This is a genomic window from Aureimonas sp. AU12 (genome assembly GCF_001463705.1).
GTDB lineage: Bacteria > Pseudomonadota > Alphaproteobacteria > Rhizobiales > Rhizobiaceae > Aureimonas.
In genome coordinates, this window is the sequence record NZ_BBWH01000011.1 from 1 (window position 1) to 56277 (window position 56277).

Consider the following 56277-nt stretch of genomic DNA (forward strand, 5'->3'; position numbering starts at 1 on the left):
ACGCAAAAGGGCGGCTGAATAGCCGCCCGCCCCGAACGTCCCGTCGACCATCAGGTCGTCCGGTTGCGGGTCGAGTGCATCGAGGACAGCGCCGAGAAGCACCGGAATGTGACGAACCGGTCCGCCATCGGCAGGCTCCTCGGCCATGCCGTGATCCGTCATCATTCCGGTGTACTCTCTGACACGCCCCGACCGCCGCGCCGCGCGGTCAAACGCGCGCGCGCCTCGGCCCTGTGGGCTTCGAACCGGGATGGCTCCCAGAGTTGGAAGAAGTGGCTGCGCCCCACGAAGGCGACGCGGTCAGTGATGCCGGTGTGGGCGCGGATGAAATCCGTCACCATGATCCGGCCTTCCGAATCGAACTTCAGGAAGGCGCCGTCTCCATAGGCGAAGAGCGACATGTCGGCGTACTCCTCGCTGAACGGATCTTCCTGCGCCATCCGGGTTTCGTAGCGCTCGAGAAGATCCATGCCCCCGACGTCGATGGCCGGCTGGCCGATCGCCTGCAATGCGTAGAGTTCGCCAAACCCCTTGGCGGCGAGAACCTGCCGAAACGGAGCGGGAACCGACGCCCGTCCCTTGGCGTCGATGTTGTTGACCGAGTTGGACAGGAAACGGTCCAGCACCCCCAACACACCACCCTCGTTTCGAACACTCCCGTATTCGGTTGCTCCGCGAGGACCGAAGCGGGCGCGATCTCCGGACATGGACGTGCGGCACGACAGGAAAGCCCTCTCGCGCACCCCAATCGAACGATCGGGGAACACAACTGCCAATGGTGGAATTCGGCCCGCACGACCCCGCGAACTGTGAAAAATGGGATAACATGGGACCCCATGGGGGTCAATGGGATCGGGCACGCCGCATCGGACGTTCAGATCGAAACCCAATCGTTGCGAAACGGCAACGTCGGCAGCATTAACAAAGGGTTAACGATCTACCGTATCGGTGTCCGGCCAGGGCTTCGCCAGCCCTGTGCAGTGCAAAAAGCCATTGGATTCAGGGCTTTCGCGAGGTCTTGAAGAGTCGGACAAAATGATGCCGAGACGCCCGCCGGCCTCTGGCTCGAACACTCGTATTGAGAGATGCCGGGGACCGGCGCGGGCGGCGCCGTGCTTGGGATGCGGAGGGCTAAGACGGGAGATCGTCGGTGTGGGACGCGATCCCACGCCGCTCTCCGGAGCGAAGGGCCGCGGCTCGGGACGGAGCAGCGTTCGCATCGGACGGCCTTTCGGCACCGAGCTGTGATGGCGGGGAGACGAGACCAGTCGGCCTATAAGCCGGGTTCTGTGCGACAGCTTGCGCTGCCCGGCGACCATTCCTCTGGGACGCCGCTCGCGCGGCGCCTCCTGCAACCCACCCGAACGACCGGCCCGGAGAGGGCTGGCGGTTTCCCGCCGCGTCGTTCCTATTCGGTCTTGCTCCCGGTGGGGTTTGCCCTGCCGCCCCTGTTGCCAGCGGCGCGGTGGGCTCTTACCCCACCGTTTCACCCTTACCTCCCATGGATCGACGCCCGCGGGAAACCCCGTGGACCCCGGATGGAAGGCGGTCTGTTCTCTGTGGCACTGTCCCTAGGGTCGCCCCCGCCGGACGTTATCCGGCACCGTTTCTCCGTGGAGCCCGGACTTTCCTCTCCCGCCGTCTTTCGACACATGACGAGAGCGGCCGCCCAGCCGACTGGTGCGCGGGGTGTCGCCCGGCAGGACGGCCAAGTCAACCGGGCAGAGCGCCCGGAGAGCCGAGCGCGGGGTCATCGGTGCGCCTCAGATCGAGGCGAGGACGACCTTGACCTTCTCGCAGTAGCGGGCGGAGGTCGGGTTCATGCGCTTGGAATAGTGCCCGGCATTGTACTTGAGGATGGTGCCGCACAGGGTGCCGCCGCCGCGACGCTCGGCGCCGGCGAGGTAGCGCATGCCGTACTTGATGTTCACGGCCGGATTGTAGAGCGCGTTCTTGTCGCCCTCGAAGCCCATGTCGCGGGCGGTAGCGGGCTTGATCTGCATCAGGCCGATCTCGCCGGCGCGGCCGGTGACGTCGACGCGGTAGTTGCTCTCCACCGCGACGATGGCGTGGGCCAGTTCGACGGGAACGCCGGCGGCCTTGGCCTCGCGCTCGATGATGTCGGCGAAGGGTCGGCTGCGAAGGCTCTCCGTCTCGGGCGTGTCCGCCGTGTCGGCGGTGTCGGTCGCGTCAGAGGCGGCGGGCTTTCCCACCGGTGCGAGGGAGGTCGAGGAAGCAGTGTCGGCAAGTGCCCCGGAAATCTGGGCAAGCAGAAGCGTCACGGCGCAAGCCATGGCAGGCAGTCTTCTCATTTTCGTCCTAGCGGATTATCGGCGGAACCCCGTCAAACGCTCGGGTCGCCGTCCCCATTCTTGCCGCAAGATCCGCAGCGGCGGTGACGGCGGGTTTGTGACGGCCAAATGAACCGCGAATGTGATCCGTTGGTAACGGAATGTTAAAATCTGAAATAATAGCGCGATTTCTGCGGCTGGAAACCGGCGCCTGGAGGTCCCGATCAGCGGCTGACGAGAAGCTTGTGCAGGGTCGCGATCACGCCCGCGTCGGCGACGCCGTCGAGGCGCTGCGGGCGAAAGTGGCGCTGGAACGCGACGGTCGCGAGGCGCGTCTCATCCCCGAAGATACCGTCGATCGACACCCCGTAGCCATAGGCGGCCAGCAGGCCCTGATAGGCCTCGACCGGCTGCCCCCGGTCTCCCTGCATCAGGAAACGACCGCCGCTCGATAGGGCGGGCTCGACCCAGTGTCCAATGCCCGCGCGAAAAAGTTGATCCCACGGGAACAACTCGCCGGGATCTTCTTTCCTGGCGGGTGCAATATCGGAGTGAGCGAGGATCCCGACGGGTGGGATCGACCACCGCTCGCCGCAATCTCGACACAGTTCGATCACGACGCGCATCTGGACGTCGGGGAACGGCCGGTAGCCGTGCTCGTGCCCGGGATTGACGATCTCGATGCCCATCGAGCGCGAGTTGAGATCCTGCGATCCCTGCCAGAACGACACGCCGGCATGCCAGGCGCGGCGCATCTCGGGAACCAACTGCAGGATGCGCCCGTCCTCTTCGACCACGTAATGGGCCGATACGGAGCTGGCGGGATCGGTCAGTCGCTCGATGGCGGCCTCGCCGCTGACCATGCCGGTATAGTGGAGGATGATGAGGTCGGGCACGCGGCCGTCCGGCCGCTCGCCGTGATTGGGCGAGGCGACGACCCGATCGACGAGCGCGCTGTCGGGCGTCACGTGACCGCCAGCTTGCCGACCGTCGCCCAGGCAGCGTTGATCGCCTTCATCCGCTCGGTGGCGATGGCCATGAACTCCTCGGGGACGCCGCGCGCGGCCAGCCGGTCGGGATGGTTCTCACGCACGAGGGCGAGATACCGCTTGCGCATCGCCTCGGGCGAATCGGTCGGCTGGACGCCGAGCACCGCGTAGGCGCCGGCCTCGCCGCCGCGCACGTGCCGCGCCTTCAGGTTCTCGAACTGCGCCTCGGTGAGCCCGAAGAGCTGAGCGACACGGTGCAGGAAGGCCAACTCGCGCTCATGGACGATGCCGTCGGCGCCGGCGATGTGGAACAGGCCGTCGAGGACGTCGCCGAGCAACGCGCAATCCTCGTCGCCGGTCTCGCACAGAGACCGCATCCGGGCGGCGTAGCTTTCGAAGCCGGCCGTGTCCTGCTGGGCGAGGTCGTAGAGGCGGAAGACGTTGCGCACCTCCTGCGGCGGGATCTTGAAGATCCGGCGGAAGGCGGAGATCTCGGCCTGGCTGACGACACCGTCAGCCTTGGCCATCTTGGCCGAGAGCGCGATCATCGCGACCGAGAAGGCCACGCGACGGCGTGTGGCGCGATCGTCGGAATAACTGGCGCGAACGCGCTCGACGAGCGCCTCGATCGTGGAAGCGCCGCTGGAGGCGAGGTCGCGGAGCAGTTGCCCCAGACTCGAGAAGATCGACATGGGTTTCGTTCCCACCGGCGACCGATGCGCCGCCGTCCCGGTTCTATCGCGTCGCAGCGAGAGACGGAAGCGCTGCAACCGGCTTCCCGTCGCCATCCGTCTGAATCGAAAAGCCCGCAACGCTCGGCGCTGCGGGCCCGGATATCGTTGCGATCCAGCGTCAGGCGCCGGGATCACCTCGATCAGTTGGTGGTGGTCGTGCCGGTCGTGCCCGTCGCAGGAGCCATCGTTCCCGTGGCCGGCGCCGTGGTGGTCGTGGTCGACGGGGTCGTCGTCGTGGTCGCGGCCGGCGGAGTCGTGGTGGTCGTCGCGGCCGGCGTCGAGGAGCTGTTGTCCGAGCAGGCTGACAGAGCCAGAAGGGCGGCGGCGCCGAGAGCGAGAGAGATCGTCTTCATTGTTCTGGTTTCCTGTTCAAGGGTCGTCCCACCGCACAACGGCTTCACCTCGGTTTGGTTCGGATCTTTCGATCACGCATGATGTCAGCGCATTACACGGCATCACTCACAACGGGGTGAGACGGCCGATCGAGCCAGCCTCGGGCCAGCTTTCGGCGCCAGGGTCGCGGAACCCATGCGAAGGACGCCGATGCCGCTCCCCCTCTTCCGCGCGAGCGCTTCGCGCGCTTCGACCCCAGGCGGCCACCGGCCGGGCCGCGCCGTCGCGATGATCGGCGCCTTGGCCGCGACGCTGCTTCTGGCGGCTTGCCAGAGCGCCTCGCTCGACGCGCGCGACCTCGGGCTGACCGGCGTCTCCGGCACGCGGCCCGACCATTATCCCGTCCACGGAATCGACGTCTCGAAATATCAGGGCGAGATCGACTGGAGCGCCGCCAAGCGCGGCGGCGTCGCCTTCGCCTACATCAAGTCCACCGAAGGCGGCGACCGCGTCGATTCGGCGTTCGCACGCAACTGGAAGGACGCCAAGGCCGCCGCGATGCCGCGCGGCGCCTATCACTTCTTCTACTGGTGCAGGCCGGGCGCCGAGCAGGCCCGCTGGTTCATCGCCAACGTGCCGAAGGACCCGGCCGCCCTGCCCCCGGTGCTCGACGTCGAATGGACGCCAGACTCGCCGACCTGCACGCGCCGCCCGCCGCGCGACGAGATGGTGCGCGAGATGACGGCCTTCATGGACGCGCTGGAGCGCCATTACGGCGTGCGCCCGATCATCTACGCGCCGATCGACATCCACCGCGACCGGCTGGTCGGCACCTTTCCGAACCATCAGTTCTGGTTGCGCGGGGTGAAGGACCACCCCGACACGAACTACACCGAGCGCGACTTTCGCTTCTGGCAGTGGACGGCGACCGGGACGGTGCCCGGCGTCACCGGCGAGGTCGATCGCAACGCTTTTTCCGGCACGCGCGACGACTGGCAACGCTGGCTCGCGGCACACAGCACCGGGTCCTGATCTCAGCCCGCTTCTTCAAAGCGCCGTTATTGGCGGCTTGAGGATGCGCCATCTCCTTCGATCCACAAGGTTCCCCGTCTCCATGACCGCACCGCTGACGCGCATCGCCGTTCTCACCCTCGCCCTTCTCGGCGGCGTCTCCGCCGCCGCGGCCCAGGCGCCCCAATGCGGCGGCGACTTCGGCCAGTTCCTGCAGGGCGTGCGGGCCGAGGCCGCGGCCAAGGGCATCTCCGCGGGCGCGATCGAGGCCTCGCTCGCCAATGTCCGGCAGGACGAGAAGGTGCTGGCGCGCGATCGCGGCCAGGGCGTCTTCCAGCAGGCCTGGAGCCAGTTCCAGGGCCGCATGGTCAACAAGGACCGCCTCGCCCGCGGTGTCGCGAACCTGAAGAAATACGCCTCGACCTTCCGCGAGGTGGAGGCCGCGACCGGGGTTCCCGGGCCGGTGATCGCCAGCTTCTGGGGCCTGGAGACCGATTACGGCGCGGTGCTCGGCGATTTCGACACACTGAGCGCGCTCGCCACGCTCGCCCACGACTGCCGCCGCCCGGAGATCTTCCGCCCGCATCTCCTCTCGGCGATCGAGCTCGTGGACAAGGGGTACCTGCGCCCGAACCAGATGAAGGGCGCCTGGGCCGGAGAACTCGGCCAGACGCAGATCCTGCCCGAAGACTACGTCGCCTTCGGCACCGACCAGGACGGCAACGGCGAGGTCAATCTCCTCACCGACGTCCCCGACGTGCTGATGACCACCGGCAAGTTCATCCAGTCGATGGGCTGGCGTCGCGGCGAGCCCTGGCTGGAAGCGATCCGCATTCCCGCCGACTTCCCCTTCGATCGCGCAGCGCTCGTCAACAAGGAGCCGCGTTCGGAGTTCGCCCGGCTCGGCGTCACCAAATCGGACGGCTCGGCCCTTGAGCGCGACGGCATGATGGCCTCGATCATCCTGCCGCAGGGCAAGGGCGGGCCGGCCTTCCTCGCCTTCCCGAACTTCGACATCTATCTCGAGTGGAACAACTCGCTGACCTATTCGCTCACCGCCGGCTATTTCGGCACGCGGCTGGCGGGCGATCCCGCCGTGGACATGGGCAACCCGCAGCCGGGCCTCGACGGCGAGAGCATGAAAACGCTGCAGCAGACGCTGGCCTCCAAGGGCTACGACGTCGGGAAAATCGACGGCATCCTCGGCGCCAACACTCGCGCCGCGGTGCGCGAGGAGCAGATCAAGATGGGCGTCGCCGCCGACGGCTGGCCGACCGCGCAGTTCGCCTCGGCGCTGCGCTGACCCCATCGAACGGATGACGAGGGGCGCCTTCAGGGGCGCCCCTTTTTCGTGGGCGGTCAGTAGCCGACGGTGAAGCGCCCGCGGACGTGGCGAGGCGTCTCCAGCTCGTCGACGAGCGCGATCGCATAGTCCTCGAAGGAGATGCTGGAGCCCTGATCGTTGGCGAGCAGCGCGTCACCGCCGAGGCGGAAGGTGCCGGTGCGCTCGCCCGCCGTGAAGACGGCCGAGGGCGAGAGGAAGGTCCAGTCGAGATCGTCGATGGTTCGCAACTGGTCGAGGAAGGCCGCGCCTGCGCTCGCCTCGGCCTTGTACTCGGCGGGGAATTGCGGGCTGTCGATCAGACGGACACCCGGCGCGACTTCCAGGCTGCCGGCGCCGCCAACCACGATGTAGCGCTTCACGCCGGAGGCGCGCACGGCCTCGATCAGCTTGTCCGGGTCGCTCGCGCTGAAATGCACCGAACTCACCACGGCGTCGTGCCCGGTCAGGATCCGGCCCAGCGCCTGGGCGTCGGCGACGTCGCCCGCGAGCGAGGTGAGGCCATCGCGCTCGACGATCTTCGAGGGATTGCGGGTGATCGCGGTGACGGAATGGCCGCGGCGAACCAGTTCGTCGAGAATGCGGGACCCGGCCTGGCCGGATGCGCCGATGAGGGCGACCTTCATGGTGCGTCTCCTGTTGCGAGAAAGCGCACCATGCGAGATCGGGTCGCGGCTGCGAAGCCCCGCGGCCGGTGGACGGACCGTCGCCGTTCAGGCCGCGACGGGCACCCGCGGCACGTATCCGGCGCCGCCCGCTTCCGTCATCAGGAAGGCTTCGCCGCAGGCCTTGGCGAGCGTGCGAACGCGCAGGATGTAGCTCTGGCGCTCGGTGACGGAGATGACGCCGCGCGCGTCGAGGAGGTTGAAGACGTGGCTGGCCTTGATTGCCTGATCGTAGGCGGGCAGCACGCAGCGATGCAGCGCCTCGCCCGCGAGCGGCGCGCCCGCGGCCAGGATGGCGGCGCATTCGCGCTCGGCATCGTCGAAATGCGTCAGCAGCATCTTCGTGTCGGCGATCTCGAAGTTGAACCGCGAATATTCGCGCTCCGCCTGTAGGAAGACGTCGCCGTAGGTGACCTTCTCGTCGCCCTCGCGGCCGTTGAAGTTGAGATCGTAGACGTTGTCGACGTTCTGGACATACATCGCCAGACGCTCCAGCCCGTAGGTCAGCTCGCCCGCCACCGGCGCGCATTCGATGCCGCAGACCTGCTGGAAATAGGTGAACTGCGAGACCTCCATCCCGTCGCACCAGCACTCCCAGCCCAGGCCCCAGGCGCCGAGCGTCGGGCTCTCCCAGTCGTCCTCGACGAAGCGGATGTCGTGCAGCGCCATGTCGACGCCGATCGCCTTCAGCGAGCCGAGATAGAGCTCCTGCAGGTTCGGCGGGTTGGGCTTCAGGATCACCTGATACTGGTAGTAGTGCTGGAGCCGGTTGGGGTTCTCGCCGTAGCGGCCGTCCTTGGGCCGGCGCGAGGGCTGCACATAGGCGGCGTTCCACGGCTTGGGGCCGAGCGCGCGCAGCGTCGTGGCGGGGTGGAAGGTGCCAGCGCCGACTTCCATGTCGTAGGGCTGCAGCACCACGCAGCCGTAATCGGCCCAGTAGCGATGCAGCGCGAGGATGAGGCCCTGAAACGAGTGTTCGGGCCGCATGTGCGGGGCGAGATCGGACATGGCAGCGGACCTTGGGCTTCTGGCGTCGGCGGCATGCGCGCCGCTCTTCTGGCGAGCGAGTTGCCACGGCGCCCGACCGGGGGTCAAGTCGGACCCGGCCGATCAGGCCCAGCACCGGCCCGGGGGCCGGTCAGTCCTTGCGCAGGCGATAGACCCCGTCCGGCCCCCGTTCGAGCGTGCCCTGCGAGCCCGAGCGCATTTCCTGCTCGGAGCGTCGGTTGCGCTCGACGACGCGGACCGTCTCCTTGCGCAGCTGCTGATAGCCGAAATAGGCGGCGGCGCCGACGATTCCGAAGAGGACGAGAGGCATGAGACTGACCATGGTTTCGACTGCTGCGGATCATGGGGGCGGGTTGGGGCCAACGTATGGCATCCCCGTCCCGCCGCCAAGCCGGATCAGAGCCCGTAGCGCGCCCAGAGCGCCCGCTCCTCGGCCGCCTCCAGAAGACCCGCACCGAGCGATGCCCCCAGCGCGCCGGCGTCGAAGCCGGCGACCGCGCCCGCCGCACGCCGCCCGAACAGGCCGCGCCGTCCCTGAATCACCGCCAGCCTGGTCTTCGGCCCGTAATGCTCGCGCACCACGCCGCGCAGGTCCCCGAGCCGGTCAACGAGACCGAGTTCCAGCCCCCTGGTGCCCGACCAGAACAGGCCGGTGAAGAGATCGGGATGATCGGCGAGCTTCGGCCCGCGCCGCGACTGGACGAGGTCGATGAAGGTCTTGTGGACGTCGAGCTGCAGGGCCTTCAAGTGCTCGACGTCTTCCGGGCGCTCCGGGCGGAACGGGTCGAGCGTCGCCTTGTTCTGCCCCGCCGTATGGACGCGGCGTTCGACGCCGAGCTTGGCGATGAGATCGACGAAGCCGAAGCCGCCCGAAACGACGCCGATCGAGCCGACGACGGTGGAGGGATCGGCGATGATCTCGTCGCCGGCGCACGCGATCATGTAGCCGCCCGAGGCCGCCAGATCCTCGCAGGCGACGATGACGTGCTTCTTCTTCTCCTCCGCGAGGTCGCGGATGCGCTGGAAGACGAGGCGCGACTGAACGGGCGAGCCGCCCGGCGAGTTGATCGAGATCGCCACGGCCGGCGCGTCCTTCATCGCGAAGGCGCGCTCGAGCAGTGGCGCGACGGAGGCGAGCGAGATCGACTGGCGGAACGGCCCGCCCCCACCCGCCATGACGACGCCGCTGAGCCGCACCACGGGGACGACGGTTTCCTCCCGGCGGAAGCGCTTGGGAAGGAACTTGCGGATCGCGTTGGCCAAGATGTGCCCTGAAGGTTCGATGGATCGGAGCGCCCGATGTAGGTTCGCGCCCGCCCTTTCGCCAAGGCGGCGCCTACGCCTCGTCCAGAATGCCGCGGATGTGATGACACCCCAGAGAAATCCGCTCGCGCATTTCGGCATCGAGGACGAGCGGGGGAAGGATGCGGATCGGCTCGCGCGAGCCGGCGACGGCGCCGAGCAGGATGCGGCTCGCGGGTGCGTCGACATCCCGATGCACGGCGAGAAGGCGCAGCGAGCCGAAGCGGTTGTCGGCCGCCGGCAGGAGGTCGCGCAGGTTTTCCGGTCGCCCGATCAGCGCCAGTCGCCCTCCCGGCCGCAAGAGCGCTGCCGCCACCGCGATCCAGCGCGCCAGGAAATCGGCGCCGGGAATGGCACGGGCCTCGTCGCGCAGTGGATCGGGCGAGCGCCGCTGGCCGGCGGGATGAAAAGGCGGGTTGGTCAGCACGAGATCGTAGGCGCCGTCCCGGAGCCCAGCAGCCTCGCGGGCCGCGCGGGGGCTCAGGAGATCCGCCACCCGCACCGCCAGCCGCCCGGCCAACGCCGCGTTCGCGCTTAAACGCCGCGATCGCTCGGCGAGCGCGGCGATCTCGGCGTTGCGCTCGGCCAGATCGAGATGGATGCCGTCGGCGCGGCAGGCGGCCGCGAAGGCCACGGCGCCGCTGCCCGCCCCCATGTCGAGCGCCCGGCCCGCCATGGCGTCGCCGACGCAGGCGGCGAGCAGCAACGCGTCATGCCCGGCGCGAAAGCCGCGACCGGCCGGCTGGACCAGATGGAAGGCGCCGCGCAGGAACGCGTCCGTGCTCGTCGCCGCGTCGGGCGCCGACGCGCCCTCAGGCGGGATCGGAGAGTTCATGGCCGAGCTCGGCGTCGCGCAGCAGGCGACGGGCGTCCTCGATACGTTCGCCGTCGACGAGCATGCGCCGGGGAATGGCGCCGATCGAGCCGTCGAGGACGCTCATATGGCCGTCGGCGAGAAAATGCTCGATGCCGGAATCCTTCAGAAGGGACCCCACGAAGGAGAGCAGAACGGGGTCGTTGGAGCGGATGAGTTCGAGCATGGGCGTGACTTGGCGCGAAACGGCCCCACATCGCAAGGGACGAGGCAGCCGATCGCGCCTCGTTCCAAACCCGGAACGGACGGCGCGGCACTTTCCGCACTTGCCGCTGCGCGCTCGCCCCGCTATGCCGCGCGCAACCAACGGAGAATTTTCGTGAGCCTAGCCAGTGCCGTGGGTCAGACCCGAACGGTCGCCTCGATCGATCCGATCCTCGGGCTGACCCGGTCCGACATGGACCGCGTCAACGCGCTCATCCTCTCCATGGCCGGCTCGAACGTCGAGCTGATCCCGGAGATCGCGGACCACCTGATCTCCTCGGGCGGCAAGCGCCTGCGCCCGATGCTGACGATCGCCTCGGCGCTCGCCTTCGGTTACGAGGGCGACGGCCATGTCCGGCTCGCCGCGAGCGTCGAGTTCCTGCACACCGCGACCCTGCTGCACGACGACGTGGTGGACGAAAGCGATTTGCGGCGCGGCCGCAAGACGGCGCGCACCATCTGGGGCAACCAGGCGAGCGTGCTCGTCGGCGACTATCTTCTCGGTCAGGCCTTCAAGATGATGGTCGAGGTCGGCTCGATGCGGGCGCTCGCCATTCTCTCCAACGCCTCGGCGGTGATCGCCGAGGGCGAGGTCTGGCAGCTCTCGGCCGCCAAGCAGATGACCACGAGCGAGGCCGACTACACGGCCGTGATCGAGGCCAAGACCGCCGCGCTCTTCGCTGCCGCCGCCGAAGTCGGTCCGGTGATAGCCGGGGCAGGCGATGCCGCAGAAAAGGCGATGGCCGCCTACGGCCTTAATCTCGGCCTCGCCTTTCAGCTCGTCGACGACGTGCTCGACTATGGGGGGTCGGCCTCCTCGCTCGGCAAGAATGTCGGCGACGACTTCCGCGAGGGCAAGATCACGCTGCCCGTGATCCTCGCCTATGCGGCAGGCACCGAGGACGAGCGGGCCTTCTGGCGCGGAGCCATGGAGGAAGGCCGCAACGACGACGCGGCGCTCGCCCGCGCCCGCCAGCTGATCGAACGCCACGGCGCGCTCGAGGCGACGAAGGACCGCGCCCGGCGCTACGGACAGGCCGCGAGCGCTGCACTCGACGGCGTGCCGGCGAGCCGCAGCCGCGAGGCCCTCCTCGCCGTGGTCGATTTCTGCATCGAACGCATCAACTAGGGACGCATCGCCGCGCCTGCGTCTGCCCTCGGCCCCGCGTCGCAAAATAAACATCGTGCGCGGTGAAGGATCGGCCAACGCTTTGCGCGGCCGCGCGAACGGCGATAGAGCTTGGGCCGATCGTGCTCGGCGGTTCGCAGGGAAAAGGGAATTCGACGTGGAAACAACGCTGACCTCGCGGATCGCACTGGCCGCCGCCCTCGCCGCGTCCCTCCTCGCGGGGCAGGCGGCGAAGGCGCAGACGACCGAGGCGGCGGCCGAGTCAGCCGCGCCGGCACAGGCCGCGCCGATCGACGTCCAATCCCTGTCGGGAGCCTATCTCGCCGCCAAGCAGGCGAGAGAGAACCGCCAGCCCGACATCGCCGCCGACTATTACGACAAGGCGCTGTCGCTCGACCCGACCTCCGACACGCTGCAGCAGGAGGCGATGTTCGCCTATCTCGCCGACGGTCGCTTCAAGGCTGGCGTCGCCCTCGCCGCCAAGCTTGCCGACGACGAGGAGGTCGGCAAGGTCGCTCATATCGCCCTCGCGCTCGACGCGATGCGCGCCGGACGGTTCGACGCCGCGATCGGCGAACTGAAGCTTCAAGACACGAGTGATCTCGACACGCTGCTCGTCGGCCATCTCTCGGCTTGGGCCGATGCCGGCGCCAAGCGCCCGAAGGAGGCGCTGGCTCGACTCGACGCCGTGAACGGCACCTCCTGGTTCACCGTCTTCAACCAGTACCAGAGCGGGCTCCTCGCCGCCTATGCGGGCAATCTCGACCGCGCCCGCCTGTCGCTCGGTGCGCTCGTCGACGACCAGACGGCCGCCCAGACCTCGATCGACGCCTTCCTCGCCGGTGCCGAGGCGCTCGGGCGCGTCGAGGCTCGCGCGGGCCGCAAGACCGAAGCGCTGGCGGCCGTCGCCAAGGGTCTCGACCTCGCGCCCTCCTACGAGCCACTGACGCAGTTGAAGTCGGAGATCGAGGCCGGAAAGACGATCGCCGCTCCGATCGCCACCGTGCAAAACGGCGCGGCGGAAGCGCTCTACATTCTCGGCCAGGCGATCAACCGTGGCGACGGACAGGACGTGGCTCTCCTCTACTTCCAGTTCGCGCGCGCCGTAGCCGAGACGCAGGATCCCAAGCTGCTGACGGCGCTGGCCGGCATCGCCGACCGCTCCAAGCAGATCGACCTCGCCCTCTCCTACTATCGCCAGATCCCCGAAGGTTCGCCCTACCGGCGCACCGCCGAGCTGCAGATGGGCCTCGACCTCTGGCAGGCCGAGCGCAAGACGGAAGCCAAGGCGCATCTCCGCACCGCCGTCGCCGATTATCCCGACGACCTGCAGGCGCACCTGGCCTTCGCCGACGTGCTGGCCGCGGACAAGGAATATGGCGAGGCCGTGGGCCTTCTCGACCGGGCGATCGAACTCGCACCACCCGAAGGCCCGAACAACTGGAACATCTATTACCAGCGCGGCATCGCCTTCGAGCGCCTGAAGCAGTGGGACAAGGCCGAGCCCGACTTCAAGAAGGCGCTGGAGCTCTCGCCCGACCAGCCGCAGGTGCTGAACTATCTCGGCTATTCCTGGGTCGACATGAACCGCAACCTCGACGAGGGGCTGCAGATGATCCGCACCGCCGTCGATCTGCGGCCGAACGACGGCTACATCATCGATTCGCTTGGCTGGGCCTACTACCGCCTCGGCAATTACCCGGACGCGGTGACGCAGCTCGAGCGCGCCGTGCTGATCACCCCTGCCGATCCGACGATCAACGACCATCTGGGCGACGCCTATTGGCGCGTCGGCCGCGACCGCGAGGCCCGCTTCCAGTGGAGCCGCGCGCTCACCGGCGAGCCCAAGCCCGAGGCGGCGGATGTCGAACGCATCCAGCGCAAGCTCGCCGAGGGCATGGAGGCGGCGACGCCGGTGAAGGGCTCCGCTCCAGACGCCAAGCCGGCGGGCGAGCGAGCCGCCAACGAGGTGAAGCAGCAGGCGCCGACGCAGCCGAACTGAGCGATGGACGCCGTCTTAACCGCCGACACCTGGGCGCGCGAAAGCGGCGTTCTGGAAACCGCGCCCGCCAAGATCAATCTCGCGCTCCACGTCACCGGCCAACGGCCCGACGGCTATCACATGCTGGATAGCCTGGTGGTCTTTGCGGCCGAAGGGGATCGGCTGCACGTCTCCCCGTCGGACACCGACCGGCTCGACCTCGCCGGCCCCTTCGCCGCCGCGCTCCCCGCCGCGCGCGACAACATCGTCCTGCGCGCCCTCGACTGCGCCCGGGCGGTGATGGCGGCGCGAGGGCACACGCTCGATCCGCTGCGCATCGAACTCGACAAGCGCCTGCCGCTGGCTGCCGGCATCGGCGGTGGCTCGGCCGACGCCGCGGCGCTGCTGAGGGTGCTGCTGCGACGCGCCCCCGCCCTCGGCGAAACGCTGCGCGCGGACGCGCTGCGGCTCGGCGCCGACGTGCCCATGTGCCTCGACGGGATCGCCGCCCGCGTCTGCGGCATCGGGGAGGTCGCCGACCCCCTCGCCGCCCTGCCCCGGCTGTCGATGCTGCTCGTCAATCCCGGCACGCCCGTTTCGACGCCCGCCGTCTTCACGGCGCTGGCACGCCGAGACAACCCGCCTCTGCCACCGGTCCCCGAATTCGGTTTCCCGTCGCTGAACACGCTCGTCGACTGGCTCGGAGAAACACGGAACGACCTCGAAGCGCCCGCCCTGAGCCTCGCACCGGCCATCGGCGAGGCCCTCATCCTTGTTCGCGAGGCCGGCGCCCGGTTCGCGCGCATGTCGGGCTCCGGTGCCACCGTGTTCGCCCTGTTCGAAGACGATGTGGCCTGCCACGCCGCAGCCCGCCACGTGGCGGTCTGCCAACCCAACTGGTGGGTGCTCCCGACCCATGTCGCCGCAACCGGAGTGTCGCCGTGACCTCGACCGAACGTCATTTCCTGCCGCTCGGGATCGCCGTGCTGACGGTCTCCGACACCCGCACCCTTCAGGACGATCGCTCCGGCGATACGCTGGCGGAGCGGCTTGAAGCTGCCGGACACCGGCTGGCGGCACGAGCCATCGTGCCGGACGATCGGAACGCGATCCGCGAACGCGTCCTCGACTGGTCGCGCGATGCCGCGATCGACGTCGTGATCACCACCGGCGGCACCGGTTTCACCGGACGCGACGTCACACCCGAAGCCCTGGAGCCGATCTTCGAGAAGCGCATGGACGGCTTTTCGGCCGTCTTTCACCGCATCTCCTTCGACAAGATCGGCGTTTCCACCATCCAGTCCCGCGCCACGGGCGGCGTCATCAACGCCACCTTCGTCTTCGTGCTGCCGGGCTCGCCCGGCGCCTGCCGCGATGCCTGGGACGGCATCCTCGCCGCCCAGCTCGACTATCGCCACAAGCCCTGCAACTTCGTCGAGATCATGCCACGCCTCGACGAGCACCTCCGCCGCGGCGCCGGCGTCCCGGTATGAAATCCGCCTCCGAGCGAGAACTCGCGCCTAGCGCACGGTCTCGCGCAGCCGCCTGACACGGAGCCCCCGCGCCCAGTCTCCCGGCGGGGCCTTCGCGGCCAGCCTTCGGGCGAGGTGCGCCTTCGGGACGATCAGTGCGCGCGGGCGCGGACGCCAGACCTGCGTCCAATCTCGTCCGCCTCGAACACTGGTGTCCAGCCGTCCAGCTTCCGTCCTTTCGCTCCCCGCGGCGTGGCGCGCGGCAAGCTCCACCCAGTCCGCGCCCAGCCGGTCGCCACAGCGCACCACGAGCACCCAGTCGCCCTTGAAACTCGCTGCGATGTCGGCCAGCATCGACAGATCCTCGAGGCGGCAACCCGCGTGATCGGCCACCCGCCGAACTTCGGGATGCCTGCCATCCACCACCACGACTTCGCGCAGCACGCCCTCGATGGCGCCCGGTACGAGCGTGGCGAGCGTATCGGCGAGGGCGACGGGTTCGTCGGCGTCGAAGATGAGGGCGCTGAGCATGCGTTTCGCATAGCCAATGGCAGGACCGGACGCCAGCGCCTCGGCGCCATTCCTTATTTTGTTCTTGTATTGTTCTTCTCCGATCATTAGGACTGAGGTCACAGACAAAACTGCCGAACGGAAGGTTGTCCCATGCAGGAGATCCAGACCGCCGATCGCGCCGCCTTCGCTCCCGGCGGCGGCGTCGACATGGCGAACCACGTGATCGCCCAGTCCGGCCTGCGCATCGGCTTCGACCGGCGGCGGAGTCGCGGCGCCGGTGTCAATCCGTCCGGCCGTTTCGAGCCCTTCGCCCGCAGCGCTTTCGACGACGGGTGGGCGACGCTGGACGAACTGCCGGCTTTCCGTACCGAGGTGCAGGTCGAGACGCCCCGCACCATCATTTCGAAGAACACCTCGCCCGATATCTCCTTCGATCGCTCGATCAATCCCTATCGCGGCTGCGAGCATGGCTGCGTCTACTGCTTCGCCCGGCCGACCCACGCCTATATGGGGCTGTCACCGGGGCTCGACTTCGAGTCGAAGCTCTTCGCCAAGCCGAACGCGGCCGAGCTTCTGGAGGACGAGATCTCGCGGCGCGGCTACGAGCCCCGGTCCATCGCCATCGGCACCAACACCGATCCCTATCAGCCGATCGAGAAGACCCGGCGCATCATGCGCGAGATCCTCGAAGTGCTGGAGGCGGCCCATCACCCCGTCGGCATCGTCACCAAATCGGCGCTGGTGACCCGCGATATCGACATCCTGTCTCGCATGGCCGCCAAGGGCCTGGCGAAGGTGGCCCTGTCGGTGACGACGCTCGACCGGCGCCTCGCCCGCACGATGGAGCCGCGTGCGGCGACGCCCGCCAAACGCCTCGAGACCGTCCGCCAGCTGTCGGACGCCGGCATTCCGACGATGGTGATGACGGCGCCGATCATTCCCGGGCTGACCGATCACGAGATCGAACGCCTGCTGGAGGCCGCGAAGGAGGCCGGCGCGCGCGAGGTCGGCTACGTGCTGCTGCGCCTGCCGCTCGAGGTCTCGCCGATCTTCAAGGACTGGCTGCTGCAGCACTATCCCGACCGCTATCGCCACGTCCTGTCCCTGCTGCGCTCGATGCGCGACGGCAAGGACTACGACGCCGAGTGGGGCAAGCGGATGACCGGCCGTGGTCCCTATGCCCAGCAGATCCGCCGCCGCTTCGAAATCGCAGCCAAGCGGCTGGAGCTGAACTTGGAGCGCACGCAGCTGCGCACCGACCTGTTCCGTGCACCCAAGGGTGCCGGCGTCCAGCTCTCGCTCCTCTAGGAGCCGGGAGCCGGGAGCCGGGAGCCGGGAGCCGGGAGCCGGGAGCCGGGAGCCGGGAGCCGGGAGCCGGGAGCCGGGAGCCGGGAGCCGGGAGCCGGGAGCCGGGAGCCGGGAGCCGGGAGCCGGGAGCCGGGAGCCGGGAGCCGGGAGCCGGGAAGAACACCGAATCGCATGGCGGTTTCAAGCAGGACTGTTGGCGTTTCGATTCAGGATGATATCCCCTTGCCGGTCGTTCCCCGCGATCGGCAGCAAGGCTTGCCGCGCCGCCGTCCCCCTTGCGGCAAGCCTTGTGGAGAATCGGAGAATGCGCGAGTCTTGCCGCATCATGGCCCGCCGTTCCTCCGATTCTCCCGCCTCTTCCAGCGCCGTCCGGCCGACCGGACCCGCGAAGTCAAGCGGCAAGCCGCTGAAGGCCGAACGATCCAAACGGGCAACACCACGTCTCGTCATTGCAGGACCCGACTTTGCGCTCGAAGCCGCGCTGCTGGCGGGTGGCCTCCAGGCCATCGCCGGCATTGATGAAGCAGGACGAGGTCCTCTCGCCGGCCCAGTGGTCGCCAGCGCGGTATGGCTCGACCCATTGGCAATCCCCGATGGGCTGAACGATTCGAAGGTCCTGTCGTCCGAGGATCGTGAGCGTCTGTTCGTCGAGATCCTGCGCACGGCGACCGTGTCGATCGGCTCGGCAAGCGCTGGCGAAATCGACCGGATCAACATTCGACAGGCGACGCTGACCGCAATGCGCCGGGCCCTGACAGGCCTCGCCCGCCTCCCCTGTCATGCATTGATCGACGGGCGCGACATACCCATGCGTCTCGGCTGCGCGGCGACCGCCGTCATCGGGGGCGACGGGCGATCGCTCAGCGTCGCCGCCGCATCGATCGTCGCGAAAGTGACCCGCGACCGGCTGATGCGCCAACTCTGCCGCGCCCATCCCGCCTACGGGTTCGGCCAGCACATGGGCTACGGCACGCCGGCGCATCTTGATGCGCTCGATCGCCACGGGCCCTCCCCGTACCATCGCCACACGTTCAGCCCGATCCGCCAGCGCACGCTTTCATTCGCCTGATAGGATCGGGATCGCGGAACGAAAAAAGGCCGGTCGCACAAGACCGGCCTTCTCCAATTTCGATCCAAGCCGCTCAGTTGAGGCGGCGACGGACTTCCTCGATCGATTGGTCGGTCATGCGGGCATCGCCTCCGACATTGCGCTCGGTCAGAATGCGCGTCGCGGCATCCACCGCGATATTCACGGCTGAGGCGCGGACCTCGGCGATCGCATCGGCCTCGGCCTGCGAAATCTTCTGCTCGGCAACCTGCGTGCGACGGGTCACGTATTCGTCGCTCTTGCGGTGCGCGTCTTCGAGCAGGCCGTTGGCCTCGCGCTGGGCGGCCGCCACGATGTCGCGGGCCTCGCTCTCGGCCTCACGACGACGGCGCTGGAACTCGGCGAGCTGGCGCTTGGCCTCCTCTTTCAGTTCCTTGGCCTCGTCGAGTTCGTTGCGGATCTGATGGGCACGCTTGTCGAGCGCCTTCGTCATCATTGCCGGCGCCTTGAGATAGGCGACGAGAGCAAGGAACAGGATGAGCCCGATCAGCGCCCAGAAGGTGTTGTCGAATGCCATCGAACGGCCTCCTTACGAACGGACGGACTGGACCGCGCGGGATACGTCCTCGCGGTTGACGGAAAGGCCGGCGACGTCGTTGAGGATCGCCTCGGCGGCATCGGTGGCGATCACGTCGACATCGGCCAGGGCCTTGGACTTCACCTCGTCGATGCGAGCCTGCGCGGCTTCGAGGCGGGCATCAAGCTCGCTTTCGATGCGCTTGCGCTGCGCGTCGGCGTCGGCACGAGCGGATTCGCGGGCCTGGGCGGCGATACGGTGTGAATTCTCGCGAGCGGTGGCCAGTTCCTGCTCGTAGGCGGCCTGCGCTTCGTCGGCATCGGCGCGCATGCGCTCGGCGGCATCGAGATCGAGAGCGATGCGCTCGCGGCGGTTCTCGAGGATCGCCGACAGGCGGGGCACGATGACCTTGTTGAGGATGTAGTAAAACACGCCGAACGTGATCGCGAGCCACAGGATCTGCGACGCGAAGAATTCGGGGTTCATCGGCGGGAAGCCGGCTTCCTCGTGGCTTCCCTCGGGAATGGCGATCGCTTCGCCCGTCGCCGGCACCGGAGATTCAATCAGCGTCGTTCCGTGGCTGGCGTCGTGGCTCGCATCGGGCGCTGCCGTCTGCGCGGACGCTTCGTTGACGATCATGTTGGTCTCCGGTGATACGGGACCGGCCGCCCCGTCGGGAGCGGCCGGCTGCACAATCCCTGCGGTCGGCTCTTAGACGAAGAGCAGCAGCAGCGCGATCAGGAGCGAGAAGATGCCCAGCGCTTCCGTCACGGCGAAGCCGAAGACGAGGCGGCCGAACTGACCGTCGGCAGCCGACGGGTTGCGAAGAGCGCCCGTGAGGAAGCTCGAGAAGATGTTGCCGAGGGCCAGAGCCGTTCCGGCCATGCCGAAGCAAGCGAGACCAGCGCCGATGTAACGTGCAGCTTCCGCGTCCATAAGAACTCCTTTTGATTGGATCGTGCGGGTAGGATCCGCGGCGATTCCGCCGCGAAACGCGAGGGACGGCTCAGTGATGAACGTGAACGGCGTCGTTCAGGTACATGCAGGTGAGGACCGCGAACACATAGGCCTGGAGGAAGGCGACGAGAAACTCGAGCGCCGTGATCCCGACCGTCATGAGCATGGGAAGGATGGCGCCGACGACGCCGACCGCGCCGAGACTGCCGAGCGAAATGACGAACCCGGCGAAGACCTTGAGCGTGATGTGGCCCGCCAGCATGTTGGCGAAGAGACGAACCGACAGCGAAACCGGGCGCGAGAGGAAGGAAATCAGCTCGATCAGCACCACGAAGGGCAGGATCGCGCCTGGAACACCCGACGGCACGAAGACCTTGAACCAGCCGAGGCCGTGGGACTTGATGCCGTAGGCGACGACCGTGCCGATCACCAGCATGGCGAGCGCGAAGGTGACGATGATGTGGCTCGTCACCGTGAAGAAGTAGGGGAACATCCCGATCAGGTTGGCGACCAGGATGAACATGAAGAGCGAGAAGACGAACGGGAAGAAGCGCATGCCCGCCGAGCCGGTGGCGTCGCGCAGCATCTTCGCGATGAATTCGTAGGACAGCTCGGAGACCGACTGCGCCCGGTTCGGCACGAGGCCGCGACCACGGGTCGACCAGTAGAGGAAGCCCGTCGCCACGGCGACGGTCGCGACCATGAACAGCGACGAGTTGGTGAACGAGAAATCGAGCCCGCCGATCTCGATCGGAACGATCCGAGAAATCTGAAACTGGTGAAGCGGATCGTTCGCCAAACGCCTGGTCCTCTCATGCGAGCCCTTCCGGGGCGCCACTGCCATAGCGTCCCGAACCGCGCTTCGCAACACCCGGAGCGCGTTTTGAAGGCCTATAGCGGGGAGTTTGGCTCAGGATGCGGCAGGGGGCACGTCATCCTTGGGCTTCGTCGAGCGAACGACGTTGAGAACGCCCGCCGCGAAGCCGAGCATGAGGAACACCACGAGACCGATGGGCAGGGTTCCGAACAGCCGGTCGATTCCGTAGCCGATGGCGCCGCCGACGGCGATGCCGGCGATGAACTCGCTGGCGATCTTGAGTCCCGCGGCCATGCCCTGCATGCTGCCCGGCGTCGTCGGGTCCACGGTCGCGGCGGCCTGCTCCGATTTCAGCCGGTCGAGGCGCTGCTGCAGGCGCGCCCTGTCGGCGGCCCATTCGGCCTCGCTGCGCTGCGGAGTGTCGCTCTCGTCGCTCATCGTCTGCCTTCCCGCGGAGCCGCCGTGGCAGCCCGCCCGCTGTTCAACATCATGTGTTCATGTCGTGAAGATGGCCGGTACAGGCGTTTACGACGTTCAGTTGGGACGGCGAGCGCTCAGTTCCAGCCGCCGCCGAAGGTGCGGTAGAAGATGTGGAGGCCGATCTTGTCGACCTGCTTCATCGCACGAGCCCATCGGGGGTGAACGTAGGTGGCGTGGTAATGTGTGGCGGATCCGACCTCCGGCAGCCAGGTCTCACCCGTCGTCACCTGATCGGCGATTCGCTCGGCGGTCTCATAGGCCCGCTTGTTCCAGATGACGTCCTTGATGCCGTCGCAGGCGAAGGAGAACTGGCAGCGATTGCGCCAACTGGCGTTCTGATAGACAACCCCGCAGATCGTCTTGGGGTAGGTGGGGTTGCGCACGCGGTTGAGGATGACCTGCGCCACGGCGGCCTGTCCCTGCTCTGTCTCGCCGCGCGCTTCGAAATAGATGCCGGTGGCGAGACACGTCTGCTCTTCCGGCGTGAAGGCGGACGCCGGCAGCACGGTCGCCGCCCAGGAATGGTCGCCCTTGCCGAGCGGCGGCACGAAGCCGTCGGGCTTGGCGCCGAGCACGGCGTCGAAGAGCGAGGGCACGCCCGGCGCCGGGGCCGCGGCATAGGCGGCCAGCGTTTCGAGGGCACCGGCATCCGCGGCGCTCGGCGCGGCGACCGGCACGTTCCGCGTCTCGATGGCGGCCACCTGCACCGGGGCGTCCTCGACGACGGCCGGCGACGCGGCGCGCGCGGCAGGCGAGCGGAAATTGCCGGCGAGTTGCACCGAGCCGTCCCAGCGTTGCGGCCCGGCCAGCGCCGTGCGCATCTCGCTGTCGCCGATGGCGATGCCGGGGCGCAGCAGCCCGGCAGGGTCGACGACACGACCGGCGGCGAAATGCGCCTGGACCGCCGGGCGGCGGCCGGGCGCGACGCGCCCTCCCCTGTCGGCGAGGACGTTGCCGGCGGCATCGTGGATGTAGAGCGTGCGGGCACCGCCTGGGACGATGGCTGCGACGGCAAGGCGCGTCGCATCCGACACCGCGGCGAGCACGGGCGAGGCCTGAGGGCCGGCCGAGGGGGGTAGCTCGGGCATCGCGGGCGCGGTGGGCAAAAGCGGCGCGAATGTCAGCGCCAGGGCGAGCGAGGCCAACGCGCGGCGGCCGAAGCGTGAACGGGCCGCCTTCGGGCCGCGTCGCGCCGTTCCGTCACGTGGTGTTTGTCCGCGCATGGCTCGACTTCCAAGGGTTCCTTCGGACGTCGAACATCGCTCATTAACCTTAGTGGCTGGTTAACGCCCCTCGGCCGGCGGGGTCAGGTGTATTTCTTGCGCCGTCCGGCGAACGGGTTTTCGGACTTGCGCATGGTCATGCGGATCGGAATGCCGGTCAGACCGAACTGATCGCGCAGGCCGTTGATGAGGTAGCGCAGATAGGCGGTGCCGATCGCTTCGGGCCGCGAGGTCGACAGGATGAAGGTCGGCGGGCGCGTCTTGATCTGCGTGATGTACTTCACGTTGACGCGGCGACCGGCCACGGCCGGGGGCGGATGGTGCGCCACCATGCGCTCCAGCCACTGGTTGAGCTTGGCGGTGGAGACACGCTTGTTCCAGGTCTCGTGCGTCTCGGTGATCGCCGTCATCAGCCGGTCGAGGCCCTCCCCGGTCTCGCCCGAAATCGTCACGGCCTTGACGCCGCGCAGCTGCGGCAGGAGGCGATCGGTCTTCTCGCGAAGATCGGCCAGCACCGCCTGCCGGTCCTCCACGAGATCCCACTTGTTGAAGGCGAGAACGGGCGCGCGGCCCTCGCGGGCAATGAGGTCGGCGATCGAGAGATCCTGCTTCTCGAACGGGATCGTGACGTCGAGCACCACCACCACGACCTCGGCATATTTGATGGCGCGCAGCGCGTCGGCGACCGAAAGCTTCTCCAGCTTTTCCTGCACGCGCGCCTTGCGGCGCAGGCCCGCCGTGTCGAACATCTTGATCCGGCGCCCGCGCCATTCCCACTCGACCGAGATCGAGTCGCGGGTGATGCCGGCCTCCGGGCCGGTCAGCAGCCGGTCCTGACCGAGGAAGCGGTTGACGAGCGTCGACTTGCCGGCATTCGGGCGGCCGACGATGCAGATGTTGAGCGGTTTGGTGGAATCGTAGGAGCCGATCGGCTCGCCGTCCTCGTCGAACTCGATGGAGTCACCGACCGCCTCGTCGGCCTCTTCCTCGTCGATGTCGTAAAAGCTCTTGATGCCGAGCTTGGCGACGATGGCGTCGCGAAGGTCGCCCATCCCCTCGCCGTGCTCGGCCGAGATCGGGCAGGGATCGCCGAGGCCGAGCGCGTAGGAATCGTAGAAGCCGGCGTCGGACCCCCGCGCTTCAGACTTGTTGGCGACGAGGATCACCGGCTTGTTGCGCCGGCGCAAGAGCTCGCCGAACACCTCGTCCTGCGGCGTCATCCCGCTCTTGGCGTCCACCATGAAGAGCGAGAGATCGGCCGCGTCGATCGCCATCTCGGTTTGGGCGCGCATGCGCCCCTCCAGCGTCTCGGCGGCGGCGACCTCGAGGCCGGCGGTGTCGATGATGCGAAATTCGAGATCCTGAAGGCTCGCCTCCCCCTCGCGCCGGTCGCGCGTGACGCCCGGGCGGTCGTCGACGAGCGCGAGCTTGCGGCCGACGAGCCGATTGAACAGCGTCGACTTGCCGACATTGGGTCGGCCGATGATGGCGATGGTGACCATGGCGTTGTGGCGCCCTTGCTAAAGTCAGGCCGGCGGCTGCGGAGCGGCGGGCGCTTGGGTGGAAGGCGCGGCGGGTGCGGCGGGAACCCCCGCCTCCGGCGTCGCGGGCGTGGATAGCGGTGCGGCGTCGGGCGTCGTCGCAGCGGGCGCGACGGGGACCGGGGCCGGCGTCGGGGCGGCGGGCGGGACCTGCGCCTCGGTCTCGGCTTCCGGATCGACTGTTGCGGGCGGCAGTGGCGACGCCTCGGGAGCGACAGGCACGGTGGAGGCCGCGATGAGTTCCAGCATCAGGCCGGCGCGGCGCTTGATGCCCTGCGGCGTGCCGAGATCGTCCTGCAACTGGGTGAACAGCGGACGGGCCGTCGCGACGTCGCCGGCCTTCCAGGCCGCGAGCGCCACCGCCTCGCGTGCGGGATAGCGCAAGGACGCGCCGTCGCCGGTCAGCCGCTCGACGCGGGCGCGGACATCGGCGAGCGAGCCGGTATCGACGAGGATATAGGCCGCTCGGATCGCGGCCATGTCGCGAAGATCCGCCGGCGTGCCCGTATCGTTGGCGACCTCGTCGTAGCGTGCGACCGCCCCGGCGGGATCCTGCGCCTGCATCATGTCGGCAAGGCGCAACCGCGCCAGCTTCGGGTAGGAGCCGCTGCCGTCGCTCACCAGCGCTTCGAGCGCGGCCTTCGCCTCGTCGGTCTTGCCCTCGGCGATCAGGCTGCCGGCTGCGATGAGGCGGTCGCCATCGGCGGCCGCGACGCCGGCGCGGTAGCGCTCGAAGAGGACGTAGCCGCCGGCTGCGACCACCACGAGCACGGCGGCCGCGATCGCGATCATGCCGTAACGCACCCAAAGCGCGCGGACGCGCTCCTGGCGCATCTCCTCGTTCACTTCGCGCACGAAGATGTCGTTGCTCATGGGTCACCTAACGAAGAACGACCGCCGCGGCACGAAACCGGGCGGCAAGCCAAGCAAGTCTTTCCGGCTTTCTAACGATTTTTCGCGCCAGCGGAAGCCGCGTCGGCTTCGATGCCCCCTCGCGCAACGCATGGCCTACGAATTTACGAGGCCGATCGGTTGTGCCAAGCAGGAGTCCGGCGCCAGCACCGCCTGTCGCGGGCCGGCTTGAAACGCTGCCCGTTCGGGTCTCGCCCCCGTGCGGGGGAGCGAGCGATCAGCCAACCCCAACCCCAATGCCGCGACGCGTGCCGCCGTCGTGGTCGCCAGTCGCAGGGACAGTCGACATGAGCCTCATCTTCGTCCTCAACGGGCCCAATCTCAACCTTCTCGGCAAGCGCCAGCCCGAGATCTACGGGCGCGAGACGCTGGCCGACGTGGAGCGCGACTGCGCGTCGCTCGCCCGCGAACTCGGCCACGAAATCCGCTTCCATCAGTCCAACCGCGAATACGAGATCATCGACTGGATCCACGAGGCGCGCGAGAGCGCGGCGGGCATCGTCATCAACCCTGCCGCCTTCACGCACACGTCGGTGGCGATTCTCGACGCGCTCAACGCCTTTGAGCCGCCGGTGATCGAGGTGCACATCTCGAACGTCCACAAGCGCGAGAGCTTCCGCCATCATTCCTTCGTGACGCTGCGCGCCGACGGGGTGATCGCCGGCCTCGGCACGGAAGGCTATCGTCTCGCCATCCGCCGCATTGCGACGCTCATCGCGGCGAGCGCGGCAGGCTGACGCCGGCCGCTCCGTTTTTTGAACGCGTGGCCTACGCGGTCATTCCCACTCGATGGTGCCCGGGGGCTTCGAGGTGACGTCGTAGACGACACGGTTGATGCCCCTCACCTCGTTGATGATGCGGGTCGCCGTGTTGCCGAGGAAGGCCATGTCGAAGGGGTAGAAGTCGGCGGTCATGCCGTCGACCGAGGTCACGGCGCGAAGGGCGCAGACGAACTCGTAGGTGCGCCCGTCGCCCATGACGCCGACCGTCTGCACGGGCAGGAGCACGGCGAAGGCCTGCCAGATCGTGTCGTAGAGCCCGGCCTTGCGGATCTCGTCGAGATAGATCGCGTCGGCCTGCCGCAGGATCTCCAGCTTGGCGCGGGTGATGCCGCCGGGGCAACGGATCGCGAGGCCCGGACCGGGGAAGGGCTGGCGGCCGACGAAGTGCTCGGGCAGGCCGAGTTCCTTGCCGAGGACGCGCACCTCGTCCTTGAACAGCTCGCGCAGCGGCTCGACGAGCTGCATGTTCATGCGCTCGGGCAGGCCGCCGACATTGTGATGCGACTTGATCGTCACCGACGGGCCGCCGGTGAAGGACACCGATTCGATGACATCGGGATAGAGCGTGCCCTGCGCCAGGAAGTCGGCGCCGCCGAGCTTCTTCGCCTCGGCCTCGAAGGTCTCGATGAACAGGCGCCCGATCGTCTTGCGCTTCACCTCCGGGTCGAGCTCGCCTTCCAGCGCGTCGATGAAGAGATCCTGCGCCTGAACGTGGACGAGCGGGATGTTGTAGTGATCGCGGAACATCGAGACGACTTCCTCGGCCTCGTTCATGCGCAGCAGGCCGTGGTCGACGAAGATGCACGTCAACTGGTCGCCGATCGCCTCGTGGATCAGCACCGCCGCGACGGAACTGTCGACGCCGCCCGACAGGCCGCAGATGACGCGGCCGCTGCCGACCTTGCGACGGATTTCCTCGATCGCCTGATCCTTGAAGGCAGCCATCGTCCAGTCGCCGGCCAGACCCGCGATCTTGTGGACGAAGTTGGAGATGAGCTTGGCGCCGTCGGGCGTATGCACCACCTCGGGATGGAACTGGACGCCGTAGAAGCGCCGGCCCTCGTCGGCGATGGCGGCGAAGGGCGCACCCGGCGAGGCGCCGACGATCTCGAAGCCCTTCGGCAGCGCGGTGACGCGGTCGCCGTGGCTCATCCAGACCTGATGCCGCGTGCCCTCGGCCCAGATGCCCTCGAAGAGCGGCGAAGGCTTCTGCACCTCGATGAAGGCGCGGCCGAACTCGCGGTGGAGACCGCCCTCGATCTTGCCGCCGAGCTGCGCGCACATGGTCTGCTGGCCGTAGCAGATGCCGAGAACGGGAATGCCGGCCTCGAAGATTGCGTCGGGAGCCCGCGGCGAATCCACGTCGATGGTCGAGGCGGGCGAGCCCGAGAGGATCACGGCCTTGGGCTTGAGGCGGCGAAAGCCCTCCTCGGCCGACTGGAAGGGCACGATCTCGGAATAGACGCCGGCCTCGCGCACCCGGCGCGCAATCAGCTGCGTCACCTGGGAACCGAAGTCGACGATGAGGATGGTGTCGGTGTGCTGGGTCATGGCGGACTTCTAGTCAGGGCGCGCCAAAAGACAAGCCCCGAAGGCCGGCGGCGGGCATCCGCGCCGGCTCGTCACCGCCTCTTCACCGTGGCGTCGTCGCCCTGTCATCGAAGTCCCGTGTTCTCGCCGCGATGTCCAACGAGCGGAGACGCGACATGAAACCGATTCTGGCAGCCGCCACCTTGTGGGCCACTCTCCATGGCGCCAACGCGCTGGCCGCCGACGCGGCGCTCGAGGGCCGCGCCTTTCCCGCCACGCTCGACGGGCAGGTGGTGCTTCCCGCCGACACACGCATCGCCGCGCCCGCGGATGCGCCCGACCACCTGAAGCAGGCCGGCAAGTTCACGACGCCCGACCGCCGCCGTGCGAGCGAACTCGGCGCCGTTCCCGGCAAGGACGGCGTGCGCCCGACCGGCGCCGGCCTGCCGATCGACGGGCAGGCGGTGCAGGGCTTCTCGGGCATCAAGGCGATGCCGGACGGAACGTTCTGGAGCCTGTCGGACAACGGCTTCGGATCGAAGATCAACTCCAGCGACGCAAGCCTGATGCTGCATCGTCTCTCGATCGACTGGGCGGCCGGCACGCTGGCGCGCGACGAGACGGTGTTCCTCAGCGATCCCGCGAAGAAGGCGCCCTTCCCGATCGCGCTCGAGGGAACCGAGACCCGCTACCTGACGGGCGCCGATTTCGACGTCGAATCGATCCAGCCGGTGGCGGACGGCTTCTGGGTCGGCGAGGAGTTCGGCCCCTATCTCCTCAAGTTCGACCGCGAGGGCCGGCTGCAGTCCGTCCATGAAACCCGCATGGGCGACGTCGCCGTGCGCTCGCCCGACCATCCGGCGGTCGTGATGCCCGCCAATCCGACCAAGCCCCTGCCCGACTTCAACCTGAAGCGCTCGGGCGGCTTCGAGGGCTTGGCGCTGTCGAACGACGGCGCGCATCTCTACGCCATGCTCGAAGGACCGCTCTATCGCGACGGCAAGACGGAGACGGCGGCGGACGGTCGCACGGCGCTGCGCATCGGCGAGTTCGACACCGTGAAAGGCGACTGGACGGGTCAGTCCTGGCTCTACCCGCTGGCCGAAGGCGGCGAAGCGATCGGCGACTTCAACATGCTGGACGCCACGACGGCACTCGTGATCGAGCGCGACAACGGCGCCGGCCGGGCCGACCAGGCCTGCAAGGGCGAGCCGGCGGCCGACTGCTTCGCCGTGCCGGCCAAGCTGAAGCGCATCTACAAGATCGAGATGAGCGATGCCAATGTCGGACAGGCCGTGCGCAAGATCGGCTATATCGACCTGATGGGGATCGCCGACCCCAGGGGCGTTGCAAAACAGGGCGGGCGCGACGGGCGCTACGACATGCCCTTCGTCACGATCGAGAATGTCGACCGGCTCGATGAGACGCATATCGTGGTCGCCAACGACAACAACTATCCGTTCTCGGCCGGCCGTGCGCTGGACAAGGCCGACGACAATGAGTTCGTCCGGCTCGAGGTCGGCGAGTTCCTCGCCTCGAAGTAGACGCCGATCGCGCTCACGATGCGCTGGCGGCGGCCAAAGCCGCCGCCAGCCGCTCGACCGCATCGGCAAGTCCCGCATCCACGACCGGCAGCAGATGCGCCCAGTCGTCGTAGTGACGAAGCTCGGCCGCGCCGTCGGAAATACCGCGCAGGCCGATGAGCGGAACCGCGAAGCGCTGCGCCACCCGCAGGATCGCGAAGGTCTCCATGTCCACCATCTCGGCGTCGATGGCGTCGTAGCCGGCGCCGGTGACGACAGCGGCGCCGGTCGAGAGCCGGGCGCTGGCCACGTCGGGAAGAAGCGTCGGCAGCGGCGTCTCGATGGGATGATCGACCAGCGGCGTCACGCCCTTGGTGAAGCCGAGCGGCGAGGCGTCGATGTCGCGCCAGGAGACGGACGACGCCTGGTAGATGCGCCCCTGTTCCAGAACACGCGAGCCCGCCGAGCCCAGCGACACGACGAGATCGGGCAGCGTTTTCGCAGCCTGCAGGCAGGTCATCGCGACGCTCGCCTCCATCGCCGCCTCGATCGGGCCGATGCCGGTGAAGAGCGGACGGATCCGCGCCTGCAGGGCCGCGCCGTATTCGGCACGCGCGGCCATGACGAAGAGCACGCGCCGCCCGGCAACGCTCTCCAACGCAGGCGCGGCGCTCATCCGTTCAGCCACCCAATCGCACCGTTGAGGAGCGTGGCATAGGCCACCCAGACCGCATAGGGCACGAAGCACCAGAAGGCCGTGCGGTCGCGCGGCGCGGTGCGCACGAGGAAGGCGAGGATGGCCGCCAGCATCCCGACGATGACGACGAGGGCGGGCAGCGTCGCATGGGCGCTGAAGAAGAGCGGCGACCACAGGAAGTTCAGCGCCATCTGTACGGCCCAGGCCGTCAGCGCCTTGCGGTTGCCGGACTGCCAGACCGTCCACCCCGCGATGGCGATCAGGATGTAGAGCACGGTCCAGGCGGGCGCGAAGACCCAGTCCGGTGGATTGAACCACGGCTTTTCGAGATGGCGATACCAGTCGTCGGGAATGTTGCGGGAGCCGATGAGCAGCCCGCCGCCGAGCGAGATCGCAAGGAACGCCGCGAGCGCGGCCCAGCGCCTCACGACACGCGCTCCAGCAGGGCGAAGAAGAAGCCGTCGGTGTTCGAGCGCGCCGGGGTCAAGGTCAGCGCCGCGCCTTCGCCGATGCGTTCCGTATGATAGGCGGCCGGGGCCTGCGGCAGGGCCTCGCGCCAGATCGCCTCGCCATCCGTCAGCCGCCATCCCGGCTGGGCCGCGAGGAAGGCCTCGACCCGCGCGGCATTCTCCTCCCGCAGCACCGAGCAGGTGACATAGGCGAGCCGGCCGCCGACCCGGGCGAAGGGCGCGGCGGCGGCGAGCACCTTGTCCTGCTCCGCGGTGCGCTTGGCGAGCTGCGCTTCGCTGAGCCGCCATTTCGCATCCGGCCGGCGTCGCCACGTGCCGGCGCCTGTGCAGGGTGCGTCGACGAGCACGAGATCCATCGAGCCCTCCAGCGGTGACAGGTCGTCGCGCGGGGCGTGGACCGTCACGGACGCGGCGCCGGCCCGTGCCAGCCGGTCCCAGATCGGCGCGAGGCGCTGGCGATCGGCGTCGAAGGCGTGGATCTCGGCCTCGTTGCCGGTGACGGCGGCGAGCGCCAGCGTCTTGCCGCCGGCGCCGGCGCAATAGTCGAGGATACGCTCGCCGGCCTTGGCACCGGACAACAGCGCGGCAATCTGCGAACCCTCGTCCTGGATCTCGAAGAGCCCGGTCTGGAAGCCGCGCTCGACCTGAACGTTGGGATGGCGGCCATCGCCGACGATCGGCGGAATGCGCAAGCCCCAAGGCGACAGCGGCGTCTCGCCGGCCGCGAACGGCGCGAGTTCTGCCAGCACCTCCTCACGCGTCGCCTTCAGAAGGTTGACGCGCATATCGAGCGGCGGACGATCGGACAGCGCGCGGGCCTCGGTCACCCAATCCTCGCCGAGCGAGGCGGCGAGGCGCTCAGCCAGCCAGTCCGGCACGTCGGCCGCGGCGGCGCGATCCTCGATCCCGCTCGGTGCCATCCGGGTAAAGGCGATAAGCTGCTCGTCGGCCGGCACCGGCGGCGCGAAGCGATCGCCCTCGACGGCGGCGCGCATGGCGTCCGGCGCCATGCCGGCATCGAGCACCGCGCCGTAGACGAGCGAGGCGAAAGCGTCGTCGCCCATGCGCGCGGCGAGCGAGCGGCGGCGGCGCAGCACGTCGTAGACGAGGTTGCCGATGGCCGAGCGGTCGCCCGAACCGGCGAAGCGATGCGACAGGCCCCAGTCCTTCAGGGCATCGGCCACCGGGCGTCGCCGGGCGCTCATGTCGTCGAGAATTTCGACCGCCGCAGCGATCCGTCCGCCGAGGCGCATGATCCGTATCCGTTCTTCCAGAGGCTCTGCCGCTTGGTAATTCGCCGGACCGGCGCGGACAAGGGCTGCCTTCGGCCGGATGGACGACGCGAAAGGGCCGGCGTGTCGCCACGCCGGCCCTTCCAGGATCCAAATCCGCTGGCGCCGATGCGTTACTCGGCGGCCTGCTGCGGGGTCTCGGGCGTCACCGAGATGGCGGGCTCGCGGCCCGTCATCGTCTCGCGCGCCTTGCGCACGCCCGCACCGTAATCGGCATGGACCTTGTCGAAATGCGCCAGCTGACGATCGGCGATCTCGTCGGGAATACCCGACATCGCCGCGGCTATGTTGGCGAAGAGGCGCTTCTTCTCGCCCTCGTTGAAGAGGTTGAAGAGGTCGCGCACCTGACCGTAGTCGTCATTGCCGATGCGGTGGTTGTAGCGATCCGCATCGCCGTGGATCCGCAGCGGCGGCTCCTTGGCAGAGGGTTGCTCGACCGGTCCGTTGAAGGAGTTCGGCTCGTAATAGGCGTCCGGATTGCCGGTCTTGATGCCGCCGTAGACGTTCATCTGACCGTCGCGGTGGTAGTGATGCACCTCGTTCTTCGGACGGTTCACCGGAATGGTCTCGTAATGGGTGCCGAGACGATGGCGATGCGCGTCCGCATAGGAGAACACACGGGCCTGCAGCATCTTGTCCGGCGAGTAGCCGATGCCGCGAACGATGTTCGACGGCGAGAACGCGACGTTCTCGATCTCCGCGAAGTAGTTCTCGGGATTGCGGTTCAATTCGAGCACACCGACGTCGATCGGCGGATACTCGGAATGCGGCCAGACCTTCGTGAGGTCGAACGGGTTGTAGGAGGTCTTCTCCGCATCCGTCTCCGGCATGATCTGGACCTGCATGGTCCAGCGCGGGAAGCGGCCCTCGTCGATCGCGCCGTAGAGGGCTTCCTGGTAGCTCTCGCGGGTCTTGCCGATGACCTGATCGGCTTCCTCGTTCGTGTGGAACTTGTGGCCCTGCTGGGTCTTGAAGTGGAACTTCACCCAGAAGCGCTCGCCCGCATCGTTCCAGAGCGAGAACGTGTGCGAACCATAGCCGTTCATGTGCATGGGCGAAATCGGCAGGCCGCGATCCGACATCAGGATCGTCACCTGATGCAGCGATTCGGGGCTCAGCGACCAGAAGTCCCACATGGCGGTGGGCGAGCGCATGTTGGTCTTGGGGTGGCGCTTCTGCGTGTGGATGAAGTCCGGGAACTTGTAGGCATCGCGCACGAAGAATACGGGCGTGTTGTTGCCGACGAGATCCCAGTTGCCCTCGTCCGTGTAGAACTTGAGCGAGAAGCCGCGCACGTCGCGCTCGGCGTCGGCCGCGCCGGACTCGCCGGCAACGGTCGAGAAGCGCGCGATCATCTGCGTCTCGGCGCCGGGCTGCAGAACCTTGGCGTTGGTGTACTTCGAGATGTCGCCGGTGATCTTCAGCGTACCGTGCGCGCCCCAGCCCTTGGCGTGGACGACGCGCTCCGGAATGCGCTCGCGGTTCTGGTGCGCCAGCTTCTCGATGAGCTGGTAATCCTGCAGCAGCAGCGGTCCGCGCTCGCCGGCGGTCCAGGAATTCTGGTTGTCCGGCACGGCGGCGCCGGCGCTGGTGGTCAGTGTCTTGCGATCGGTCATATATCGGTCTCCTCGCGATCCGAGCCCGTGCATATGGCCCGATTCTGGAATTCTTCCAGAGAACCATGTCAGTCTTTCGGCAATAAGGGCAAATCGTATTTTCACCGGTCGCCGATAGGTTTATCCTATCGTGATGTTCACGCTGCGCCAGTTCCGCTATTTCGACGCCGTCGCCGGCACGCTGCATTTCGGCGAGGCCGCGCGCCTGCTCAACATCAGCCAACCCGCGCTTTCAGCGCAGATCGCGGCGATGGAGGCGGTCTTCGGTGGGCCGCTTCTCGATCGACGCCCTTCCGGCGTCGTGCTGACGAGCGACGGCGCGCTGGTGCTGGCGCGGGTCCGGCGCATTCTCGGCGATGTGCGCGATCTCGAAGGACTCGGCGCGGCCGGCGACGATGTCCTGTCGGGGCGTATGCGGATCGGGCTGATCGCCACGGTCGCGCCCTATCTCCTGCCGCAGCTGCTGCAGACGCTGGCGCGCGACCACCCGCGTCTCGACTGCGAGATCCGCGAGAGCGTCACGGCATCGCTGACGCGCGATCTCGCGCAGGGCGCGCTGGATTGCGTGGTGATGGCCCTGCCGTTGGAAGAGCCGGGCCTTCAGGTGATCGAACTCTTCGAGGACCGGTTCCATCTAGCGATCCCCGAGGGCGAGGGCGAGCGGTTCCAGGGCTCGGTCAGCGTCGGGGCGCTGGCGAGCGAGCGGCTGATCCTTCTCGAGGAGGGCCACTGCCTGCGGGATCAGGCGCTGAAGGTCTGCCAGCTCGTCGAGACGAGCCATCTCGCCAGCCTCGGCGCGACGAGCCTGACGACGATCCTGCGCATGGTGGCGGGCGGGCTCGGCGCGACGCTCATCCCCGAAATGGCGGTGGAGGCGGAGATCCGCAGCGGCGGCATCCGCATCCTGCCGTTCCAGCCGCCCTCCCCCTCGCGCACGCTGGCGCTGGCCTTCCGTCCCTCGACCGTGCGGCGCCGCGACTTCGAGGCGCTGGCGGCCCTCATCAAGGGCCTGCCGCGCGGCGCATCCGGCTCGGCGTGACCGGCCGAGCCGTGTCGGCGATGCGTCAGATGCCGCCGCCGGGATAGTTCGGGCTCTCGCGGGTGATCGTCACGTCGTGGGCGTGGCTCTCGCGAAGGCCGGCGTTCGAGATGCGCACGAAGGTCGCGTTGCGGCGGAAGTCCTCCAGCGTCGCAGCGCCGGTGTAGCCCATCGCGGCGCGAAGGCCGCCGGTGAGCTGGTGGAGGACGGCCGAGACCGCGCCCTTGTAGGCGACCTGCCCCTCGATGCCCTCGGGAACCAGCTTCAGCGTGTCGCGCACCTCCGCCTGGAAGTAGCGGTCGGCCGAGCCGCGCGCCATTGCCCCCACAGAGCCCATGCCGCGATAGGCTTTGAACGAGCGGCCCTGGTGCAGGTAGACTTCGCCGGGGCTCTCCTCCGTGCCCGCCAGCAGCGAGCCGACCATCGCGGCCGAGGCACCCGCGGCGAGCGCCTTGGCGAGATCGCCCGAGAACTTGATGCCACCGTCGGCGATGATCGGCACGCCCGCCTTGTCCGCGACGTTCACGGCATCCATGATCGCCGACAGCTGCGGCACGCCGACGCCCGCGACGATGCGCGTGGTGCAGATCGAACCCGGGCCGATGCCGACCTTGATGCCGTCGGCACCCGCGTCGATGAGCGCCTGCGTCCCGCTGGGGGTCGCGACGTTGCCGGCGATGACCTGCACCTCGTTCGACATGCGCTTCACCCGCGCCACGGCGTCGAGCACGCGCTGCGAGTGGCCGTGCGCGGTGTCCACCACGATGAGGTCGATGCCGGCGTCGATCAGCCGCTCGGCGCGCTCGAAGCCGTCGTCGCCGACGCTCGTCGCAGCCGCCGCGAGGAGGCGCCCCTGCGCATCCTTGGCGGCGAACGGGTTGAGCTGCGACTTCTCGATGTCCTTGACCGTGATCAGCCCGACGCAGTGGCCGGCATCGTCGACCACGAGCAGCTTCTCGATGCGGTGCGTGTGCAGCAGGCGCTTGGCCTCGGTCTGGTCGACCGTGTCGCGGACGGTCACGAGGTTCTCGTGCGTCATCAGCTCGGAAATGCGCTGGCTGTCGTCGGAGGCGAAGCGCACGTCGCGGTTCGTCAGAATGCCGACGAGGCGACCGCGGGTCTGGCCGCCGCGCCCGGCGTTCTCGACCACGGGAATGCCGGAGATGCGATGCTGGCTCATCAGCGCGCGGGCATCGCCCAGCGTCGCTTCCGGCCCGATCGTCACGGGATTGACGACCATGCCGCTCTCGAACTTCTTGACCTGGCGTACCTGCTCGGCCTGCTCGATCGGCGTCAGGTTGCGATGGATGACGCCGATGCCGCCGGCCTGCGCCATGGCGATGGCGAGGCGCGATTCCGTCACCGTGTCCATCGCCGCCGAGATGATGGGAATGTTGAGGCGCAGCGTACGCGAGATGCGGGTGCGCACATCGACCTGTCCGGGCATCACCTCGGAATGACCGGGCTGCAGCAGCACGTCGTCGAAGGTCAGAGCCAGGGTGCCGGTAGCGGTCTCGATGATGCGGGCCATCGCCAGTCCTCGAAATGAATGCAGGCGCCCGAATGAGCGCCTGCGAAAGGAAGGATTGGCACGGGCTCGTAGCACGGGCTCCCCTTCAAGGAAAGCCGCGCCGCGTCAGCTCTCGACGAGCGACTGGTAGGTCTCGGGCACGAAGCGGAAGGCATCGCCGTCGCGCTGCACGTAGCCCATGGCGGGGAACGGCAGGTGATAACCGACGATCGGCACGCTCTCGTCGGCCAGCATGGTCGCGAAGCGCGCGCGCGTCTCTGCCGCCGCCACCTTGTCCTGGTCGAAGCGGACCTGCCATTGCGGGCGCTGGAACGACACGACGAACTGCGAGAACGTGTCGGCCATGAGGAAGAGACGCTTGCCGCCCGAGACGACCTCGAAGGCCAGCATGCCCGGCGTATGTCCGAACGCGGCGCGCGCGGTGACGCCCGGCACCACCTCATCGCCATCGGCAAGCAGAGTCGTCTTGTCCTTGAACGGCACGACCTTGGCTTCCACCGCCTTCGCGTTGTCGGCGCGCGAGCCGGACTTCGCCTCCGCAGAGGTCCAGAACGCCATCTCCTCGGCGCCCACCCCGTATCGTGCATTCGGGAAGGCCGGTGCGTCGCCCTCCATCAGTCCGTTGATGTGGTCGCCGTGCAGATGCGTCAGCACCACGACGTCGACATCCTCGGGCGCATGGCCGGCGGCTGCCATGCGCTGGCGCAGGAGGCCCATGCCGTTGGCGCGGCCGGCTTCGCCCATGCCGGTATCGACGAGGAGAAGCTGGTCGCCGATCTCGATGAGCGTCGGGTGGAAGAAGTTGACGAACCGATCTTTCGGCAGGCCGTTTTCCGCCATCAGCGCCCCAACGGCTTCCTGCGTCTGATCCTCGCCGAAGGTCGGGAACGGTCCCTCGCCCGGCCGGATGCCGTCGAGGATCACCGTGACGGTGGCCTCGCCCAACTGGAACCGACGCCAGCCGGGTGCAAGCGGAAAGGTATCTGCGGCGCCGGCGGTTTCAGCATGCGTCATCGCTGCGGTTCCTTCCTGCGCGCTCGCACCACCGGCAACGGCCAGCGTTCCCGCGGACACGCCGCCTGCCGCCAGAAGCAGCGCATGGCGCCGGCTCACGTCGTTCGATGCGGTCATCGATCGGCTCCCGTTTGGCGCCACTCGAGCGCCCGATTCAGTAAAACGCTAAATGCGTCTTAGGGCCGGGAGGACAAGCGTGCTCTCCGAAAGTTCAGACAGGCCATTGCGGCGCATGGGAGATCGCACCCGGATCGTGGACACGAGCCGCATTTCGCCCATCTTACACGCTATCGATCAGTCGACCCTAGCATTGCCCGCTGCAGAGCGCCGGCCCAGTCTGGACTTCCGTCCTTGAAACGCATCGTTCCGGTCGTTCTCGCCGTCGCCCTGTTCATGGAGAACATCGACTCCACCGTCATTGCGACCTCGCTGGCGACGATCGCCGCCGATATCGGCACGAGCCCGATCGCCCTGAAGCTGGCGCTGACGAGCTACTACGTCTCGCTTGCGGTGTTCATTCCCATTTCCGGGCGGATGGCCGACCGGTTCGGCGCCAAGCCGGTGTTCCAGTGCGCCATCGGCGTCTTCATGGCGGGCTCGCTCGCCTGCGGATTCGCCAACTCGCTGGAGGGTTTCGTCGCCGCGCGCTTCCTGCAAGGGGTCGGCGGGGCGATGATGACGCCGGTCGGGCGCATGCTGCTCGTGCGCGCGGTGCCGAAATCCGATCTCGTCGGCGCGATGGCATGGTTCACCATCCCCGCGCTCGTCGGCCCGTTGATCGGCCCGCCGCTCGGTGGCGCCATCGCCACCTATGCCGACTGGCGCTGGATCTTCTACATCAACCTGCCGATCGGGGTCGCCGGCGTGCTGCTGGCGCAGCGCTTCCTGCCGCACATCGCTGCCATCCCGTCCATCACCTTCGACTGGCCAGGCTTCGCGCTGTCGGGCCTCGCCTGCGCCGGCGTCGTGTTCGGGCTCTCCGTCGTCTCGCTGCCGGCCCTGCCGCCGGCCTTCGGTCTCGCGATGACGCTGGCCGGCCTCGCCATGGCGGCGCTCTACATGCGCCATGCACGCCGCACCGAGCGACCGGTGCTCGAGCTGCGCCTCCTGCGCATTCCCACCTTGCGCGCGGCGGTGATCGGCGGCGCGATCTTCCGGCTCGGCGCCGGCGCCGTGCCCTTCCTCTTCCCGTTGATGCTGCAGCTCGGCTTCGGCTACACGCCGCTGCAGTCGGGCCTCGTCAGCGCCGTGTCGATCGGCGGCGCCATGATGATGAAGGCGCTGGTCAAGCCGATCCTCAAGCGCTTCGGCTTTCGGGTGACGCTCGTCGGGGCAGCGCTTGTCGGCGGCGTCCTGATGGGCGCAATCGGCTTCTACCGGCCGGAGACGCCGGTCGCCGTTCTCGTCGTGCTGCTGCTCATCGGCGGCTTCTTCCGGTCGCTGTTCTTCACCGGCGTCAACACGCTGGCCTTCGCCGATGTCGCCAAGACGCAGACCGGCGACGCCACCTCGATGCTCGCCGCCTTCCAGCAGATCGCCATCGCCGGCGGTGTCGCGATGGCCGGCGGCATCCTCGAAGTCGGCATCACGCAGAACGGGACGGGACAGGCGTCGCTGGCGGATTTCTCGCTCGCCTTCTTCGTGGTCGGCTTCGTGACGATCCTTGCCGCGCTCTCCTTCTGGCGCCTGCCGGACGAGGCCGGCGCCGAGGTCGCCGGGCGCCGCGCCCCGGCCGAGTGATGGAAGCCGGAGATCAGTCCGGCACAAGGCGAAACCCGAGGCGCTGGTAAAGGGCGCGCGCCGCCAGATTCGTCGGCATCACCTTCAGGTCGACGGCGGAATGCCCACGCCGCGCGAGCGTGTCGGCCATATCGAGAATCAAGGCGCTCGCAAGGCCCCGACGGCGAGCCGGCACCGCAACGGCGACGTCCTTGATGAAGCCGCTCGTCCAGGCATGGCAGAGGCCGAGAAGCTCGTCCCGCTCGCTCCATGCCAGCCGAACGAGCGAAGCATCCCACTCCGTATCTTTGCGCACTTCGGCAAACCAGCCGTCAGGGGCACCCGCAACGCCGATCGGCCAGACGTCCACCAGCAGCCGCTCCACCGCTTCGGCATCGGCAGCCGAGAACGATTGCAGCCGGATCTCGGCCGGCCAGACCGGCTGCCGGCGCGGCGCACCGAGATCAAGCCGCAGGCGGAGCGGCGCCCCGCCGGCATCGAGCGTCACGTGCGAGGGTCGTACACCGCCTCGGGCTCGACCCGTTCGTCGTCCGGATTGTTCTCGCGGAAATTGCGTCCGCGAAAATCCTTGGCGAGGAGATAGAGCTCCACCGAGCCCTCGCGCGAGGCCGGCGGCTTCACGTGATGCACCGTGCGGAAGTTGCGCTTGAGCAGCGTCAGCAGCTCGCCCTCGGTGCCGCCCTGAAAGGTCTTGGTGAGAAAATGGCCGCCGGGCCGCAGCGTCTTCAGCGCGAAATCCGTGGCGACCTCGCAGAGATGCATGGTGCGCAGATGGTCTGTCTGGCGATGCCCGGTGGTCGGCGCCGCCATGTCGGACAGGATGATGTCGGGATCGCCGCCGAGCGCCTCGAGCAGGCGCGAGGGGGCGGTATCGTCGAGAAAGTCGAGCTCGAGGATCGTCGCCCCCGGCACCGGGTCCACCGGCAGGTAGTCGATCCCCACCACATGCGCCTCGGTTTCCGACGTGCCGGTGCGCTGCACGGCCACCTGGCACCAGCCGCCCGGCGCCGCGCCGAGATCGACCACGCGCATTCCGGTCTTCAGCAGGTGGTAGCGATCGTCGATCTCGCTCAGCTTGTAGGCCGCGCGCGAGCGGTAGCCGTCCGCCTTCGAGCGCCGCACATAAGGGTCGTTGAGCTGGCGTTCCAGCCAGCGCCGCGACGAGGCCTTCAGCCCGCGCTTCTTCTTGACGCGGACCACAAGCCCACGATCGTCACCCCGTCCCGAACCCGTCACGCCGTCTGCCTTGCCTGTGCGGTCGCGGCCCGGCGCCAAACGCCGTCCGCCACCATCATTTCCGTCAACAGTCCCTCGCGCAGGCCCCGATCGGCGACCCGCAGCGTCTTGGCCGGCCACACCCGACGAATCCCTTCGAGAATGGCGCAGCCCGCCAGCACCAGATCGGCGCGATCCGACCCGATGCAAGGGTTGGCGATGCGCTCCTCGAAGCTCCAGCCGGCGATGCGCGCCACCAGCCGGTCGACCTCGACATCCGTCAGCCAGAGCCCGTCCACCTGCCGGCGGTCGTAGCGTTCCAGTTCCAGATGCACCCCGGCCAGCGTCGTCACCGTGCCCGAAGTGCCCAGAAGATGGAACCCGTCGCGCCCGACGATGTCGTTCAGCCGGTTGCGACCCGGGAAGTCGGAGATCATCGCCTCGACCTCCCGGATCATGCGCTCGAACAGCTCGGGCGTCACGTCGCGCCCGCCATGGCGCTCGGCCAGCGACACGACGCCGACCGGCAGCGAGGTCCAGGCGACGATGTGGTTCGAAAGCCGGCGGCTCGCGCCGTTGCGAAGGTCGAGCAGCGCGATCTCCGACGAGCCGCCGCCGATGTCGAAGAGCACGGCGCCCTTGGCCGAGCGATCGACGAGCGATCCGCAGCCGGAGACGGCGAGGCGCGCCTCGGTCTCGCGGCTGACGATCTCGAGCGTCAGACCGGTTTCGCGGCGCACCCGCTCGATGAACTCCTCGCCGTTGGCCGCCGCGCGGCAGGCTTCGGTGGCGATCAGCCGCGCGCCGCGGATCTCACGCACCGAAAGCTTCTGCGAACAGATCTCGAGCGCGGCCACCGCACGGTCCATGGCGCCCGCGGCGAGGCTTCCCGTTCGGCCCAGTCCCTCGCCGAGCCGCACGATCCGCGAGAACGCGTCGATGACCCGAAACTGGCCGGGCCGCGTCGGGACGGCAACGAGCAGCCGGCAATTGTTGGTACCGAGATCGAGCGCGGCATAGGCGGGCATACGCGCCGGCCCCGCCTGCACCGGGATCGGCACGGCTGCGGCAACCGAAGCCGGCAGCTGACCGCTCTCGCTTGGCGCATCGCGCATCGCGGGAACGGCATTTCCGGCAGGACCTGCCGCCTTGATGGCTGCCGCACGCGCCCCGGCGCCCCGGCGCCGGCGTGCCTTGCCGCGCGACGTCGGCACATCGCCGGCCGGCTTCGGCGAGGGCGCAGGATGGCGGGAGCGCAACGCTCGCTCGGCTTCGGCCACCTTGGCGCCCAGAACGGGCGGCAGGTCGCGCATCCCTTGCGCGAGATGAGGCTGCGCCTCGCCGGCCTCCTTGCGCCGGCGTCGACGCTGACGTTTCGACAGGCGACCGGCCTTCGAATTCGGATCGTTCGGCTGGGACGGATCGGCAGCGGCGATCTTGGGTGCGGGTCGATCGGCGGCCGTGTTCTCGCTTCGCTCTGGCCGAGGCGCCTCGTCCGCCACAATGCGGGCGAACTCGCGCCCCATGCCGTTCGTCACCGCCTTCGCCGCCGTCCGATCCTGGTGCGGTTCATGGATCACTCGATATCTCCGGAGCAGGCCGTAACAGCGCTCCCTCGGCTTCTGCAGCCGCTTTCGTTGCCGGCACTGTAGCAATCCGACAACATTTCACAAGGCGTCCGACCACCGCCATGCCTGTGCCCGAATTCTCACGGCGGACGATTGGATTGCCTGCACCGCCCTCCCCGGCGAAGCCCTCTTCGAGGGGTCCTCCGACGTCAGCTTGACCGAATCGCCCTGTCGCACGATCCAACAAGGACAGCACGGGACATCCCGTGCAGACCGATCAGCCCGACTGACGACCGCCTCATCCAACAGCGGCCTCCCCGGCTGCGTTCATCATCCAGTCGCAAAACCCGCACATCGTCCTTGACGCGAGAGCTCAGACCTTCTATTCGCCTCCTCGTCCCCGGCAGGCACAAACCAGCCGATGGACAACAGACGGCCCGGTCACCGGCAGCCGTCGTTGGGGAATAGTTTAAGGGTAGAACAGCGGACTCTGACTCCGCTAGTCTTGGTTCGAATCCAGGTTCCCCAGCCAGCCTATAGCAAGCTTATGTAATCATTATCGTTTTCGGTGGCTGAGGGTCCTCTCAGCTCTTTTGCCACGCGATGTGCCCAAACCTGTAGCTCGCAGGTGACGCCCATCGGCGTCTCCTCGGGCTCGCGGCTCAAGGGATCCGGTCGGTGGCGACTCGGCATGACACAAGCAATCTCGAACGGCGTGGCCACACCTTCTACTGGCGCGCTCGCGTACCGACGCGCTTCCGCAAGGTGCCGCGGCAGGCCCGCCTCTCCTTCTCACTTCGGTTGTCCGACCATCACAAAGCGGCCTACATGGCGCGGCGGCTCAACACGCTGCTTGCCGACCTCACCGTGAGACCGACCGCCGCGATGACCACGAAGGACCAGCTCGACCAGCTCTTCCGCGCCGAGATCGAGCGCATGACCGCACATCTCGACGACATCGCCTTCGCGGTTCGGCGAAGCGGTGCCGTTGACGACGTCCGGGAGATGGAAGCCGACATCGAGGTTGGCTGGGCGTACCGCCTAATCCAACTCTTCGGCACGACGCGCGCTCTCAGCTTCGACGCGGACTGTCCGGGCAAGTCGATGCTTTTGCGCCACGGTATCCCCGAGCCGCATGTCGCGACGATCGCCGAAACGTTCCGCGCCGAACAGGCGGAAGCACGCAGCCCCGTTTTCGACCGTGCCGTCCGTCAACAAATGGCTGACGTCGGCCTCGCTGACACGTTGGCCAATCGCGAGCGGGCGAAGATGGAGCTGTATCGCGCGAAAACGGATGCGCTCCTCAACATCGCCGAACGCTGGCCGATGATCGACCGCAAGCAGAATGCTCTTGTCACTACGACGCTGCCCGAGGAGGAACGCTCCAGCCTCGTCTTCCCGGCAGACATCCCGGCGAAAGCAGACTCTGACGATTCGTCGGCAGATACAAACGTGCGGGTTCAGCCTGAACCGGAGCTTAGCGTCACGGAGGATGCGGAAAAAATCGCCCTTCCCGTTAAGCCGACATCAGACGACGAAGTGGTGAAGGCGGCCCCACCAGAAGTTCTGCCGATTGAAACGCCTGCTGCTGAACGTCCCGAGCCTAATGCCGCACTTGCCGGCCGGGCCCTGCGTCTCGATGCGTTCGAGGCATCGTATGAGCAACTCGCTCGCAACAATCGTGACAACTGGCCCCCTGCAACCGCCAGCGACGTGCACATGCTTGTGCGGATGTTTCGCGACATTCTGGAAGAGAACGACGTCGCGCATTCCGGTGAGATCGGCCAGCAACACGTGGCAGCTCTGCGCCAACATCTGAACCTGATTCCAACGCGCTACGGACAGAGCGCCCGTCAACGCGTCATGAAACCCGCGGCACTTCGCGCATTCGCCGCCGATGCAATCGCACGTGCAGAACGGCGCGGCGAGGCGCCACCCAAGGTCGGCCTTTCGGCGGCAACGATCCGCTAGCACCTGGGCAATCTCGACACGTTCCTCCACCATGTCAGAGCCAGCGGCTACATTGTGGCGGATTGGTCATTGAAAAGCCTTCGGCCTCGCAAGCCGAAAGCGGGCACTCTGCGGCTGGCGCAGGTAAAGCCGTCGCCGGATCAAGTGCGGCCGATCTTTGACCTTCCGATCTTCACGGGATGCCGAGACGCTACAGACCGCCATGTTTCGGGAGATGCGGTATTCCACGGCGGCGTCTACTACCTACCGATGCTGTTCGCTTATCTCGGCGCCCGTCGCAATGAGTTTGCTGGCCTCGAAACGAGAGACGTGCTCGATACGCTGCATGGTGCCGCCATTCACATCCGCGCCAACGTTCACCGCAACATCAAGAACGCTCAGTCCGACCGCCTCCTGCCGGTGCCACCAGAGCTGCTACGCCTCGGCTTCCTCGATTGCGTCGAGACGATCCGAAAGATGGGCTATCGGCAGCTCTTTCCCGAGTTGTTCTCGCCGCTATTGAAGACGAACGATCCGGGCGACCGCTTCTACAAGAACTTTATTCCAATCGTGAAAGCCTCGCCGCAATTCTCCTCCGATCTGTGGCAACGCTCAGTTCATGCCCTCCGGCACGGATTTTCGGACACGATGAAGCAAGCGGGCGTCGACACTTCCATCATCAGCGACATCGCCGGGCGTCTCGGCGAGTCCGAAACAGCGCTGCGCTATACGAACGTCGCCGGACTTCCGTTGATCAAGAAACAGCTCGAAAAGTACCCGGTTATCACCGGGCACCTTGAGGCGCGTCCGGTGCACCTCCTGCCATGGGTCGAGAACGAGGAACTGCCGCCTTGGGCGGGCAAGAAGCCGGGAGATCGGTTTCGGAAATGATTTCCGTTCAGTCGGAGGACGCAGAGCGTCGCGGATTGGCCAAAAGCGGTCTGTCCGCTTTCCGTACGCCGTCGCTGATAGTGGGCATTCAGCTATCCGCCCCTTCCAGGTCATTCCCAAACCTCGCGGTGTAGCCCGAAAGCCGCCATTGCTGTCTGGCGGCATCGAAGGCGAGCTGACGGTCAGCGAAAGGAGAGGCTGGAATAAGAGTTCCCGTCACTCGGAGCACGCGCTTCATCTGTGCAGGTGTGAGGGAAAAGGCCGATAGACCGTAGAAAGGATGCCGATCGTCGGCACTCATCGAGCGAACCTCTTGGCGCCGAACACGCAGAAGACGACGAGGCCGGTGACCACGATCATCGACCAGGCAACGGGTTCTCCTAGCAGCAGTCCCGCCAGTGCAAGCCCGAAGAACGGCTGGAGAAGCTGGAGTTGCCCGACGCCGGCAATGCCGCCGAGCGCCAGCCCGCGATACCAGAACACGAAGCCCACCAGCATCGAGAACACCGACACGTAGGCAAGGCCCAGCCATTCGGGGGTGGTGATCCCGGTCCAGTCGCTTGGCAGAGTGACGAGCGCGATGAGGCCCATGATCGGCAGCGAGACCAGCAGCGCCCAGGAGATCACCTGCCAGCCGCCGAGACGGCGCGAGAGGGTCACGCCCTCCGCATAGCCCAGACCACAGAGGACGATGGCCGCCACCATCAGTAGGTCGCCCGTCAGCGAGGCCGGCCCGCTCTGCGCCAGGGCAAAGCCGGCCACGGCCACGGCGCCGACCACTGAGAACAGCCAGAAGGCGGGCTTCGGCCGTTCGCCGCCTCGGACGACGCCGAAGATGGCGGTCGCCATCGGCAGGAGGCCGATGAAGACGATCGAGTGCGCCGAGGTGATGTGCTGGAGGGCCAGCGCCGTCAGGAGCGGGAAGCCGACCACCACACCGAGCGAGACCACCGCCAGCGGAACGAGGTCACTCGCCTGCGGGCGCTTCTGACGGAGCAGGAGGAGTAGGAGGGCGCCGAGCGCCGCCGCGATCACGGCACGGGCCGAGGTCAGGAACAGGGGCGAGAAGCCCCCCACCGCGACGCGGGTCGCGGGCAGCGAGCCGCTGAAGATGATGACGCCGAGAAGTCCGCTGCCCCAGCCGGCCATTGATCTGTCCATGACGCTCTCCCCGTTCTGCGTCCTCGGATAGATCGGTCGAGGCTGGATCGAACAGCGACGGTCCCTTACGGTAGCGCCGAACTGTAGGGATGGCAGGAGCCGAACGGTTGAAGCCTTCGATCGAGCATCGAACTGAATCCCCGACGCGCACGGGCGCCGTCATGGACGCGATCCGGCATCGGATCTCCGCCCGCACGCTCACTGCGGGCGAGAAACTCCCCTCGATCCGCGGGCTTGCCAAGTCGATGAACCTCTCGCCGTCCACCGTGGTGGAGGCCTACGATCGGCTGGCCGCCGAGGGCTTGATCCGATCCCGGCCGGGGTCCGGCTTCTTCGTCGCCGGCAGCCTGCCGCTCGTTCTCGCCGATGTCGAATCGCGAGCGGATCGGGCGGTCGATCCGCTCTGGGTGTCGCGCCAGTCGCTCGACGGAAGTTCGGACATGCTGCGCCCCGGATGTGGCTGGCTCCCGGCCGACTGGATGCCGAACGCCGCCATCCGGCGCGCCGTGCGGGCGCTCGCCAAGGCCGAGGACGCGGTGCTCACCAACTACGGCGCGACGCGCGGATCGCTGGCGCTGCGGGGCCTTCTGGCACGCCAGTTCGCGGCGGAAGGAATCGAGGCCGGCCCCGACCGGATCCTGCTGACCGCTTCCGGGACGCAGGCGATCGACCTCGTCTGCCGCTTCCTGCTGCAACCCGGCGACACCGTGCTTCTCGACGATCCCTGCTACTTCAACTTCCAGGCCCTGCTCCGCGTCCACCGGGTGAAGGTCGTCGGCGTGCCGATGACGCGGAGCGGGCCGGATATGGCGTCGTTTGCGCAGGCCGTGGAGACGCATCGCCCACGCCTCTACATCCGGAACTCGGCCGTTCACAACCCCACGGGGGCTTCCCTGTCCCCGCAGGCGGCGCATCGGATCCTGACCCTCGCGGCTGCCAACGACGTGACCATCGTCGAGGACGACATCTTCTCCGACTTCGAACCCGAACCCTCGCCACGGCTTGCCGTGCTGGATGGCCTCGCAAGGGTCGTCCGGATCGGCAGCTTCTCGAAGACGCTGTCGGCCTCGATCCGCTGCGGCTACATCGCGGCGCAGGCGGACTGGATCGAGGGCCTGATCGACCTGCAAGTCGCGACGAACTTCGGCGGGCCGAGCCCGATCGCGACGGAGATCGTCTCCAGCGCCCTGTCGGACGGAAGCTATCGCAAGCACCTTTCAACCCTGCGGTCCCGGCTGGCGAAACGGCGGCGGGAGGTTGGGGCGACGCTGGAAGCCCTCGGCATCCGTCCCTGGCTCGAACCTCGCGGCGGCTTCTACCTCTGGTGTCGCCTGCCGGACGGGCAAGACGCGGCGGACATGGCGCGTCTCGCGTTGAAGGAGAACGTTGTTCTCGCGCCCGGAAACGTCTTCAGCATCGCGCAGACGGCCCCCGATTGGATGCGCTTCAACGTAACGCAGATGGCTGATCCCAGATTGGCATCCCTCCTGCAACAGATGCTGAGGGAACGAACGGCTTGTGCATCAATGTCCAATGCCATCAATGTTTGACTGAAAGCGGACCGACGCCTTTCCACCCCATCCGGTCTCGGGCGTCGGAGGAAGCGGCCGGAAGTGGCCACTTCTATTCGTTCGATGAGAGACGAAGCAACGAAACATATGCCGGTTCAAGGCTCGATCGTTCTCTCCAGTTTGGCAACCAAACAGCACCTGATATATGCGCCATCTGAAGATCGGCAATCTCTTCCCTCGAAGGGTCGCTCGTATCCTTTGGGTTCTGCACTCTTGCGAACTTCCGGTAGGGGTGGAAAGCTACCAGCTCGCTTCGAAGCGAGATAGTAAGGAAGCGAACCTCGCCGGTAGACTGAATCATGCTTCAAGGCGCACCTCAGTCATCGCCCTCTGGCCCCTCCGCGCCCAACGGTTCCAACGCCCCGCTCTGGACCGCCTTCCCCTGACCCCGCTCGACCGTTCGCCGCGCTGCCGCCAACTCGGCAGGTGTGACGGCCCGACGCTCCGATATCTCCTGTCCGAGGCACAGGTCTGCCAGCAGCGGCAGGTGGTCGGATCCGAACTCCGGCAAGACCTCGAGTGATACTAATATGTCCGCTGCTAGGCGTCCAGCAGGCACCTCAAGTGGTCCTGACTGGGTCTAGAACCGTCCGACCGCTTCGGGACGGCTGCTACAGTAGCTGCTTGAGACCGGATGGGGTGGATAAAACGAACCCGCTTCCGCGGAAGAGGCGGCGGCTTCGTCGTCGGCGGACGGACACGAGCGCGCTGCGCTGATTGAGCGTCGCCCGGTGCGGGCGGACGATCCCGGCTTCTTCACCCGGACGGAGCCTTCCCATGACGACCTCCATCATTCTCGCCGCCACGGTCAGTCCGTTGCGCCAACGCCTGATCGCCGACATGACGATGCGCCGGGTCTCGGCCGAGACCCTGCGCAACTACCTGCGCCACGTCGGACGTCTGGCTTCCTTTCTCGGGCGCTCGCCCGACACGGCCAGCGCCGAAGACCTGCGCCGCTTTCAGATCGCACAGCAGGAGACCGGTTTCGGCGAGCCGACGATGAAACGCCATCGTCTCGGCGCTGCTCTTCTTCTTCGTCCGCACGATCGACCGGCCCGATCTGGCCTGGAAGCTCGTGCGACTGCGCTATCCCCGCAGCCTGCCCAATGTTCTCAGTCCGGACGAGGTCCGCCGGCTGCTCGGCGCCACCGTCTGCCTTCAGCACCTGGCGGCGCTGTCGGTCGCCTACGGGGCCTGCGCGCCGCGGAGGTCGCAAGCTTGAAGGTCGGCGACGTCGCCTCCACCCGGATGCTTCTGCGCGTCGACCGCGGCAAGAGCAGGCGCGACTGGATATGAGCGATCTGTACTGGCTGACGGACGAGCAGATGGCACGGCTTCGCCCGTTCTTTCCCAGAAGCTGCGGCAGACCACATGTCGACGATCAGCGGGTTCTCAGCGGCATCATCTTCGCCAACCGCAACGGGTTGCGATGGCGCGATGCGCCCAAGGACTATGGGCCTGCGAAGACGCTCTACAACCGCTGGAAACGTTGGGGCGAAGCGGGTATCTTCGTCCGAATGATGGAAGGTCTGGCAGCAGCCAACGCCGATCCCAGAACCCTCATGATCGACACGACCTACCAGAAGGCACACCGCACGGCATCAAGCCTGGCGGTCAAAAGGGGGCTTGGACGACTAATCGGTCGCACCAAAAGCGGCATGAACACCAAGCTTCATTCCGTGGCCGATGCGAACGGTCGCCCGCTCAGCTTCTTCCTGAACGCGGGGCCCGTCAGCGACTACACCGGGGCAGCGGCGCCTCTGGACGGTCTTCTCAAGGCGCAGTGGCTGCTCGGTGACCGCGGCTATGATGCCGGCTGGTTTCGGGACGCTCTTGCAGCGAAGGGCATCAAACCCTGCATTCCAGGCCGAAAGTCTCGCAACGCGTCCGTCAAACACGACAAGCGCCGTTACAGACGCTGCAACCGCATCGAGATCATGTTCGGGCGACTGAAGGACTGGCGGCGCGTTGCGACTTGGCTCACGACCGCTGTCCAACCGTCTTCTTCTCCGCCATCGCGCTGGCCGCCACCGTGCTATTCTGGCTGTGAGCTATGAGTCCTGACCATAGCCACACGTCCTAACATACCTCGCGCGAAGACGTGTGCTGATCAAACCCGCGGTGGCGCACGCCGGCCCAGATCAGGCTCGCAGGCCGGCAGTTGCCGTCTCGTCGATCACCCAGCAGCCGGGCTCGTCGCCTCTCTCCTTCAACGCCACCCGGTACACCTCGCGGGCCGCGTCACGCGTCAGCCAGCCGCGATTGACGGAGCGCAGCACGAGCGCCGTGTCGCGCTTCGCAGGGTCGCCGTACCCGCCGCCGCCGCAGGCGGTGAAGGCGATCCGCTCGCCGTCGCGGATCACCACCTCGGCAAAGGCAGGCAAGGCTTCGTCGGCTGCCCCCGAGACCTGCCGAACGGTCTCGCTCGCCTTGCCGTCGCCGCCACCGAGCACGCCGCGCGGCGGAAAGTCGGTGCCGTCGGCGGCGTAGACGATGGTCATGTCGTGCTCGAGCGGACGGAAGACGCCGCCCATGGTGGGCGCCCCCTCGAACTCGCCGAACCCTTGCGAGTCCGGCACGACGCCGCGGCTCTCGATGAGGATCGGATACATCGACTCGTCGACCTCGACGGAGTCGAGCTGGATCAGTCCGGCATTGGCCGGCCCGCAATAGGTCAGCCAGCCGTCGAACCCGTGCCGCGCACCGCCGCCGCCGTAGCCGACGAAGATCTGGTTGACGTAGGACTTGCCGTTCTTGAACGGATCGGCGCCCGAGATCACCCCGACGCCGGCGGGCAGGTGCGAGCCGCTTTCGGCCTGGCCGTAAGGCGCGCCCATCTGCGAGAAGACGCAGTTTCCCGCGATCATCAGACGGTCGTTGACGTTGGTCGTCGCCACCGACGTTCCCACGGGATAGCGCGGCTTGCCGACCACCGAACCCTCCCGCAGGAGAACCTTGATCTGCGACTTGGCGCCCTCGTTGTGGGGCACGCTTTCGTCGAGATTGTTGAAGACGCCGATGCGGCAGGAGCCGGTGGCGGTGTTCTCCGACAGGTTCAGCCCGCCCGGCACGTTGTCGATGTTGTCGCGCGCATCGACTATGACTTCGCCCGCCACCGGATCGACCTCGATGGTGAGGCGCACCGGAATGCCCTCGTCGGCGACGCCCGGCACCGGATCGTGGCGCGTCTCGTAGGTGTAGCGCCCGGCCGGCAGCTTGGCGATCGCCGCCTTCGCGCAGCGCGCGCCGTAGTCGAACCAGTCCTCGACGAAATCCATGACGGAGTCGCGATCGTAGCGCGCGAGCAGTTCGCCGATGCGTCGCTCCCCGGTCCGGCAGGCGCCGATCTGCGCCCGCACGTCGCCGAGCCACATGTCCGGCACGCGGTTTCGCATGAAGCCGATGCGCAGGATGTCAGCCTTCTCCTTGTAGTTCTGGCCGGCGCGCACGCAGGGAAAGTGCATGCCCTCCTCGAAGATCGTGCGGGCGAACGGCAGGTAGGTCGAGGGCACGGGCGCGCCGGTATCGGCGTGGTGCGAGAGCGCCACGACCCAGAACAGCGGCTCTCCCGCGTGGAAGACCGGCATCGCGACGATCAGGTCGGCATGGTGCGTGCCGCCGGTGAACGGGCAGTTGTTGAAGAAGATGTCGCCCGGCGCGATGTCGTCGAAGAACTCGCTGATCGGGCGGGTCGCCATGTCCATCGACATGACGTGGATGGGCAGCGCGTCCTCGACGGAGACCAGCCGGTGGTCGTAGGTGAGGATGGCGCAGGAGAAGTCGCGGGCGTTCTTGATGACGGCCGAGCGGCTGGCTCTCATGACGACGAGCGTCATCTCGCGCACGATGGCCTCGAACCGGCTCTTGAGAACCGACATGAGGAACGGGTCGACCCGGCGGGTGAGTTCGCTGGTTTCGGTGGAAGCGGCGGTGTCCATGGGTTCGGTCCTTTCGAGCGATCAGCGGACGTGAACGACGAGGTTGCCGTAGCGGTCCAGCGTCCCGTCATGGCCGGGCTTGAGGAAGGCGGTGAAGGTCTCGGCATCGACGATGCACGGACCGGTCAGGCGCGCGCCCGCGCCCAGACCGTCGAGGTCGTAGACCGGCGTCGCCTCGCGCAGCCCCGCCTCGCGGCTGTAGACCTGACGGATCGTCTTCGGGGTGGGATCGCCGACCTGATCGGGCAGGAGATGGCTGCGCCAGATGTCCTGCCCGTCGCGCTTGCCGATCGCACGCAGCTTCCAGGCGGTGAACTCGACGACGTCGCGCTCGGCCCGGATCGAGTAGATGCGCTCGTGCATCCGGTGAAAGGCCTCGACGTACTCGACTAACCGATCCGCATCGACGGTGCCGTCGGCGATGTCGAGGCCGACCTCGATCTCGAAGGACTGGTATTCGTAGCGGCCGAGGAAGGAGAACTCGAAGCGCCGGTTGCCGGGCACGACGCCCGCCGCTGCCAGGAAGGCGTCCCCCTCGACCTTCAGCTTGGCCAGCGCCTGGTTGACCGCCGCCGCGTCGAAGCCGACGCTGGAGGTCAGGAGCACCGCCGTCCCCTCTTTGCGAATGTCGGAGATCAGGCCGCCGAAGGCGCTGAGGCCGGCCATGAAGCGCGGGATCATGTAGCGCTTGAGCTGGAGGATATCGGCCATGTCGGCGATGTGGATGGCCGTCGCGCCGCCGCCGCAGACGAAGAAGCTGTCGCGCGGGTTGATCCCCTCGCGCACCGTGATCTCCTCGATCGCGGCGACCATGTTGTGGTTGCTCGTGGCATAGATGGCGTGCGCGGCCTCCTCGACCGTGATGGACAGGCGATCGGCGACCTTGGCCACCGCCGCCTCCGCCCGCTCGCGATCGAGCCGCATCTTGCCGCCGAGGAAGTAGTCGGGATCAACGATGCCGAGCACGACGTTGGCGTCGGTCACGGTCGGCTCCGTGCCGCCCTTGCCGTAGCAGGCCGGCCCCGGACGGGCGCCGGCGCTGCGCGGTCCGACATGCAGGAGGCCGCCGTCGTCCACCGAGGCGATCGAGCCGCCGCCCGCGCCGACCGAGCGCACGTCGACCTTGGGGATGCCGAGCGAGTCGTCGTGGATCATCGAGTCCGGCGTCACGATGATCTGGTGGTCGCGCAGCGCCGAGACGTCGAACGTCGTGCCGCCCATGTCGCCGACGATGATGTCCGCCTCGTCGCTCAGCGCCAGCGCGGCCATCGGCGCCAGCGTCGGGCCGGACATGACGCTGTAGATCGGTTTGCGGATCATCTCCGCCACCGGCATCATGCCGCCGACGCAGTTGGCCAGCAGCAGCTCGCCGCCGAACTCGGCCTCCAGGAGGGCCCGTTCGAGCTTTTCGATATAGGTGCGCACGATCGGATTGATCGACGCGTCGATGGCGGCGGCGATGATGCGCTTGTACTCGCGCGGCATCGGATTGATCTCGTGGCTCAGCGTGATCGGGATGTCGGACAGCGCACGCCGAAGGCTCTCGCGCACCGCGAGTTCGTGGTCGGGGTTCACCACCGACCAGAGGAGACCGACCGCGATCGCCTCGACGCGGCTGGCGCGGAACGCGTCTGCCGCCGTCTCCACGTCCGCCAGGCTGAGCGGACGGACCTCCCGGCCCCGCGCGTCGATTCGGCCGCCGACCGTGCGGGTCAGATGGCGGGGCACGTAGGGTTCGGGATAGTCGAGCCTCCATTGGAAGGCGCCCTTGCGCGGCCCCTCGCGCAGCACGAGCACGTCCTGGTGGCCTTCCGTCAGGATCAGACCCACCTTCACCGTCTTGCGCTCGACGAGCGCGTTCGTGGAAACGGTCGACCCGTGGACGATGAGGTCGATCGCCCTGAGAAACTCGCGTGGCGCCAGGCCGTAGCCGGCAGCTGCGACATGCAGGACGTCGATGAACCCCTTCTCGAATGCGCCCGGCGTCGTCGGGGACTTGAAGATCGAGATCCGGCCGGTGTCATCGGACACGAGACAGTCGGTGAACGTGCCGCCGATATCGATGCAGACCTGGTATGCCATCGTCTCTTCTTGTCCTCGAACCCATGGAGTTTTGCAGCCGCGACGGCGGCTTGCGTCTTGCGGATCGGGGCGGTCAGTCCGGCATGCCGGCCTCGACCCAGGCGTGGATTTCCTCCAGCGTCGCCGCGAAGCGCGACACCATCTCGTCGACCTGCGCCTCGGTGATGATCAGCGGCGGGCAGAACGCGATGCTGTCGCCGATGCCGCGCACGATCAGGCCATAGTCGTGGGCCTTTTCGAAGAAGCGCATCCCGACCTTTCCGACCGGGTCGAAGCGCGCCTTCGTCGCCTTGTCCGCCACCAGTTCGACCGCCGCGATGAGCCCGATCCCGCGGATCTCCCCGACCAGCGGATGGTCGGCGAAGGGCTTGAGCTTGGCCTGGAGATGCGCGCCGACCACGGCTGCGTTGCCGACGAGATCGCGCTCCTCGATGATCGCGAGGTTTTCCAGCGCCACGGCGGTCGATACGGGATGGCCGCTGGCGGTGTAGCCGTGGCCGAAATTGCCGAGCCGCTCCGTCTGATCGGCGACGCCCTGATAGATCGCGTCGCTGATCAGGACGGCGGCAAGCGGCAGGTAGGACGAGGTGATCTGCTTGGAGGTCACGAGAATGTCGGGACGGATGTCGAACATCTCGCAGGCGAACATCGAGCCGAGGCGCCCGAAGCCGTTGATGACCTCGTCGGCCACCACGAGGACGTCGTGGCGCCGGCACACTTCCTGCACCCGCGCCCAGTAGGTGGCGGGCGGGATGATGACGCCGCCGGCCCCCATCACCGGCTCACCGATGAAGGCGGCCACCGTCTCCGGCCCCTCGGCAAGGATCGTCGCCTCGAGCTCGGCCGCCAGACGCTCGGCGAAGGCCTCCTCGCTCTCGCCGGGGTGGGCGCCCCGGTAGTGGTGCGGTCGCGAGACATGCCGCACGAAGTCCAGCGGGAGGTCGAAGCCCTTCTGGTTCACCTGCAGGCCGGTCAGGCTGCCGGATGCGACCGTGATGCCATGATAGCCGCCTTCGCGAGCGATGAACTTCTTCTTTTCGGGCCGGCCGATCGCGTTGTTGTAGTACCAGACGACCTTGACGACGGTGTCGTTCGCCTCGGAGCCGGAGTTGGTGAAGAAGACGTGGTCGAGCCCCTCGGGCGACATCGTCACCAGTTTCTCGGCCAGCAGCACCGACGGCTCGTTCGTCTTGTGCGAGAACGTATGGTAGTAGGGCAGCCGGCTCATCTGCTTGCGCGCCGCCTCGACGAGGCGTGGTTCCCCGAAGCCGACGCCGACGCTCCAGAGCCCCGCCATCGCCTCGATGTATTCGTTGCCCTCGTCGTCGTAGACGAAGATCCCCTCGCCCCGGTCGATGACGATCGGGCCGTTGCGCTCGTGCTTGCGCAGGTTCGTGTAGGGATGAACGACATAGGCGACGTCGCGCGCGGCAAGGGAATTGGGCAGGACGGTCATCGGAATGGAGCCTCGCAAGGGTCGAAGATGAAAAAGAGGGTCGGCGCGGCGGCGCGCCGACGAAGAACCGCCGCGTCAGCCCGCAGGCGCGTAGTCTGTCCGGGCCTGTTCGGGCGTCACGAAGCCGTCGAGAAGGTCCTGCGCCAGCCGCTCGGGATCGCGCTCGGTGGCCGGGCCCCAGCCGCCGCCGGCCGGCGACGTGATCCGCACGCGGTCGCCGGGTCGCACCGGTACGTTGGCGAATTTCGACGGCGAGACCTTGTTGAAGGCCTGCGTCGCCGTCAGCCAGTCCTCGGACCCGGCGCGCTGGATCAGCAGTTCCGCCTTGGCGCCCTCGGAGCCACCGTGGATGCCCCACGGCGCCACCTTCTGGCGGTCGCTCATGTAGCTGAAGGTCATCTCGGTATCGGTGCAGCGCAGCGTCTTCGACAGCGCCAGTCCGCCGCGGAACGTGCCGGGGCCGCCGGAGCCTTCGACCAGCTTGAACTCCTCGATATGCCAGGGAAAGCGGTACTCGAAGACCTCGACCGGCACGTGCGGGCAGTTGCCGTTGATGCCGCCGACCGCGTCGTTGCCGTCGGCGAAGGAACGCCCGCCCCAGCCGACCGGCGTCAGGTCGTAGCAGCAGAAGAACTCACCGGTCTGCCGGTCGGTGCCGCCGAACAGGAAGTTGGAGTGCGACGCCCCGTCGGTGGCGGCCGAGCGCGCCTTCACGGCCGGCGCCAGGGCGCCCATCACGATGTTGGCGATGCGGCAATGGCTCTCGGTGTTGCCGCCGACGGAGGGGCCGGGAAAGTTGACGTTCACCACCGAGCCCGGCTCGGCCAGCACCTTGATCGGGCGGAAGCAGCCGGAGTTCTTCGGGATCGAGGAATCCGTCAGGTGCAGGATGGCGTTGTAGGCCGCACCATGGGCGACGCCGAGCGTGGCGTTGATCGGCCCCTTCGCCTGAGCGTCGGAGCCGTGATAGTCGACCACGACATCCCCGCCCTTCACCGTGACCTCGGCGCGGATCGTGTAGGCCTTGTCCTCGATGCCGTCGTCTTCCATGACGTCCTCGAAGCGGTAGCGACCGTCGGGGATCTTCTCGATCTCGGCCCGCATGCGCCGCTCCGAATAATCCATCAGCGCGGTGACGTGCTCGTGGAAGACCTCGGGACCGTATTTGGCGGCGAGCGCCTTCATGCGCCGCTCACCGAGATCGATCGAGGCGATGAGGGCGCGGAAGTCACCGTAATTGTAGCGGGGCGTGCGCACGTTCGCGAGCATCAGGCGCCAGACGTCATCGACGTCCTTGCCCGCCCGGATGATCTTGACCGGCGGCACGCGCAGGCCCTCGTGGAACACCTCCGTCGCCTCGCCGGCAAAGCCCGCCGGCGACATGCCGCCGATTTCGCAGACATGGCCGATGGCGACCGAGAAACCGATGAGCGAGCCATCGAGGAAGACCGGCTTGATGAACGTGTGCTCGGGCGTGTGCAGGCCGCCGCGATAGGGGTCGTTGTGGACGATGACGTCGCCGTCCTCGAGTTCGGCGAGCGGCATTTCCTGCACGCAGGAGGCCAGAAGCAGCGGCATGCCGCCGATCATCGAGGGACAGAAGTCGCCGGTGGCGATGAGTTCGCCCGTTGGCAGTGCCAATCCGCAGGTGAAGTCGAGCGACTCGGAGAAGATGGTGGAATAGGAGGTCCGCATCAGCGTCACCCCCATGTCCCGGCAGATCGAGACGAGAATGCCGCCGACGATGTTGAGCGAGACCATGTCCATGGGTGCGCCTTTCAAGCGGAGATGAGGAGGTTGCCGTAGCCGTCGACGGCGAGCGTCATCCCCGGCGCGAGCACGGTGACGGAGGCGTTTTCCTCGACGAGCGACGGGCCTTGCAGGGCGTGCCCTTCGCGCAGGTCCGCGCGGTCGTAGACCGGCGTCTCGTGCCAGCCATCCGCGAACCAGACGTTGCGGCGCGAGCGCTCGGTGAGTTCGCCTTGGCTCGTGCCGACACGGGGAAACTCCAGCGTCCCGGTCTGCGCGGTCCCGGTGACGAGGAAGTTGACGATTTCCATGGGATCGGCGAGCCGGAAGCCGAACCGCGCCTCGTGCGTGTCGTGGAACGTATCGAGGATCGCGGCGATCTCGTCCGGCGTGAAGGCTTCGGCCTCGACGGGAATTTCGAGCTCGTAGTTCTGCCCGAGATACCGCATCTCGACGCTGCGCGAGATGGTGGCGTCGTGATGCCCCTGCGCGGCGAGCTCGGTGCGGCACTCCTCCACGAGTGCGGCCATCGACGCGGCCGCCCGCACCGCGTCGAAGCGGCGCGAGTTGAGCTGCACGGTCCGGTAGCGATCGACGCGGGCATCGGCCATCGTGAAGCCGAAGGCCGAGAACTGACCGGGGAAGTTCGGCACCAGACCCTTGGGGATGGAGGCCTCTTCCATGAGATCGCTGACGTGAAGCGGCCCGGCGCCGCCGAAGGTGACGAGCGTGAAATCGCGGGGGTCGAGCC

General features: G+C 67.6%; 55 protein-coding genes, 1 tRNA gene and 1 other RNA gene (1 of these 57 only partly in view). 19 read left to right on the forward strand and 38 right to left on the reverse strand.

From position 1 onward, the window contains the following. The 6 genes from mraW to AUL33_RS05075 form a co-directional block, all read right to left on the reverse strand. Positions 1–165, reverse strand: a 165-nt coding sequence (mraW, locus tag AUL33_RS21505) for a 16S rRNA (cytosine(1402)-N(4))-methyltransferase (protein ID WP_082652330.1), incomplete at its 3' end; no start/stop codon positions are given. Further along, entirely contained in the window at positions 162–623 is a 462-nt protein-coding gene (mraZ, locus tag AUL33_RS05055) for a division/cell wall cluster transcriptional repressor MraZ (protein WP_062204794.1), read from the reverse strand. The genes mraW and mraZ, both read right to left, overlap by 4 nt. A gap of 637 nt (positions 624–1260) precedes the next feature. Further along, positions 1261–1681, reverse strand: an RNA gene (gene rnpB / locus AUL33_RS05060) — RNase P RNA component class A. A gap of 82 nt (positions 1682–1763) precedes the next feature. Next, the gene (locus tag AUL33_RS05065) at positions 1764–2312 is read right to left on the reverse strand and encodes a lytic transglycosylase domain-containing protein (RefSeq protein ID WP_062204634.1); all 549 of its coding nucleotides are present in this window, start codon (positions 2310–2312) and stop codon (positions 1764–1766) included. A 203-nt stretch (positions 2313–2515) separates the two neighbouring features. After that, the gene (locus tag AUL33_RS05070) at positions 2516–3259 is read right to left on the reverse strand and encodes an N-acetylmuramoyl-L-alanine amidase (protein ID WP_062204638.1); all 744 of its coding nucleotides are present in this window, start codon (positions 3257–3259) and stop codon (positions 2516–2518) included. After that, a complete protein-coding gene (locus AUL33_RS05075) occupies positions 3256–3972 on the reverse strand; it encodes a DnaJ family molecular chaperone (protein WP_062204642.1) in 717 nt (238 codons plus the stop codon). Before AUL33_RS05075 ends, AUL33_RS05070 begins: the two co-directional genes overlap by 4 nt. Before the next feature lie 24 nt (positions 3973–3996). On the opposite strand from AUL33_RS05075, the gene AUL33_RS22035 reads away from it, so the two are divergent. From AUL33_RS22035 to AUL33_RS05090, 3 genes are all read left to right on the forward strand, one after another. Further along, the gene (locus AUL33_RS22035; protein WP_156419287.1) at positions 3997–4449 is read left to right on the forward strand and encodes a hypothetical protein; all 453 of its coding nucleotides are present in this window, start codon (positions 3997–3999) and stop codon (positions 4447–4449) included. 108 nt (positions 4450–4557) lie between these two features. Then, positions 4558–5379, forward strand: a complete 822-nt coding sequence (locus AUL33_RS05085; RefSeq protein WP_244491988.1) for a glycoside hydrolase family 25 protein — start codon at positions 4558–4560, stop codon at positions 5377–5379. A gap of 82 nt (positions 5380–5461) precedes the next feature. After that, a complete protein-coding gene (locus AUL33_RS05090) occupies positions 5462–6661 on the forward strand; it encodes a lytic murein transglycosylase (protein ID WP_062204648.1) in 1200 nt (399 codons plus the stop codon). Between the two features lie 56 nt (positions 6662–6717). Here the strand turns inward: AUL33_RS05090 and AUL33_RS05095 are convergent, their stop codons facing one another. The 6 genes from AUL33_RS05095 to AUL33_RS05120 all read right to left on the reverse strand — a co-directional run bounded on the left by AUL33_RS05095 (position 6718) and on the right by AUL33_RS05120 (position 10715). Beyond that, on the reverse strand, positions 6718–7326 hold the full coding sequence (locus tag AUL33_RS05095; protein WP_062204651.1) for an NAD(P)-dependent oxidoreductase: 609 nt from the start codon (positions 7324–7326) through the stop codon (positions 6718–6720). 87 nt (positions 7327–7413) lie between these two features. Continuing rightward, entirely contained in the window at positions 7414–8373 is a 960-nt protein-coding gene (locus AUL33_RS05100; RefSeq protein WP_062204654.1) for a glycine--tRNA ligase subunit alpha, read from the reverse strand. A gap of 130 nt (positions 8374–8503) precedes the next feature. Next, the gene (locus AUL33_RS05105; RefSeq protein ID WP_244491990.1) at positions 8504–8683 is read right to left on the reverse strand and encodes a hypothetical protein; all 180 of its coding nucleotides are present in this window, start codon (positions 8681–8683) and stop codon (positions 8504–8506) included. An 86-nt stretch (positions 8684–8769) separates the two neighbouring features. Further along, positions 8770–9636: a S49 family peptidase gene (locus AUL33_RS05110; protein WP_062204658.1), complete on the reverse strand. Its 867-nt coding sequence runs from the start codon at positions 9634–9636 to the stop codon at positions 8770–8772. A gap of 73 nt (positions 9637–9709) precedes the next feature. Continuing rightward, positions 9710–10510 carry a tRNA1(Val) (adenine(37)-N6)-methyltransferase gene (locus AUL33_RS05115; protein ID WP_062204659.1) on the reverse strand — a complete coding sequence of 267 codons (801 nt, stop codon included), beginning with the start codon at positions 10508–10510 and terminating at the stop codon, positions 9710–9712. Beyond that, the gene (locus AUL33_RS05120) at positions 10488–10715 is read right to left on the reverse strand and encodes a DUF2007 domain-containing protein (RefSeq protein ID WP_062204662.1); all 228 of its coding nucleotides are present in this window, start codon (positions 10713–10715) and stop codon (positions 10488–10490) included. Before AUL33_RS05120 ends, AUL33_RS05115 begins: the two co-directional genes overlap by 23 nt. 231 nt (positions 10716–10946) lie before the next feature. Here AUL33_RS05120 and AUL33_RS05125 point away from each other — a divergent pair, with 231 nt between their 5' ends. From AUL33_RS05125 to moaB, 4 genes are all read left to right on the forward strand, one after another. Next, complete coding sequence (locus AUL33_RS05125; protein ID WP_082652331.1) at positions 10947–11882, forward strand: polyprenyl synthetase family protein; 936 nt, start codon at positions 10947–10949, stop codon at positions 11880–11882. A 157-nt stretch (positions 11883–12039) separates the two neighbouring features. Next, the gene (locus AUL33_RS05130; RefSeq protein WP_062204666.1) at positions 12040–13884 is read left to right on the forward strand and encodes a tetratricopeptide repeat protein; all 1845 of its coding nucleotides are present in this window, start codon (positions 12040–12042) and stop codon (positions 13882–13884) included. A 3-nt stretch (positions 13885–13887) separates the two neighbouring features. After that, positions 13888–14808: a 4-(cytidine 5'-diphospho)-2-C-methyl-D-erythritol kinase gene (locus AUL33_RS05135; protein WP_062204668.1), complete on the forward strand. Its 921-nt coding sequence runs from the start codon at positions 13888–13890 to the stop codon at positions 14806–14808. Next, positions 14805–15356, forward strand: coding sequence for a molybdenum cofactor biosynthesis protein B (gene moaB / locus AUL33_RS05140; RefSeq protein WP_062204670.1), 552 nt, complete (start codon positions 14805–14807; stop codon positions 15354–15356). Before AUL33_RS05135 ends, moaB begins: the two co-directional genes overlap by 4 nt. A gap of 27 nt (positions 15357–15383) precedes the next feature. Here moaB and AUL33_RS05145 read toward each other — a convergent pair whose 3' ends face one another. Then, on the reverse strand, positions 15384–15866 hold the full coding sequence (locus AUL33_RS05145; RefSeq protein ID WP_062204672.1) for a hypothetical protein: 483 nt from the start codon (positions 15864–15866) through the stop codon (positions 15384–15386). A gap of 132 nt (positions 15867–15998) precedes the next feature. Here AUL33_RS05145 and AUL33_RS05150 point away from each other — a divergent pair, with 132 nt between their 5' ends. Beyond that, positions 15999–17156, forward strand: a complete 1158-nt coding sequence (locus tag AUL33_RS05150) for a PA0069 family radical SAM protein (protein ID WP_062204674.1) — start codon at positions 15999–16001, stop codon at positions 17154–17156. A gap of 193 nt (positions 17157–17349) precedes the next feature. After that, complete coding sequence (locus AUL33_RS05155; protein WP_306302789.1) at positions 17350–18225, forward strand: ribonuclease HII; 876 nt, start codon at positions 17350–17352, stop codon at positions 18223–18225. 73 nt (positions 18226–18298) lie between these two features. Here AUL33_RS05155 and AUL33_RS05160 read toward each other — a convergent pair whose 3' ends face one another. The 8 genes from AUL33_RS05160 to AUL33_RS05195 all read right to left on the reverse strand — a co-directional run bounded on the left by AUL33_RS05160 (position 18299) and on the right by AUL33_RS05195 (position 24672). Beyond that, positions 18299–18781 carry a F0F1 ATP synthase subunit B gene (locus AUL33_RS05160; protein WP_062204678.1) on the reverse strand — a complete coding sequence of 161 codons (483 nt, stop codon included), beginning with the start codon at positions 18779–18781 and terminating at the stop codon, positions 18299–18301. Between the two features lie 12 nt (positions 18782–18793). Beyond that, a complete protein-coding gene (locus AUL33_RS05165; protein ID WP_082652326.1) occupies positions 18794–19420 on the reverse strand; it encodes a F0F1 ATP synthase subunit B in 627 nt (208 codons plus the stop codon). Positions 19421–19492: 72 nt separating this feature from the next. After that, a complete protein-coding gene (locus tag AUL33_RS05170; protein WP_019996925.1) occupies positions 19493–19717 on the reverse strand; it encodes a F0F1 ATP synthase subunit C in 225 nt (74 codons plus the stop codon). Positions 19718–19787: 70 nt separating this feature from the next. Continuing rightward, the gene (locus tag AUL33_RS05175; RefSeq protein ID WP_062204680.1) at positions 19788–20537 is read right to left on the reverse strand and encodes a F0F1 ATP synthase subunit A; all 750 of its coding nucleotides are present in this window, start codon (positions 20535–20537) and stop codon (positions 19788–19790) included. Positions 20538–20648: 111 nt separating this feature from the next. Beyond that, on the reverse strand, positions 20649–20993 hold the full coding sequence (locus AUL33_RS05180; RefSeq protein WP_062204684.1) for an AtpZ/AtpI family protein: 345 nt from the start codon (positions 20991–20993) through the stop codon (positions 20649–20651). Positions 20994–21109: 116 nt separating this feature from the next. Continuing rightward, positions 21110–22123 (reverse strand): cell wall hydrolase, encoded by a 1014-nt coding sequence (locus tag AUL33_RS05185; protein ID WP_244491991.1) that lies wholly within the window; start codon positions 22121–22123, stop codon positions 21110–21112. Between the two features lie 218 nt (positions 22124–22341). Next, the gene (gene der, locus AUL33_RS05190; RefSeq protein ID WP_062204690.1) at positions 22342–23760 is read right to left on the reverse strand and encodes a ribosome biogenesis GTPase Der; all 1419 of its coding nucleotides are present in this window, start codon (positions 23758–23760) and stop codon (positions 22342–22344) included. A gap of 24 nt (positions 23761–23784) precedes the next feature. Beyond that, positions 23785–24672, reverse strand: coding sequence for a tetratricopeptide repeat protein (locus AUL33_RS05195; protein ID WP_082652328.1), 888 nt, complete (start codon positions 24670–24672; stop codon positions 23785–23787). A gap of 326 nt (positions 24673–24998) precedes the next feature. On the opposite strand from AUL33_RS05195, the gene aroQ reads away from it, so the two are divergent. After that, the gene (gene aroQ, locus AUL33_RS05200) at positions 24999–25448 is read left to right on the forward strand and encodes a type II 3-dehydroquinate dehydratase (RefSeq protein WP_062204693.1); all 450 of its coding nucleotides are present in this window, start codon (positions 24999–25001) and stop codon (positions 25446–25448) included. Positions 25449–25487: 39 nt separating this feature from the next. Here the strand turns inward: aroQ and guaA are convergent, their stop codons facing one another. Then, positions 25488–27044 carry a glutamine-hydrolyzing GMP synthase gene (gene guaA, locus AUL33_RS05205; RefSeq protein ID WP_062204696.1) on the reverse strand — a complete coding sequence of 519 codons (1557 nt, stop codon included), beginning with the start codon at positions 27042–27044 and terminating at the stop codon, positions 25488–25490. A gap of 155 nt (positions 27045–27199) precedes the next feature. Here guaA and AUL33_RS05210 point away from each other — a divergent pair, with 155 nt between their 5' ends. Continuing rightward, positions 27200–28567 (forward strand): esterase-like activity of phytase family protein, encoded by a 1368-nt coding sequence (locus AUL33_RS05210; RefSeq protein ID WP_062204699.1) that lies wholly within the window; start codon positions 27200–27202, stop codon positions 28565–28567. A 13-nt stretch (positions 28568–28580) separates the two neighbouring features. Here the strand turns inward: AUL33_RS05210 and AUL33_RS05215 are convergent, their stop codons facing one another. From AUL33_RS05215 to katA, 4 genes are all read right to left on the reverse strand, one after another. Then, entirely contained in the window at positions 28581–29222 is a 642-nt protein-coding gene (locus AUL33_RS05215; RefSeq protein WP_062204702.1) for a 5'-methylthioadenosine/S-adenosylhomocysteine nucleosidase, read from the reverse strand. Beyond that, entirely contained in the window at positions 29219–29671 is a 453-nt protein-coding gene (locus tag AUL33_RS05220; RefSeq protein WP_062204706.1) for a TspO/MBR family protein, read from the reverse strand. Before AUL33_RS05220 ends, AUL33_RS05215 begins: the two co-directional genes overlap by 4 nt. Continuing rightward, positions 29668–30966: an RsmB/NOP family class I SAM-dependent RNA methyltransferase gene (locus AUL33_RS05225; RefSeq protein ID WP_062204709.1), complete on the reverse strand. Its 1299-nt coding sequence runs from the start codon at positions 30964–30966 to the stop codon at positions 29668–29670. Before AUL33_RS05225 ends, AUL33_RS05220 begins: the two co-directional genes overlap by 4 nt. Positions 30967–31118: 152 nt before the next feature. After that, positions 31119–32621, reverse strand: coding sequence for a catalase KatA (gene katA / locus AUL33_RS05230; protein ID WP_062204712.1), 1503 nt, complete (start codon positions 32619–32621; stop codon positions 31119–31121). Between the two features lie 133 nt (positions 32622–32754). On the opposite strand from katA, the gene AUL33_RS05235 reads away from it, so the two are divergent. Further along, entirely contained in the window at positions 32755–33660 is a 906-nt protein-coding gene (locus AUL33_RS05235) for a hydrogen peroxide-inducible genes activator (RefSeq protein ID WP_192843140.1), read from the forward strand. Positions 33661–33685: 25 nt separating this feature from the next. On the opposite strand, the gene guaB is transcribed toward AUL33_RS05235, so the two are convergent. Both guaB and AUL33_RS05245 read right to left on the reverse strand, forming a co-directional pair. Then, on the reverse strand, positions 33686–35191 hold the full coding sequence (guaB, locus tag AUL33_RS05240) for an IMP dehydrogenase (RefSeq protein ID WP_062204718.1): 1506 nt from the start codon (positions 35189–35191) through the stop codon (positions 33686–33688). A gap of 105 nt (positions 35192–35296) precedes the next feature. Further along, complete coding sequence (locus tag AUL33_RS05245; RefSeq protein ID WP_062204721.1) at positions 35297–36322, reverse strand: MBL fold metallo-hydrolase; 1026 nt, start codon at positions 36320–36322, stop codon at positions 35297–35299. Between the two features lie 234 nt (positions 36323–36556). Here AUL33_RS05245 and AUL33_RS05250 point away from each other — a divergent pair, with 234 nt between their 5' ends. After that, positions 36557–37945: an MFS transporter gene (locus AUL33_RS05250; protein WP_062204723.1), complete on the forward strand. Its 1389-nt coding sequence runs from the start codon at positions 36557–36559 to the stop codon at positions 37943–37945. A 13-nt stretch (positions 37946–37958) separates the two neighbouring features. Here AUL33_RS05250 and AUL33_RS05255 read toward each other — a convergent pair whose 3' ends face one another. From AUL33_RS05255 to AUL33_RS05265, 3 genes are read right to left on the reverse strand one after another with little or no spacing between them, the layout of a single operon-like run. After that, positions 37959–38432 (reverse strand): N-acetyltransferase, encoded by a 474-nt coding sequence (locus AUL33_RS05255; protein WP_062204726.1) that lies wholly within the window; start codon positions 38430–38432, stop codon positions 37959–37961. Further along, entirely contained in the window at positions 38429–39181 is a 753-nt protein-coding gene (locus tag AUL33_RS05260; RefSeq protein WP_062204805.1) for an RlmE family RNA methyltransferase, read from the reverse strand. The genes AUL33_RS05255 and AUL33_RS05260 overlap by 4 nt, the downstream gene beginning before the upstream one ends. Further along, positions 39178–40686, reverse strand: coding sequence for a Ppx/GppA phosphatase family protein (locus AUL33_RS05265; RefSeq protein WP_374754407.1), 1509 nt, complete (start codon positions 40684–40686; stop codon positions 39178–39180). Before AUL33_RS05265 ends, AUL33_RS05260 begins: the two co-directional genes overlap by 4 nt. Before the next feature lie 500 nt (positions 40687–41186). Between AUL33_RS05265 and AUL33_RS05270 the strand changes: the two genes are divergently transcribed. The 3 genes from AUL33_RS05270 to AUL33_RS05280 all read left to right on the forward strand — a co-directional run bounded on the left by AUL33_RS05270 (position 41187) and on the right by AUL33_RS05280 (position 43569). Continuing rightward, positions 41187–41260: transfer RNA gene (locus AUL33_RS05270), tRNA-Gln, on the forward strand. Between the two features lie 146 nt (positions 41261–41406). After that, entirely contained in the window at positions 41407–42699 is a 1293-nt protein-coding gene (locus AUL33_RS22485; RefSeq protein ID WP_192843139.1) for a DUF6538 domain-containing protein, read from the forward strand. Positions 42700–42768: 69 nt separating this feature from the next. Beyond that, positions 42769–43569 carry a hypothetical protein gene (locus AUL33_RS05280; RefSeq protein ID WP_156419288.1) on the forward strand — a complete coding sequence of 267 codons (801 nt, stop codon included), beginning with the start codon at positions 42769–42771 and terminating at the stop codon, positions 43567–43569. Between the two features lie 88 nt (positions 43570–43657). On the opposite strand, the gene AUL33_RS22040 is transcribed toward AUL33_RS05280, so the two are convergent. Beyond that, complete coding sequence (locus AUL33_RS22040; protein WP_156419289.1) at positions 43658–43870, reverse strand: hypothetical protein; 213 nt, start codon at positions 43868–43870, stop codon at positions 43658–43660. After that, positions 43867–44730 (reverse strand): DMT family transporter, encoded by an 864-nt coding sequence (locus AUL33_RS05285; protein ID WP_062204732.1) that lies wholly within the window; start codon positions 44728–44730, stop codon positions 43867–43869. The genes AUL33_RS22040 and AUL33_RS05285 overlap by 4 nt, the downstream gene beginning before the upstream one ends. Before the next feature lie 161 nt (positions 44731–44891). On the opposite strand from AUL33_RS05285, the gene AUL33_RS05290 reads away from it, so the two are divergent. The 3 genes from AUL33_RS05290 (at position 44892) to AUL33_RS21510 (ending at position 48351) form a co-directional block, all read left to right on the forward strand. Continuing rightward, positions 44892–46280, forward strand: a complete 1389-nt coding sequence (locus AUL33_RS05290) for a PLP-dependent aminotransferase family protein (protein ID WP_062204736.1) — start codon at positions 44892–44894, stop codon at positions 46278–46280. Between the two features lie 798 nt (positions 46281–47078). Next, a complete protein-coding gene (locus tag AUL33_RS05300) occupies positions 47079–47597 on the forward strand; it encodes a phage integrase N-terminal SAM-like domain-containing protein (protein WP_244491996.1) in 519 nt (172 codons plus the stop codon). Further along, positions 47594–48351 (forward strand): IS5 family transposase gene (locus AUL33_RS21510; RefSeq protein WP_156419290.1). Its coding sequence is split into 2 segments (ribosomal slippage): positions 47594–48277 and positions 48280–48351, totalling 756 coding nucleotides; the frame shifts between segments, so codons are not numbered across the junction. The genes AUL33_RS05300 and AUL33_RS21510 overlap by 4 nt, the downstream gene beginning before the upstream one ends. 91 nt (positions 48352–48442) lie before the next feature. On the opposite strand, the gene AUL33_RS05315 is transcribed toward AUL33_RS21510, so the two are convergent. From AUL33_RS05315 to AUL33_RS05335, 5 genes are all read right to left on the reverse strand, one after another. After that, the gene (locus AUL33_RS05315; protein ID WP_062204741.1) at positions 48443–50239 is read right to left on the reverse strand and encodes a hydantoinase B/oxoprolinase family protein; all 1797 of its coding nucleotides are present in this window, start codon (positions 50237–50239) and stop codon (positions 48443–48445) included. 21 nt (positions 50240–50260) lie between these two features. After that, on the reverse strand, positions 50261–52321 hold the full coding sequence (locus tag AUL33_RS05320) for a hydantoinase/oxoprolinase family protein (RefSeq protein WP_062204744.1): 2061 nt from the start codon (positions 52319–52321) through the stop codon (positions 50261–50263). 73 nt (positions 52322–52394) lie between these two features. Further along, positions 52395–53777 (reverse strand): aspartate aminotransferase family protein, encoded by a 1383-nt coding sequence (locus AUL33_RS05325; RefSeq protein ID WP_062204747.1) that lies wholly within the window; start codon positions 53775–53777, stop codon positions 52395–52397. A gap of 75 nt (positions 53778–53852) precedes the next feature. Continuing rightward, the gene (locus AUL33_RS05330; protein WP_062204750.1) at positions 53853–55544 is read right to left on the reverse strand and encodes a hydantoinase B/oxoprolinase family protein; all 1692 of its coding nucleotides are present in this window, start codon (positions 55542–55544) and stop codon (positions 53853–53855) included. Positions 55545–55555: 11 nt separating this feature from the next. Continuing rightward, positions 55556–56277: the 3' end of a hydantoinase/oxoprolinase family protein gene (locus tag AUL33_RS05335; protein WP_062204753.1), read on the reverse strand. The gene runs 1297 nt beyond the window's last position; 722 of the gene's 2019 nt are visible here — the last part of the coding sequence; its start codon lies beyond the right edge, outside the window; the stop codon is at positions 55556–55558.

What these genes read in the sequence shown, in the direction of transcription:
- AUL33_RS05075 (WP_062204642.1), bottom strand. Translation starts at nt 3,972, where the DNA reads ATGTCGATCTTCTCGAGTCTGGGGCAACTGCTCCGCGACCTCGCCTCC.
- guaA (WP_062204696.1), bottom strand. Translation starts at nt 27,044, where the DNA reads ATGACCCAGCACACCGACACCATCCTCATCGTCGACTTCGGTTCCCAG.
- AUL33_RS05095 (WP_062204651.1), bottom strand. Translation starts at nt 7,326, where the DNA reads ATGAAGGTCGCCCTCATCGGCGCATCCGGCCAGGCCGGGTCCCGCATT.
- AUL33_RS05090 (WP_062204648.1), top strand. Translation starts at nt 5,462, where the DNA reads ATGACCGCACCGCTGACGCGCATCGCCGTTCTCACCCTCGCCCTTCTC.
- AUL33_RS05195 (WP_082652328.1), bottom strand. Translation starts at nt 24,672, where the DNA reads ATGAGCAACGACATCTTCGTGCGCGAAGTGAACGAGGAGATGCGCCAG.
- AUL33_RS05085 (WP_244491988.1), top strand. Translation starts at nt 4,558, where the DNA reads ATGCCGCTCCCCCTCTTCCGCGCGAGCGCTTCGCGCGCTTCGACCCCA.
- AUL33_RS05330 (WP_062204750.1), bottom strand. Translation starts at nt 55,544, where the DNA reads ATGGACATGGTCTCGCTCAACATCGTCGGCGGCATTCTCGTCTCGATC.
- AUL33_RS05105 (WP_244491990.1), bottom strand. Translation starts at nt 8,683, where the DNA reads ATGCCTCTCGTCCTCTTCGGAATCGTCGGCGCCGCCGCCTATTTCGGC.
- AUL33_RS05160 (WP_062204678.1), bottom strand. Translation starts at nt 18,781, where the DNA reads ATGGCATTCGACAACACCTTCTGGGCGCTGATCGGGCTCATCCTGTTC.
- AUL33_RS05235 (WP_192843140.1), top strand. Translation starts at nt 32,755, where the DNA reads ATGTTCACGCTGCGCCAGTTCCGCTATTTCGACGCCGTCGCCGGCACG.
- AUL33_RS05185 (WP_244491991.1), bottom strand. Translation starts at nt 22,123, where the DNA reads ATGCCCGAGCTACCCCCCTCGGCCGGCCCTCAGGCCTCGCCCGTGCTC.
- AUL33_RS05315 (WP_062204741.1), bottom strand. Translation starts at nt 50,239, where the DNA reads ATGGACACCGCCGCTTCCACCGAAACCAGCGAACTCACCCGCCGGGTC.
- katA (WP_062204712.1), bottom strand. Translation starts at nt 32,621, where the DNA reads ATGACCGATCGCAAGACACTGACCACCAGCGCCGGCGCCGCCGTGCCG.
- AUL33_RS05265 (WP_374754407.1), bottom strand. Translation starts at nt 40,686, where the DNA reads ATGGGGCGCGAGTTCGCCCGCATTGTGGCGGACGAGGCGCCTCGGCCA.
- der (WP_062204690.1), bottom strand. Translation starts at nt 23,760, where the DNA reads ATGGTCACCATCGCCATCATCGGCCGACCCAATGTCGGCAAGTCGACG.
- AUL33_RS05135 (WP_062204668.1), top strand. Translation starts at nt 13,888, where the DNA reads ATGGACGCCGTCTTAACCGCCGACACCTGGGCGCGCGAAAGCGGCGTT.
- AUL33_RS05170 (WP_019996925.1), bottom strand. Translation starts at nt 19,717, where the DNA reads ATGGACGCGGAAGCTGCACGTTACATCGGCGCTGGTCTCGCTTGCTTC.
- AUL33_RS05300 (WP_244491996.1), top strand. Translation starts at nt 47,079, where the DNA reads ATGACGACCTCCATCATTCTCGCCGCCACGGTCAGTCCGTTGCGCCAA.
- AUL33_RS05285 (WP_062204732.1), bottom strand. Translation starts at nt 44,730, where the DNA reads ATGGACAGATCAATGGCCGGCTGGGGCAGCGGACTTCTCGGCGTCATC.
- AUL33_RS05210 (WP_062204699.1), top strand. Translation starts at nt 27,200, where the DNA reads ATGAAACCGATTCTGGCAGCCGCCACCTTGTGGGCCACTCTCCATGGC.
- AUL33_RS05145 (WP_062204672.1), bottom strand. Translation starts at nt 15,866, where the DNA reads ATGCTCAGCGCCCTCATCTTCGACGCCGACGAACCCGTCGCCCTCGCC.
- AUL33_RS05100 (WP_062204654.1), bottom strand. Translation starts at nt 8,373, where the DNA reads ATGTCCGATCTCGCCCCGCACATGCGGCCCGAACACTCGTTTCAGGGC.
- AUL33_RS22040 (WP_156419289.1), bottom strand. Translation starts at nt 43,870, where the DNA reads ATGAGTGCCGACGATCGGCATCCTTTCTACGGTCTATCGGCCTTTTCC.
- AUL33_RS05065 (WP_062204634.1), bottom strand. Translation starts at nt 2,312, where the DNA reads ATGAGAAGACTGCCTGCCATGGCTTGCGCCGTGACGCTTCTGCTTGCC.
- guaB (WP_062204718.1), bottom strand. Translation starts at nt 35,191, where the DNA reads ATGGCCCGCATCATCGAGACCGCTACCGGCACCCTGGCTCTGACCTTC.
- AUL33_RS05150 (WP_062204674.1), top strand. Translation starts at nt 15,999, where the DNA reads ATGCAGGAGATCCAGACCGCCGATCGCGCCGCCTTCGCTCCCGGCGGC.
- AUL33_RS05225 (WP_062204709.1), bottom strand. Translation starts at nt 30,966, where the DNA reads ATGCGCCTCGGCGGACGGATCGCTGCGGCGGTCGAAATTCTCGACGAC.
- AUL33_RS05325 (WP_062204747.1), bottom strand. Translation starts at nt 53,777, where the DNA reads ATGACCGTCCTGCCCAATTCCCTTGCCGCGCGCGACGTCGCCTATGTC.
- AUL33_RS05115 (WP_062204659.1), bottom strand. Translation starts at nt 10,510, where the DNA reads ATGAACTCTCCGATCCCGCCTGAGGGCGCGTCGGCGCCCGACGCGGCG.
- AUL33_RS05180 (WP_062204684.1), bottom strand. Translation starts at nt 20,993, where the DNA reads ATGAGCGACGAGAGCGACACTCCGCAGCGCAGCGAGGCCGAATGGGCC.
- AUL33_RS05290 (WP_062204736.1), top strand. Translation starts at nt 44,892, where the DNA reads ATGGACGCGATCCGGCATCGGATCTCCGCCCGCACGCTCACTGCGGGC.
- aroQ (WP_062204693.1), top strand. Translation starts at nt 24,999, where the DNA reads ATGAGCCTCATCTTCGTCCTCAACGGGCCCAATCTCAACCTTCTCGGC.
- AUL33_RS05215 (WP_062204702.1), bottom strand. Translation starts at nt 29,222, where the DNA reads ATGAGCGCCGCGCCTGCGTTGGAGAGCGTTGCCGGGCGGCGCGTGCTC.
- AUL33_RS05125 (WP_082652331.1), top strand. Translation starts at nt 10,947, where the DNA reads ATGGACCGCGTCAACGCGCTCATCCTCTCCATGGCCGGCTCGAACGTC.
- AUL33_RS05165 (WP_082652326.1), bottom strand. Translation starts at nt 19,420, where the DNA reads ATGATCGTCAACGAAGCGTCCGCGCAGACGGCAGCGCCCGATGCGAGC.
- AUL33_RS05245 (WP_062204721.1), bottom strand. Translation starts at nt 36,322, where the DNA reads ATGACCGCATCGAACGACGTGAGCCGGCGCCATGCGCTGCTTCTGGCG.
- AUL33_RS05120 (WP_062204662.1), bottom strand. Translation starts at nt 10,715, where the DNA reads ATGCTCGAACTCATCCGCTCCAACGACCCCGTTCTGCTCTCCTTCGTG.
- AUL33_RS05320 (WP_062204744.1), bottom strand. Translation starts at nt 52,321, where the DNA reads ATGGCATACCAGGTCTGCATCGATATCGGCGGCACGTTCACCGACTGT.
- AUL33_RS22035 (WP_156419287.1), top strand. Translation starts at nt 3,997, where the DNA reads ATGCGCCGCCGTCCCGGTTCTATCGCGTCGCAGCGAGAGACGGAAGCG.